This window comes from Maribacter sp. BPC-D8 (assembly GCF_035207705.1).
Classification (GTDB): Bacteria; Bacteroidota; Bacteroidia; order Flavobacteriales; family Flavobacteriaceae; genus Maribacter.
The window spans coordinates 1,384,115-1,441,785 of the sequence record NZ_CP128187.1 but is presented as its reverse complement, the minus strand read 5'-3'; the positions used below and the strand labels follow the sequence as shown (position 1 = coordinate 1,441,785).

The 57,671-nt window shown below is 34.1% G+C and carries 58 protein-coding genes (1 of these 58 cut by a window edge); 29 read left to right on the top strand and 29 right to left on the bottom strand.

Features of this window, described 5'->3' with window-relative positions:
- Window positions 1-16: 16 nt before the first annotated feature.
- Together QSV08_RS06560 and QSV08_RS06555 are read right to left on the bottom strand one after the other, a co-directional pair.
- The gene (locus QSV08_RS06560; protein ID WP_324027607.1) at window positions 17-706 is read right to left on the bottom strand and encodes an SGNH/GDSL hydrolase family protein; all 690 of its coding nucleotides are present in this window, start codon (window positions 704-706) and stop codon (window positions 17-19) included.
- Between the two features lie 12 nt (window positions 707-718).
- The gene (locus QSV08_RS06555) at window positions 719-1,177 is read right to left on the bottom strand and encodes a hypothetical protein (protein ID WP_324027606.1); all 459 of its coding nucleotides are present in this window, start codon (window positions 1,175-1,177) and stop codon (window positions 719-721) included.
- 112 nt (window positions 1,178-1,289) lie between these two features.
- Here QSV08_RS06555 and QSV08_RS06550 point away from each other — a divergent pair, with 112 nt between their 5' ends.
- A complete protein-coding gene (locus QSV08_RS06550; protein ID WP_324027605.1) occupies window positions 1,290-1,745 on the top strand; it encodes a hypothetical protein in 456 nt (151 codons plus the stop codon).
- Between the two features lie 13 nt (window positions 1,746-1,758).
- Here the strand turns inward: QSV08_RS06550 and QSV08_RS06545 are convergent, their stop codons facing one another.
- Window positions 1,759-3,243 carry a S10 family peptidase gene (locus tag QSV08_RS06545; protein ID WP_324027604.1) on the bottom strand — a complete coding sequence of 495 codons (1,485 nt, stop codon included), beginning with the start codon at window positions 3,241-3,243 and terminating at the stop codon, window positions 1,759-1,761.
- Window positions 3,244-3,464: 221 nt separating this feature from the next.
- On the opposite strand from QSV08_RS06545, the gene QSV08_RS06540 reads away from it, so the two are divergent.
- The 3 genes from QSV08_RS06540 (at window position 3,465) to QSV08_RS06530 (ending at window position 8,323) form a co-directional block, all read left to right on the top strand.
- The gene (locus tag QSV08_RS06540; protein ID WP_324027603.1) at window positions 3,465-4,601 is read left to right on the top strand and encodes a Gfo/Idh/MocA family protein; all 1,137 of its coding nucleotides are present in this window, start codon (window positions 3,465-3,467) and stop codon (window positions 4,599-4,601) included.
- A gap of 190 nt (window positions 4,602-4,791) precedes the next feature.
- A complete protein-coding gene (locus QSV08_RS06535; protein WP_324027602.1) occupies window positions 4,792-6,414 on the top strand; it encodes a phosphatase in 1,623 nt (540 codons plus the stop codon).
- Window positions 6,415-6,577: 163 nt separating this feature from the next.
- Window positions 6,578-8,323, top strand: a complete 1,746-nt coding sequence (locus QSV08_RS06530; RefSeq protein ID WP_324027601.1) for a cytochrome-c peroxidase — start codon at window positions 6,578-6,580, stop codon at window positions 8,321-8,323.
- Here QSV08_RS06530 and QSV08_RS06525 read toward each other — a convergent pair.
- Genes QSV08_RS06525 through QSV08_RS06515 form a run of 3 tightly spaced genes read right to left on the bottom strand, consistent with a single transcriptional unit; the run spans window position 8,320 to window position 10,329 of the window.
- Entirely contained in the window at window positions 8,320-9,084 is a 765-nt protein-coding gene (locus QSV08_RS06525; protein ID WP_324027600.1) for a TIGR02757 family protein, read from the bottom strand. The two genes, QSV08_RS06530 and QSV08_RS06525, sit on opposite strands and share 4 nt — an antisense overlap.
- Window positions 9,081-9,638 carry a CPBP family intramembrane glutamic endopeptidase gene (locus tag QSV08_RS06520; RefSeq protein WP_324027599.1) on the bottom strand — a complete coding sequence of 186 codons (558 nt, stop codon included), beginning with the start codon at window positions 9,636-9,638 and terminating at the stop codon, window positions 9,081-9,083. The genes QSV08_RS06525 and QSV08_RS06520 overlap by 4 nt, the downstream gene beginning before the upstream one ends.
- Window positions 9,639-9,648: 10 nt before the next feature.
- Window positions 9,649-10,329: an ABC transporter ATP-binding protein gene (locus QSV08_RS06515; protein WP_324027598.1), complete on the bottom strand. Its 681-nt coding sequence runs from the start codon at window positions 10,327-10,329 to the stop codon at window positions 9,649-9,651.
- Window positions 10,330-10,531: 202 nt separating this feature from the next.
- On the opposite strand from QSV08_RS06515, the gene folE reads away from it, so the two are divergent.
- The 4 genes from folE to QSV08_RS06495 all read left to right on the top strand — a co-directional run bounded on the left by folE (window position 10,532) and on the right by QSV08_RS06495 (window position 13,274).
- Window positions 10,532-11,131, top strand: a complete 600-nt coding sequence (folE, locus tag QSV08_RS06510; protein ID WP_324027597.1) for a GTP cyclohydrolase I FolE — start codon at window positions 10,532-10,534, stop codon at window positions 11,129-11,131.
- A gap of 82 nt (window positions 11,132-11,213) precedes the next feature.
- Entirely contained in the window at window positions 11,214-11,513 is a 300-nt protein-coding gene (locus QSV08_RS06505) for a hypothetical protein (RefSeq protein ID WP_324027596.1), read from the top strand.
- 54 nt (window positions 11,514-11,567) lie between these two features.
- The gene (locus tag QSV08_RS06500) at window positions 11,568-12,788 is read left to right on the top strand and encodes a sulfite oxidase (protein ID WP_324027595.1); all 1,221 of its coding nucleotides are present in this window, start codon (window positions 11,568-11,570) and stop codon (window positions 12,786-12,788) included.
- The gene (locus tag QSV08_RS06495) at window positions 12,789-13,274 is read left to right on the top strand and encodes a monoheme cytochrome C (protein WP_324027594.1); all 486 of its coding nucleotides are present in this window, start codon (window positions 12,789-12,791) and stop codon (window positions 13,272-13,274) included.
- 61 nt (window positions 13,275-13,335) lie between these two features.
- Here QSV08_RS06495 and QSV08_RS06490 read toward each other — a convergent pair whose 3' ends face one another.
- The 8 genes from QSV08_RS06490 to QSV08_RS06455 all read right to left on the bottom strand — a co-directional run bounded on the left by QSV08_RS06490 (window position 13,336) and on the right by QSV08_RS06455 (window position 20,951).
- Window positions 13,336-15,609, bottom strand: coding sequence for a TonB-dependent receptor (locus tag QSV08_RS06490; RefSeq protein WP_324027593.1), 2,274 nt, complete (start codon window positions 15,607-15,609; stop codon window positions 13,336-13,338).
- 49 nt (window positions 15,610-15,658) lie between these two features.
- Entirely contained in the window at window positions 15,659-15,985 is a 327-nt protein-coding gene (locus tag QSV08_RS06485) for a hypothetical protein (RefSeq protein WP_324027592.1), read from the bottom strand.
- A gap of 51 nt (window positions 15,986-16,036) precedes the next feature.
- Window positions 16,037-16,354, bottom strand: a complete 318-nt coding sequence (locus QSV08_RS06480) for a DUF6787 family protein (RefSeq protein ID WP_324027591.1) — start codon at window positions 16,352-16,354, stop codon at window positions 16,037-16,039.
- 30 nt (window positions 16,355-16,384) lie between these two features.
- Entirely contained in the window at window positions 16,385-16,849 is a 465-nt protein-coding gene (locus QSV08_RS06475; RefSeq protein WP_324027590.1) for a DUF6146 family protein, read from the bottom strand.
- Between the two features lie 67 nt (window positions 16,850-16,916).
- On the bottom strand, window positions 16,917-17,549 hold the full coding sequence (locus QSV08_RS06470) for a DUF937 domain-containing protein (protein ID WP_324027589.1): 633 nt from the start codon (window positions 17,547-17,549) through the stop codon (window positions 16,917-16,919).
- Between the two features lie 69 nt (window positions 17,550-17,618).
- Window positions 17,619-18,569, bottom strand: coding sequence for a D-2-hydroxyacid dehydrogenase (locus QSV08_RS06465; protein WP_324027588.1), 951 nt, complete (start codon window positions 18,567-18,569; stop codon window positions 17,619-17,621).
- Window positions 18,570-18,751: 182 nt separating this feature from the next.
- A complete protein-coding gene (gene serC, locus QSV08_RS06460; RefSeq protein ID WP_324027587.1) occupies window positions 18,752-19,816 on the bottom strand; it encodes a 3-phosphoserine/phosphohydroxythreonine transaminase in 1,065 nt (354 codons plus the stop codon).
- A gap of 64 nt (window positions 19,817-19,880) precedes the next feature.
- Window positions 19,881-20,951, bottom strand: a complete 1,071-nt coding sequence (locus QSV08_RS06455) for an acyl-CoA reductase (protein WP_324027586.1) — start codon at window positions 20,949-20,951, stop codon at window positions 19,881-19,883.
- An 89-nt stretch (window positions 20,952-21,040) separates the two neighbouring features.
- Here QSV08_RS06455 and QSV08_RS06450 point away from each other — a divergent pair, with 89 nt between their 5' ends.
- A complete protein-coding gene (locus QSV08_RS06450; RefSeq protein ID WP_324027585.1) occupies window positions 21,041-21,391 on the top strand; it encodes a 4Fe-4S dicluster domain-containing protein in 351 nt (116 codons plus the stop codon).
- A gap of 164 nt (window positions 21,392-21,555) precedes the next feature.
- On the opposite strand, the gene QSV08_RS06445 is transcribed toward QSV08_RS06450, so the two are convergent.
- From QSV08_RS06445 to QSV08_RS06435, 3 genes are all read right to left on the bottom strand, one after another.
- A complete protein-coding gene (locus QSV08_RS06445; protein WP_416382055.1) occupies window positions 21,556-24,258 on the bottom strand; it encodes a TonB-dependent receptor in 2,703 nt (900 codons plus the stop codon).
- Between the two features lie 429 nt (window positions 24,259-24,687).
- Window positions 24,688-25,701 carry a FecR family protein gene (locus QSV08_RS06440; RefSeq protein WP_324027583.1) on the bottom strand — a complete coding sequence of 338 codons (1,014 nt, stop codon included), beginning with the start codon at window positions 25,699-25,701 and terminating at the stop codon, window positions 24,688-24,690.
- Window positions 25,702-25,758: 57 nt separating this feature from the next.
- On the bottom strand, window positions 25,759-26,337 hold the full coding sequence (locus QSV08_RS06435; protein WP_324027582.1) for an RNA polymerase sigma factor: 579 nt from the start codon (window positions 26,335-26,337) through the stop codon (window positions 25,759-25,761).
- Between the two features lie 202 nt (window positions 26,338-26,539).
- Here QSV08_RS06435 and ychF point away from each other — a divergent pair, with 202 nt between their 5' ends.
- Window positions 26,540-27,634 carry a redox-regulated ATPase YchF gene (gene ychF / locus QSV08_RS06430; RefSeq protein WP_324027581.1) on the top strand — a complete coding sequence of 365 codons (1,095 nt, stop codon included), beginning with the start codon at window positions 26,540-26,542 and terminating at the stop codon, window positions 27,632-27,634.
- Here the strand turns inward: ychF and QSV08_RS06425 are convergent.
- A complete protein-coding gene (locus QSV08_RS06425) occupies window positions 27,631-27,924 on the bottom strand; it encodes a chaperone modulator CbpM (RefSeq protein WP_324027580.1) in 294 nt (97 codons plus the stop codon). The two genes, ychF and QSV08_RS06425, sit on opposite strands and share 4 nt — an antisense overlap.
- 1 nt (window position 27,925) lies before the next feature.
- Window positions 27,926-28,831, bottom strand: a complete 906-nt coding sequence (locus QSV08_RS06420; RefSeq protein WP_324027579.1) for a DnaJ C-terminal domain-containing protein — start codon at window positions 28,829-28,831, stop codon at window positions 27,926-27,928.
- 237 nt (window positions 28,832-29,068) lie between these two features.
- Between QSV08_RS06420 and QSV08_RS06415 the strand changes: the two genes are divergently transcribed.
- The 4 genes from QSV08_RS06415 to QSV08_RS06400 all read left to right on the top strand — a co-directional run bounded on the left by QSV08_RS06415 (window position 29,069) and on the right by QSV08_RS06400 (window position 35,122).
- Complete coding sequence (locus QSV08_RS06415; RefSeq protein ID WP_324027578.1) at window positions 29,069-30,934, top strand: DNA topoisomerase IV subunit B; 1,866 nt, start codon at window positions 29,069-29,071, stop codon at window positions 30,932-30,934.
- A 25-nt stretch (window positions 30,935-30,959) separates the two neighbouring features.
- Entirely contained in the window at window positions 30,960-33,620 is a 2,661-nt protein-coding gene (locus QSV08_RS06410; protein WP_324027577.1) for a DNA gyrase/topoisomerase IV subunit A, read from the top strand.
- Between the two features lie 8 nt (window positions 33,621-33,628).
- Window positions 33,629-34,057 (top strand): large-conductance mechanosensitive channel protein MscL, encoded by a 429-nt coding sequence (gene mscL / locus QSV08_RS06405; protein WP_324027576.1) that lies wholly within the window; start codon window positions 33,629-33,631, stop codon window positions 34,055-34,057.
- 108 nt (window positions 34,058-34,165) lie between these two features.
- Window positions 34,166-35,122: a sterol desaturase family protein gene (locus QSV08_RS06400; RefSeq protein ID WP_324027575.1), complete on the top strand. Its 957-nt coding sequence runs from the start codon at window positions 34,166-34,168 to the stop codon at window positions 35,120-35,122.
- A gap of 421 nt (window positions 35,123-35,543) precedes the next feature.
- Here the strand turns inward: QSV08_RS06400 and QSV08_RS06395 are convergent, their stop codons facing one another.
- Together QSV08_RS06395 and QSV08_RS06390 are read right to left on the bottom strand one after the other, a co-directional pair.
- Window positions 35,544-35,921 (bottom strand): hypothetical protein, encoded by a 378-nt coding sequence (locus QSV08_RS06395; protein ID WP_324027574.1) that lies wholly within the window; start codon window positions 35,919-35,921, stop codon window positions 35,544-35,546.
- A gap of 72 nt (window positions 35,922-35,993) precedes the next feature.
- Window positions 35,994-36,368: a helix-turn-helix domain-containing protein gene (locus QSV08_RS06390; protein WP_324027573.1), complete on the bottom strand. Its 375-nt coding sequence runs from the start codon at window positions 36,366-36,368 to the stop codon at window positions 35,994-35,996.
- 259 nt (window positions 36,369-36,627) lie between these two features.
- On the opposite strand from QSV08_RS06390, the gene QSV08_RS06385 reads away from it, so the two are divergent.
- From QSV08_RS06385 to QSV08_RS06375, 3 genes are all read left to right on the top strand, one after another.
- The gene (locus tag QSV08_RS06385; RefSeq protein WP_324027572.1) at window positions 36,628-37,731 is read left to right on the top strand and encodes a M14 family metallopeptidase; all 1,104 of its coding nucleotides are present in this window, start codon (window positions 36,628-36,630) and stop codon (window positions 37,729-37,731) included.
- A 116-nt stretch (window positions 37,732-37,847) separates the two neighbouring features.
- Window positions 37,848-38,327 (top strand): Lrp/AsnC family transcriptional regulator, encoded by a 480-nt coding sequence (locus QSV08_RS06380; protein WP_027066901.1) that lies wholly within the window; start codon window positions 37,848-37,850, stop codon window positions 38,325-38,327.
- Window positions 38,328-38,413: 86 nt separating this feature from the next.
- Entirely contained in the window at window positions 38,414-38,935 is a 522-nt protein-coding gene (locus QSV08_RS06375; RefSeq protein WP_324027571.1) for a DinB family protein, read from the top strand.
- Here QSV08_RS06375 and QSV08_RS06370 read toward each other — a convergent pair.
- Both QSV08_RS06370 and aroB read right to left on the bottom strand, forming a co-directional pair.
- A complete protein-coding gene (locus QSV08_RS06370; protein WP_324027570.1) occupies window positions 38,932-39,261 on the bottom strand; it encodes a hypothetical protein in 330 nt (109 codons plus the stop codon). The two genes, QSV08_RS06375 and QSV08_RS06370, sit on opposite strands and share 4 nt — an antisense overlap.
- A 108-nt stretch (window positions 39,262-39,369) precedes the next feature.
- Window positions 39,370-40,431 (bottom strand): 3-dehydroquinate synthase, encoded by a 1,062-nt coding sequence (aroB, locus tag QSV08_RS06365; protein WP_324027569.1) that lies wholly within the window; start codon window positions 40,429-40,431, stop codon window positions 39,370-39,372.
- A gap of 111 nt (window positions 40,432-40,542) precedes the next feature.
- Here aroB and QSV08_RS06360 point away from each other — a divergent pair, with 111 nt between their 5' ends.
- Window positions 40,543-41,709, top strand: coding sequence for a proline dehydrogenase family protein (locus QSV08_RS06360; RefSeq protein WP_324027568.1), 1,167 nt, complete (start codon window positions 40,543-40,545; stop codon window positions 41,707-41,709).
- 6 nt (window positions 41,710-41,715) lie between these two features.
- Here QSV08_RS06360 and QSV08_RS06355 read toward each other — a convergent pair whose 3' ends face one another.
- The 6 genes from QSV08_RS06355 to QSV08_RS06330 all read right to left on the bottom strand — a co-directional run bounded on the left by QSV08_RS06355 (window position 41,716) and on the right by QSV08_RS06330 (window position 46,556).
- Window positions 41,716-42,105, bottom strand: coding sequence for a DUF4258 domain-containing protein (locus tag QSV08_RS06355; RefSeq protein WP_324027567.1), 390 nt, complete (start codon window positions 42,103-42,105; stop codon window positions 41,716-41,718).
- Window positions 42,106-42,175: 70 nt separating this feature from the next.
- Window positions 42,176-43,375 carry an alanine dehydrogenase gene (locus tag QSV08_RS06350; protein ID WP_324027566.1) on the bottom strand — a complete coding sequence of 400 codons (1,200 nt, stop codon included), beginning with the start codon at window positions 43,373-43,375 and terminating at the stop codon, window positions 42,176-42,178.
- 97 nt (window positions 43,376-43,472) lie between these two features.
- A complete protein-coding gene (locus QSV08_RS06345; RefSeq protein ID WP_324027565.1) occupies window positions 43,473-44,132 on the bottom strand; it encodes a hypothetical protein in 660 nt (219 codons plus the stop codon).
- 107 nt (window positions 44,133-44,239) lie between these two features.
- Window positions 44,240-44,371, bottom strand: coding sequence for a hypothetical protein (locus QSV08_RS06340; protein WP_324027564.1), 132 nt, complete (start codon window positions 44,369-44,371; stop codon window positions 44,240-44,242).
- A 219-nt stretch (window positions 44,372-44,590) separates the two neighbouring features.
- Window positions 44,591-45,001, bottom strand: a complete 411-nt coding sequence (gene tsaE, locus QSV08_RS06335) for a tRNA (adenosine(37)-N6)-threonylcarbamoyltransferase complex ATPase subunit type 1 TsaE (protein WP_324027563.1) — start codon at window positions 44,999-45,001, stop codon at window positions 44,591-44,593.
- A gap of 10 nt (window positions 45,002-45,011) precedes the next feature.
- Window positions 45,012-46,556, bottom strand: coding sequence for a PglZ domain-containing protein (locus QSV08_RS06330; RefSeq protein WP_324027562.1), 1,545 nt, complete (start codon window positions 46,554-46,556; stop codon window positions 45,012-45,014).
- A gap of 87 nt (window positions 46,557-46,643) precedes the next feature.
- Here QSV08_RS06330 and QSV08_RS06325 point away from each other — a divergent pair, with 87 nt between their 5' ends.
- The 11 genes from QSV08_RS06325 to hisG all read left to right on the top strand — a co-directional run.
- Window positions 46,644-47,873 carry an HD domain-containing protein gene (locus tag QSV08_RS06325; protein ID WP_324027561.1) on the top strand — a complete coding sequence of 410 codons (1,230 nt, stop codon included), beginning with the start codon at window positions 46,644-46,646 and terminating at the stop codon, window positions 47,871-47,873.
- Between the two features lie 23 nt (window positions 47,874-47,896).
- Complete coding sequence (lpxD, locus tag QSV08_RS06320; protein ID WP_324027560.1) at window positions 47,897-48,913, top strand: UDP-3-O-(3-hydroxymyristoyl)glucosamine N-acyltransferase; 1,017 nt, start codon at window positions 47,897-47,899, stop codon at window positions 48,911-48,913.
- A 2-nt stretch (window positions 48,914-48,915) separates the two neighbouring features.
- On the top strand, window positions 48,916-50,316 hold the full coding sequence (locus QSV08_RS06315; protein ID WP_324027559.1) for a bifunctional UDP-3-O-[3-hydroxymyristoyl] N-acetylglucosamine deacetylase/3-hydroxyacyl-ACP dehydratase: 1,401 nt from the start codon (window positions 48,916-48,918) through the stop codon (window positions 50,314-50,316).
- Between the two features lies 1 nt (window position 50,317).
- Window positions 50,318-51,103 (top strand): acyl-ACP--UDP-N-acetylglucosamine O-acyltransferase, encoded by a 786-nt coding sequence (gene lpxA, locus QSV08_RS06310; RefSeq protein ID WP_133687493.1) that lies wholly within the window; start codon window positions 50,318-50,320, stop codon window positions 51,101-51,103.
- 45 nt (window positions 51,104-51,148) lie between these two features.
- Entirely contained in the window at window positions 51,149-51,715 is a 567-nt protein-coding gene (efp, locus tag QSV08_RS06305; protein WP_324027558.1) for an elongation factor P, read from the top strand.
- Window positions 51,716-51,743: 28 nt separating this feature from the next.
- Window positions 51,744-52,679, top strand: a complete 936-nt coding sequence (locus tag QSV08_RS06300) for a UDP-3-O-(3-hydroxymyristoyl)glucosamine N-acyltransferase (protein WP_324027557.1) — start codon at window positions 51,744-51,746, stop codon at window positions 52,677-52,679.
- A gap of 71 nt (window positions 52,680-52,750) precedes the next feature.
- The gene (sucD, locus tag QSV08_RS06295; RefSeq protein ID WP_324027556.1) at window positions 52,751-53,623 is read left to right on the top strand and encodes a succinate--CoA ligase subunit alpha; all 873 of its coding nucleotides are present in this window, start codon (window positions 52,751-52,753) and stop codon (window positions 53,621-53,623) included.
- A gap of 106 nt (window positions 53,624-53,729) precedes the next feature.
- A complete protein-coding gene (gene fabG, locus QSV08_RS06290; protein WP_324027555.1) occupies window positions 53,730-54,479 on the top strand; it encodes a 3-oxoacyl-[acyl-carrier-protein] reductase in 750 nt (249 codons plus the stop codon).
- Between the two features lie 66 nt (window positions 54,480-54,545).
- Entirely contained in the window at window positions 54,546-56,573 is a 2,028-nt protein-coding gene (locus tag QSV08_RS06285) for a VWA domain-containing protein (protein ID WP_324027554.1), read from the top strand.
- Window positions 56,574-56,583: 10 nt separating this feature from the next.
- Window positions 56,584-57,396, top strand: coding sequence for a prohibitin family protein (locus tag QSV08_RS06280; protein ID WP_324027553.1), 813 nt, complete (start codon window positions 56,584-56,586; stop codon window positions 57,394-57,396).
- A 234-nt stretch (window positions 57,397-57,630) separates the two neighbouring features.
- Window positions 57,631-57,671: the 5' end (the start) of an ATP phosphoribosyltransferase gene (gene hisG / locus QSV08_RS06275; RefSeq protein ID WP_073244079.1), read on the top strand. Its footprint extends 817 nt past the window's final position; only the first 41 of its 858 coding nucleotides appear in the window; the start codon lies at window positions 57,631-57,633; its stop codon lies off the right edge, out of view.

The window sequence follows — 57,671 nt, the reverse complement described above, 5'->3', positions numbered from 1 at the left end:
ATATTTTGGTTGATTTTTATTTATTTAATGCTTCTTTAATAGCGGCTTCAACCAAAGGTTCCATTACTTTATAGCCTTCAACTGTAGGGTGTACTTCATCTTCTGCGTATTTTTTTGGTAAGCCATTTCGTTCATCGACCATAGCAGAGAAATAATCTAAATAAATATGCCCATTAGCATCAGCATACTCTTTTATCATTTTGTTCAGTTCAATTATTTTACCTGATGGTTCTAAACCTGGTTTCCACGGGTAATCATAAGCGGGTAGGGTAGAAGACAAAATAACTTTAATATCGTTGGCATGGGCAAGTTCTGCCATACCTTTTATATTATCCATAATCATTTCTAAGGTTGACGGACCTGTATTACCAGCTATATCATTGGTGCCTGCAAGTATTGTTACCACTTTCGGAGTCAGATTAATAACATCTTGTCTAAAACGAATAAGCATCTGTGGTGTAGTTTGTCCGCTGATACCTCGGTTGATATATGGCTTGCCTTCAAAAAACTCAGGACGATTATTTAGCCAACCTATAGTAATGGAGTTGCCCATGAATACTATACGGTCTTCACCGTCTTGTAAAGCTGGTACGACCGCATTGGCTTCTTGGAAATGTTTTAAATCTGCCCAGTCTTGCGCATTAATTGTTGTTAAACCTAAGAACGATAACATACAGGTTAAAATTAAGGTATTTGCTTTTTTCATTTTATGTGTTGATTATGCTTGTTGAATTTGATTCTGCTCTTCTACAGTCAATGGTACATTTTTAATGATATGATTTTTATTTGGTCTTTGCACCGCTAAATAGGCTAACAAACAAATCGAGATTACCAGTGGTAATGCGTTACCTGTATTATAATAGGCGAAGAGGCCAATAAAAGCAGGCATCTCAATAAGTGCATATTTAATATGTAAGGCAGATTGATATTTTTTTAATTTGTCTTCTAGTCGTGTGCTCAACTGAATTTTAGAAGTCATTTTTTTAAAAATCCATTGACTACCAAAATAACCAATCATAGCAAATATGGGTACGGCATATAAAAACATGCTTTCTCCATTGCTGTCTGTATTGAAAGTGTTGATTTGAAAAATCACCCAAATGGTAAAAATACTTAGTCCTACAAGTAAGAACAAATGCATGATAGAAAGGCTCTTGATAAAATTCTTTAGTTCCATATAGTTTTAAATAAGGGAAGATAATATAAAATAAAGCTACAGAGAATTTAGCTAAGTAATAGTAATGATTTTTATACCAAATGCTTGATCTAGAATTTTATCTTTGCGCGGTATGAAAAATATACTCATAATGATTATTGCTACTTTAACATTACAAAGTGCATACGGTCAAATAGAACAAGATAAAGTACTTCATTTTTTAGGAGGAAATCTGTATGGTTTGGTAGGTGCCGGAGTAGCTAATGAAATTTCTGATGGTGATAGAACCTGGACGTTTATTGGAGCTGTTGGTGGTAGCTTATTAATTGGTTTGGCAAAAGAAAGTATTGACCAGAAGCAATATGGAGGCTGGAGCAATGAAGATTTATTGGCTACAGTTTTGGGTGGCGCTACAGTGGGAGTTACAATTGATATTTTTAAAAAGAAAAAACAACGTAAAAGAGAACAACTATATCGAGATGCTATTAAATCTGCCGATGTAAGATTTCAAAAGAAATTCCCAATAGAAACAAAAGAAATAAATTCTTTGCTTGTATTGGGAATGTCTAATACTGTTTTAGAAAAATAAATTTCTATTGTTTTTAATATTTCGCACTTCTATCGGTTGCGACAGTACGTTTAATAAAATCGCGAATATCATCATTTGCGGTTTTCAGATCTTCTCTTCTTAAATACATCATGTGCCCTGATCGATAGCCTTTAAAGCTGAATCTATCTTTCATACGCCCGCTAGGATCCACTTGCCACATGGTATATTTTGCATTAAAATAGGTAGTAGCACCATCGTAGTATCCAGATTGGATCATTACATTTAAATATGGGTTCTGTGCCATTGCCAGTCTTAAGTTATCTCTTGTATTATCATTTTCATTATTCCAAGGGTGTACAGGGCCGAATAGGTTATATTTTACATCGGTTTTAAAATTCAATTCTTCTTGTAAATAGTAATTAATTGCCGGAGTAAAACTATGTAACCATGATGTTAATTCTGAATTGTAATCTGGCTTCATGCCTGCCAATTGTTTGTCAATACCTAGGTATCTAGAATCTAAACGACCTACGGTATACCCACTTTTATCTTTTAAAAGATTTTTCCAAAAGAAAGAGGTAGGCACGACCAAGTTTTGATCAAGAATATCTTTTTTGTTTAATCCTGAATAATAAGCCATTTTTTCTGCAATAGCTTCTTTTTCTGCGGAGTCTAAGAATCCACCTTTTGCTAGTGCAGGCATTAATTTATCTATGGTATATGCTTCCGATTCTGGTAAAATTTCTAGTAAATCTTTACTCTGTAATGCTGGTGGTAACATTTTATGGTGCCAAGCTGCAGCTGTAAAATAGGGTAGGTTTATTGCTTCTGCTACTGGTCCGGAATTACGGATTACTTTATAATCTGCAGGAGATACCATTATTACACCATTTAGGTACATCCATTGTTGTTCTTGTAATGCTAGTGAAAGTCCCATCACACGGGTTCCACCATAACTTTCACCAATGATATATTTTGGTGAGCGCCATTTATTGTTTCTAGTAACAAAGGTGTTCAACCATTCTGCTAAGTACTTGATATCGGCGTTTATTCCGAAGAACTTATCCCTATCAACTTCTTTTCCGCTTGCAGGTATGGTTCTGCTGTATCCGGTATTAACAGGGTTAACATATACAATATCGGCTACGTCTAAAACCGAATGCGGATTTGCACTTACACCATATGGTTGTACCGGGTAACCTTCATCATCAATCTTTAATATTTTTGGTCCTGTATACGCCAAATGCATCCAAACAGATCCAGAACCTGGTCCGCCATTAAACGATATTAATAATGGTCTTGCAGCGCGATCTTTAATATTATTTCTAGTGTAATATGTGTAATGTAAAGAGGCAATAGGTTTTGCATTTTCGTCCCATACCGGTTGTGTACCTGTTTGCGCAGTGTACGAAAAAGTTGCTCCGTTTATGGTAGCACTATGTTGTGTGGTAATTACCGTGTCTATGGGTAATTCTCTAGACTGGGCAACGCTAATGGCGGCTGCCAAACAAATTGATAGTTGCAGTAGTTTTTTCATGGTTTGATAAGGTTCTGTTGTTGAACGAAAATAAGCATAAAAGCTCAATATTTACTTCAACTATAATTGAATAAATTGTTAATGTCAATTCTTTATTTTTGAAGATTATTATCCAGAATACGGCACTTAATAGTACTGTATATTCTTAATATAAAATTCATTAAAGGTTTGATGAAGTTCAATGATTTTTATTTAATTTTCTAAAGCATTAAAATAGACACATGAAGAAATTATCAAGACGCTCATTTAGTGGTATAGCTGCCAAAGGAATATTAGGAACAACATTGTTATCAAATATGCCATTGGCAAAAGCTTTTACTACAGGGGCTATAAATAAAAAGTTAGGTATTGCTTTAGTAGGTTTAGGAAGTTATAGTGAACATCAACTTGCACCATCGTTATTAGAAACTGAACATTGTTATTTGGCTGGTATTGTTACCGGAACCAAAGAGAAAGAAGGCATTTGGAAAGAGAAATACAACCTGTCTAAAAAGAATATTTATAATTACGACAATTTTGATGCTATAGTAAAGAACGATGATATCGATATCGTTTATGTGGCATTACCGAATAGTATGCATGTAGATTTTTGTATTCGGGCTGCAAAAGCGGGTAAACATGTTATTTGCGAAAAGCCAATGGCTGTTAGTGTTAAAGAATGTGATGCTATTATAAATGCTTGTAAAGAGAATAAAGTGAAATTAGGTGTTGGGTACAGAATGCAGAGCGACCCTTATACCAATGAGGTAAAGAAATACGTAAAAGAGAAAATTTTTGGAGAGGTGCTTTTTGTTTCTTCAGATGCAGGATATGTTTCTAATGGTAACCCTGATCAATGGCGTTTAAATAAAACTCTTTCTGGTGGTGGTGCTTTAATGAATATGGGCGTATATGCGATACAAACTAGTATTTATGGTACGGGGCAGAATCCTATTTCTGTTTCTGCTCAAGAGTTTAGTACACGACCCGACTACTTTAAGGATACCGATGAAACCATTACTGCGCAGTTTAAATTTGCTAATGGTGCAGTTGCACAAATATGGACTTCACACAATGCAAATGGTAATCGTTTAAAATGTCATTGTAGTAATGGTTGGTTTGAGTTAAATCCTGCTCATAGTTACGGACCAATTAGCGGAAGAACATCAAACGGTAATACTATAGAATTTCCATTTAAAAGACAGCAGGCTTTACAGATGGACGATTTTGCCAAGCATGTTATATTGGGTACCAAAAACATCGCTCCGGGTGAAATGGGAAAAAGAGATATGATTATCGTTGAAGCTATTTATAAATCAATTGCAGAAGGTGGTAAAGAACAAGCCTTGTCTTTAGGTAATTTAGGGATAGTGTCGTAACATACTTTAAATCATCGGTTTTACATTTAAGTTAACTTGAATTTCAAGTTTAGATCACTTCAAATTCAAGTTAATTTTACATCTTAACATAAGCATAAACTTCTCTTCATCAATTGCTAATTTTCAGTGAACCTTCTTAAAAGGTTGTCTATATAGTTTTGGCATTCATAACCTAAAAACTATATTGATAATGAAAAAATCAAAAAATTTACTATTAAAAGCTGTGTTCTTTTCTTGCCTCGGATTAGCAGTAATGAGCTGTGAGGGCGAAGATGGTGCCGATGGTACAAATGGAACAAACGGCATTGATGGTGTCGATGGCGCTGATGGTACTAACGGAGAAGATGGTGCTGACGGTCAAGATTTAACTTTGGCAGAATCAATACCTTTAACTAGTTCTGTAACTCCGAATGAATTGTTTGAACTTAAAGGTGCATTTGCAGGATCAGCTGACCTTAATATGATTATGTCTTCTGCCGATATATTAGAGTCCGATTCTACATTTGTTTACGGTTCTTATATGGATGGTGCAGCACTTTTTCCTACTGAAGATGGTAACTACGCGTTGATCAATAATTTAGAAGCAGATTATTCTATTGCGAGAATTATGTTAAACGCTGAGCTTCAACCATTACAAGGCGATTATATCGTTAACTCAACAGCTACTGCATTTACGGCTATGTGTTCTGGTTCTGCCATAACAGTTGAAGAGCATGGTTTTGGACCTTTATACCTTGCTGGTGGCGAATGGGGCGGTAACGCAAAAGGTGTTTATAAAGTAAATCCTTTTCGATCAAAAGAAGATAGAGTAGAGGTAGAAAGATTACCTGCTTTAGGGGAATGGTCCACAGAAAATGCAGTAGCAATCGGTAAAGATGCATACGCTTCGCAAACTGTTATTTTCATGGGAGATGACCATAGCGATAATGTATATCCACAAGCTCATTTTGGAATGTATGTTGCTGCTAGAGGGGATCTTTACGGTGGAAAGTTATATGTTTTAAGAGGAAAAAATCCTGTAGAGTCTTTACCTGGTGACGGCGGACAACTATTTGAAATGGGAATGTCTGAAGATGTTGCTTATGACGTAGAATGGGTTGAAGTTACTGAAAGAACTATAGACGAATTAAACCAAGAAGCTATCGATGCTTCTGCAATTGGTTTTCAAAGAATTGAAGATATAGACTGGAGAAGAGGTTCTGCCGATGCACAAAGAGAAGTTTATTTTAATGCTACAGGAAGAATTCGTGGCGATAACCCTGATCTTAACTTAAGAGGTACCGGTTTTGGTCGTGTGTATAAGTTAGAATTAAATGATACTGACCCAACTGCAGATGCAGTTCTTACCGTAGTTGTAGATGGCGATATCGAAGGTGGCAAAGGCGATGGTCTGCATTCTCCTGATAATATAATGGTTACTGAAAACTATGCTTACATTCAAGAAGATCCAAATGGTTACGCAGATTTAAATGCAGACATTACAGGGTTCGCTAAATTATGGCAGTTAGATTTAAACACAGGTAGCTTTGTTGAAGTGATGGAGTGTAACCAAACTTTTGCATCTAGTGTTGGGATAGGAAATACTGATAGTATGTGGGAAATTACAGGGTTATTCGATGTTACCGATATCATTGGTGCATCTGAACCAACCTTTATTGGTGGTGCTCAAGTACATGGCTGGAATTATAGTACTACGCCTGAAACTGCAGTAAGAGCTGACGGACAAAAGTTTGTTGACCCAACAGCTATTAGTGAAGGTAGTGCTTCTTTAGAAGGTTCTGTTCTTTTTAAACTGACAGGTTTACCTAGATAATTCTCTTTATAAATTCTTTTAAAAAGGTTCCCTTCACTGGGAACCTTTTCTATTAATTACAATTTCAATAAATAACATGAGAGCAGTTCATAATAAATGGATTTTGACACTATTGCTGGGTATTTTTCTATCCTGTAAGCATGAGGAATCAAAACCTAAATTAATGATTACAAATAGCGAGCAATCGATGTTCAATGATGCTATACGTGATTATTATTTTATTACCCTTGACAGTACTTCGCATTACATGCAACAGATGGATACTTTGAATTCTGTATCAAAAAATAAAGCGTTATTTCTTAAAAGTAGAGCATGGTATAAAAGAGTAGAGCCAATGCTTATAGCGTACGATTATGAGAATTATGTATCTATGAATGCACCTAACTTATTAAAAGTAGAAATAGATGACCATCAAGATATTAAAATTCAAGACCCAAAGAGTTTTCAAGTTTTAGAAGAGCTTTTATATGCTGAAGATGGTTTTTCTAATAAAGAATTGAACTCAGTATTGACATACTTAAAGGTTAGAATACCATTTGTAAAAAAGAATCATATTCTCATTGCACAGCGAGATAGACACCATTTAAAAATGATTCGAGATGCTATTGTAAATATCGCAACAAAAGGAATTACAGGTTTTGATTCGCCGATGCTTTCGAACTCTTTAAATGAAGCGGTTTATAATTATGAATCTATACAAAAGGTGTTAGATATTTATAAGGATGCCTTTTATAATATAGAATTGTACGAAGAATGGAGTAAGGAAATAGCTTCTGCCATTGCAGTATTGAAAAAAAGTGATTTTGATGAATTTGACCGTTATTCGTTTATAAAAGAACATACCAATCGTCAGCTAGACCTAGCTTTGAAAACTGCTCAAGATTGGGATGTTGAATTAAGCGATTCTCGCTCATTAAATCCAAATGCTACAAGTTTATTTGAAAAGAACTTTTTTAATATGAAAATGTTCTCGATGCAAAGAGCACCCGAAATTACAGAAGAAAGAATAGCATTAGGGCGTCAATTGTTTAACGACAAAGCTTTGTCTAGTACTGGTGCAATTAGTTGTGCTACCTGCCATATAAAAGAAAAAGCTTTTACCGATGGTCATACAAAAGCAGTGGGTAGTAACGGAAAAGAACTACAACGTAATTCACCTACGTTAACTTATGCGGTATATCAACGTTCATTGTTTTATGATGGTAGGGCAGATGGACTAGAAGATCAAATTGTAGGTGTTACCAATAATGAAAACGAATTTCATATCGATTTAGAACAACTGGAAGAAAAAATACAAGAACAACCAGTTTACAGAGTTCAATTTGATTCGCTTTACGATGGTAGAATAACCAATATGAATGCAAGAAATGCGATTGCAACTTATATTAGAAGTCTTTCTAGTTTCGATTCTAAATTTGACCGAAATATAAACGGATTAGAAGAATCGATGACCAACGAAGAAGTTAAAGGCTTTAATCTTTTTATGGGAAAAGCCGCATGTGCAACTTGCCATTTTCCACCTGCTTTCAATGGTACGGTACCTCCAAAATATATGGAGAGTGAATTTGAGAATCTTGGAGTGCCTAAGAACGCAAGTTTTGAGAATCCTGTTTTAGATGATGATTGGGGTCAATATTACCCATATGAAGTGGAGGAAAAGAAACATTTCTTTAAAACTTCAACAGTGAGAAATGTAGATTTAACAGGACCTTACATGCATAACGGTGTATATAAAACTTTAGAGGAAGTGGTAGAGTTTTATAATGTTGGTGGTGGATTAGGTATGGGCTTAGATGTACCGTATCAAACCTTGCCGTCAGATTCTTTAAACTTAACTGAAGTAGAATCGAAAGCCATAATCGCCTTTATGAAAACATTGACCGATCAACAATTTGAAAACCTGAATTAGAATTTTTCAAAGACTCCTAATCCGAATAGAGCAAAATCATATTTAACTGGATCCAATGGGTCCAGTTTTCTTAAGTTTTTATCTAATTCTGCAAGTGCTTTTGCATCATTTTGCTTCCGTTTTAAAAGTCCTAGTTTTCTGGCTACATTACCAGAATGAACATCTAAAGGGCAAGATAATTTGGAAGGATTAATATCTTTCCAGATGCCGAAATCTACATTGGTAGAAGCGTCTCTTACCATCCACCGTAAAAACATGTTTATTCTTTTTGCCGCAGAACCTTTTAATGGGTCAGATACATGCTTTGTTGTACGTTGCTCATATGGTAATTCAAAAAATATTTTCTTAAATTCTGAAATTGTGGGCTGTAAGCTTTCCTTGCCTTGATGTTTTGTAAAAACACCTTCTAAACCCTTATGGTTGTTGTAAATGTTTTTAAGACTCTGAATAAAATAGGTAAGATCAATGGAATTGAAAGTTCTATGAACGAAGCCAGCTAAATTTTCAAGATTTTCATCGGTATGGTTTAGAACAAAGTCATACGGACTTTGCCCCATTCTTTCCATAAGTTTATGTGAATTATTGATAATGCTTTTTCTGTTTCCCCAAGCTATGGTAGCGGTTAAAAAAGCACTTATTTCAATGTCTTCTTTTGTCGTAAAAAGATGTGGAATCTGTATAGGATCTGTTTCTAAGAATTCAGGATTATTATACTGAATAACCTTCTCATCTAAGAATACTTTTAACTCACTTTTTGTCATTCAATGGGTATATCTAAAATTTGCATTATCAATACAGGTACTATGAGTACCATGTTGTAGCAAGCATGCAGCGCCATTGACCAAACTAGTCCGAATTTAACACGTATAAATCCTAAAAGAAAACCAACCCCAATTTGTGGAGCTACCAATAATGGTGAAAACAGTAATACTTGCGTGCTCATTTCGAAATTGCTAATGTGCATAAATCCGAAAGCGATGGTAAATGAATAAAAGATTATTCTGAAATAGTTGGAATTTTTAAAAAATACTAGTGGTCCCCTAAATAACAGTTCTTCAAAAAATGGCGCAATCACTACAGCTAAAAAGAAAATTATAGCTATTGAATAGTTATCGAACAAATCGTCCATAGCATGTTTACCCATCTCTAGTTGAAGTACATTTTCTGCTAAACTTGCGACTATTAATAACACAATACTTGTGCATAAAGCTATAATCAGTAACTTAAAAAATGTTCTTAATTTGTTAGAGAATGAAGTTGTAATATCCTGTTCATAAACCGGATTCTTTGCAAATAATAAAAGTTCTTCTAGCATCTGTTTTCTCTTATGCTAAAATGATTTCTTTATCTACAATTTTACCATCTACCATAGTCAACTTTCTATCTGCCATTTCTGCCAGTTCGCTGTTGTGGGTTACGATAACAAATGTTTGTCCGAATTTTTCTCGTAATTCAAAAAATAACTTGTGAAGATTATCGGCACTTTCAGAATCTAAATTTCCACTAGGTTCATCGGCAAATATTATTGATGGGTTGTTTATTAAAGCTCGTGCTACTGCAACGCGTTGCTGTTCTCCGCCAGATAGCTCAGACGGCTTATGGTTATAGCGATGCGACAAACCTAAGAACTCTAATAACTCTTTTGCTCTAGCTTCTGCTTCTGCTTTAGGCGTTTTTTTTATGAATGCAGGTAAGCATACATTTTCAATAGCCGTAAATTCAGGAAGCAATTGATGAAATTGAAAGATGAAGCCAATATGTTCATTTCTGAATTTCGCTAAATCTTTATCATTCAGATTGGTAGTTTCAATGTTATTGATAAGTAGTGTACTACCCTTACGGTTCGATTGAACATCTAAAGTTCCAAGAATTTGTAATAATGTGGTCTTTCCTGCACCAGAGGCACCAACAATAGAAACGATTTCCCCCTTTTTTATATGAAGATCAACACCTTTAAGAACTTCTAATTCTCCGTAATATTTATGAATGTTAGAAGCTTTTATCATAAGAAAGATTGTGTTTAGGGTGATATTATGTTGAAATTCAAAATTAATGAAAAAGGAGCACGGTAAAAATAGTATTTCTCTTTTAGTTGCGTTTACTATTAATATGCAGCATTATATTTATGAAATATTTATGTTGGATGATAAAAGAAAATACTAAATTTGTTCAACTTAAATTTAATTAGGTTAAACACAAATATAATTTATGTCCCCATATAGAAATTTAGAAGAGTACAATCTTGAAATTACCGATGAAGTTAAAAGCAGGTATTCATCGATTATTGAAGAAATTGGCGAAGATGTAGAAAGGGAAGGTTTGGTTAAAACCCCAGAACGTGCAGCTAAAGCTATGTTATTTTTAACTCAAGGGTATCAACAAGATCCTGTAGAGATTTTAGAAGGGGCAATGTTCAAAGAAGATTATGATGATATGGTTATTATAAAGGATATTGAATTGTATTCTTTATGCGAACACCATATGTTACCATTTTTTGGTAAAGCACATATTGCATATATACCTAATGGTCAAATTGTTGGCTTAAGTAAAATACCTCGTGTAGTAGATGTTTTTGCTAGAAGACTACAGGTGCAAGAAAGGCTAACGCACGATATTCTAGAGTGCATCAATAATACTTTGAAACCTAAAGGTGTTGCGGTTGTAATTGAAGCATCGCACATGTGTATGATGATGCGTGGTGTACAGAAACAAAACTCGGTAACTACTACATCAGGGTTTAGAGGTCAGTTCGAAAAAATTGAGACAAGAAACGAGTTTTTGAAACTAATCAGCGCAAAACTTTCTTAAAAGGTCTTAAATCGACTTTTATAAATTTTTAATATTTGGCATCTTTGTTGCATTCTTAAGTTAGAATAACTAATTTTTCAATATGTCAATTTTTAAAGATAAAAAATATAAGCAGCTTTTTATGGGGTTGCTTTTTGATGGTATAGGTATGCTGTCTTTCGTAATACCTTTTGTAGGTGAATTTTCAGATATAGTTTGGGCGCCCCTTGCTGGTTGGCTCATGACCAGAATGTATAAAGGTAAGGTAGGGCAAGCTGCAGGTGCATTTACTTTCTTAGAAGAAATTATACCAGGGTTTGATATTATACCATCATTTACATTGATGTGGTTATATACTTATGTTTTCAAAGGAGCCAAAAAAGGACAAACAATAGAAGTTTAAATCTTACTTTTAATTTTATTAAATACCTTAACTTTAACTCAAATAACTTGAGTTTTGAAGAGAAGAAATTTTGTTGCAAAATCTAGTTTAGGTGGTCTAGCTGCCTTATTAGGTGTAGATATCGTTTATAAAAATTTAATGCCAGCTGGTTACACCCCTGTAGCCCTACAAGATTCAGATCCATTTAAATTATTTAATAAAGACAAGGGTATGGTCGTTTTAAACGATAAACCTTGGAATATTGAGGCTCAAGCCCATCTATTAGATGATAAGGTTACACCCAATAAATCTATTTTTATTCGTAATAACGGACTCATACCTGAAGAGATCGATGTTGAAAAATGGACGCTTACCATAGATGGCGAATCTGTTCAACAAGAAAAAACATATTCCCTTGCAGAGCTAAAATCCAAATTTAAACATCATACCTATCAATTAACACTTGAATGTGGTGGTAACGGTAGAAGCGAATTTGATCCACCTGCAAAGGGGAACCAATGGACTATTGGTGCGGTATACTGTGCCAGCTGGACAGGTGTTAGATTGCGCGATGTTTTAGAAGATGTAGGTATAAAAGACGATGCCGTATATTTTGGATATCATGCAGCCGATATTCATCTGAGTAGAGACCCAACAAAAGAACCGATATCTAGAGGTGCGCCTATGTCTAAGGCTATGCAAGATGAAACTATTTTAGCTTTTAAAATGAACGGAGAAGATATTCCGTTAGCTCATGGTTATCCGTTACGGGTTATTGCTGGTGGTTGGCCCGCTTCAGTTTCGGGAAAATGGTTACAACGCATCAGTATTAGAAATATAGTTCATGATGGTACAAAAATGACTGGTACAGCATATAGAGTCCCGTGCAAACCGGTTGCCCCTGGTGAGAAAGTTGCAGATGAAGATATGTGCATTATTGAATCTATGCCCGTTAAATCTTTAATTACATACCCAAAATCTGGTGCAACATTATCTAAAGGTAAAAAGTTGAACATTAGAGGGCACGCTTGGGCAGGTGAATTAGAAGTTGCCAAAATGGAATACTCTATAGATTTTGGTGCTACATGGAATACCTGTGTCATTGAAAAACCTGCGAACCGTTTAGCTTGGCAACATTTCTCTGCATCTATTTTATTTCCGCAAGAAGGATATTACGAGGTTTGGGCAAAAGCTACTGATGCTAATGGTGTTAGTCAGCCAATGCTATTACCTGGTTGGAACCCGAAAGGATATTTAAATAATGCTTGTCATAGAATAGCTGTAAAAATCGCATAGATGAAAGAGCAAAATCATGGCAAATTAAAACGCGATTTTAAAGGTCTGTATCGAAAGATACTATTAGCAAGTGTTGTTGTAGCTATTGGTGGTATTGCTTTGATATATTTTATGGTAGACCCAAGTCTATCTGTTTTTAAGGCTGACGAACCAGATACCGAAATAGTTGATATACCTGTTGAAGATGATTTTGATAAAATTGAAAACGGTATCCACTCAAGAACTGGTTTTATTGATGCGCCTGGCATGACTGAGACCATTCAGAATTGTACCAATTGTCACTCATCAAAACTTGTTATTCAGAATAGAATGAATGCAGAACGATGGAAAACGACTATAAAATGGATGCAAGAAACCCAGAATTTATGGGATTTAGGAGAGAATGAAGCTGTTATCATTAATTATCTAGTTACCAATTATCCTCCTAGAAAGAAGGGTAGAAGAGCGGTGTTAACTGATATAGAATGGTATCAATTGGAAGAGTAATATAATAAAAGAGCTTGATAAACTGCATGCAGTATCAAGCTCTTTATTTTTAGAAATATGATTATAGAGGTAGGCTAATACCTAAATTTATATTTCTTCCAATATTGGATATTCCATCAGTTTTAAGTCTCGATAAGTGTGATATATATTCTTTATCTAAGATGTTATTTGCACTAAGCTTAAACTCAATCGGCTGATTTGAAATAGTTACGGTGGCTCCAAATCCTAAATTTAAAAGGGAATAACCATCAGTTACAGTTTCAAAATCACTTACTTTATTCTGTGCGAAATAGGATTTTAGGGTTAGAAATCCGTATCCATTATTAAAGCTTTCACTAATTTTATTAAATTCGAATCGCAAAGTATTTGCCCAATTATTAGCAGGTATTAAAGGAAGATTTCCATTGCCCTTTAATTCTCCTGTCACCGTCGAGAAATTACTCTCCATATGTAACCAATCTAATGGGTGTGGATGGTAGTGTATACCTGCCTCACCACCATAGAGATTCGCATCTTGCTGTTGATACAGAAAAACGGCATCACCATCTAAGGTCATTCCATTCGGTTCTAAATAAATATAGTCTGAAATGGAATTGTAAAATGTGTTAACATAGAATTCAAAATGCTCATTTGAAAATTCAAAAGACAAATCGGTCTGAACATTTCTTTCGTTATTTAAATTGGCATTTCCTACTTCAAATCTATTAGTCCCTTCATGTGAACCGTTAGAAGTTAATTCAGCTAGGTTAGGGGCTCTAAAGCCAGAAGCAATATTTAAACGGGCAATAAGATTTTTTGAAACATCTAATTTATATCCAGCAGCAATATTAAAACTATTGAAACTTCTATCTACAGTTTCTACAAAGCCTTCTTCACCAACTATACCTGATGCTTCTGCTTCAATACTTCTTCTGTCAAAACGAGCACCAAGTTGAAAATCGTTTTTGTTTAAATGAATATGAGAAGTGGCTAATAGTCCGATATCATTTGTAGTAGCATCTGGTATTAATATTTCTTCACCGTAGTTACTGTTTTTTTGGTTCATACCCTGTAAGCCTATTATCGTCTCTACTACGCCTATTTTTGGCATATTATATTGTAGATTATAACTTAGGGTTTCAAGTTTCATATCTAGTGCAGCGCCTTCTTCTTCATGTTCTTCATCTGTGTGTTCCTCTTCACTCTCTTCAGGTTCTTCTTCGTGATGATGATCTTCGAATTCTTTTCTATCATTTCGTGTATATCCAATAATGGCTTGAAGACTAGAATTGTTAAAATACAAATTAGATTTAGAACTTATAATATGACTGGTGATGTCTTGAAATGGTTCAACTGCTTTGCGGCTAGTAGTTTGTTCGCCAATTTCTTCGGGTATACCTAATTCAGAATTGTTGTAATTGTAGCGTAATTCTGTCTTAAAATGCGATAATTGATACGCTAAACCTGTTTTTAAATCCTTTTCATTGAATCTGGAATTCGTAACTCTTTCATGATTACCAGTTTTGTAATCAACATGAGAACTACCACCTGCACGAAGTAAGAATTTTAGTTTTTCTGAAGATGCCTTAAATCCGGCATTGCCATTATAACCTCGAGTATTGGTAAAGTAATTTAAATTCACGTCACCTTCTATATCATTAGAATTCGCAAATTTTTCAGGATTTAAATATAATACCCCGCCAAGTGCATCTGAACCATATAATAAAGACGCAGGACCTTTTATAACCTCTACACTTTCTATACCTGCATCACTTATTCCTAAGCCATGTTCATCACCAAATTGTTGATTCTCTAAACGAATACCTTGGGTATACGTTAGTACTCTATTCGAGCTTAGACCACGTATAACAGGTTTTCCAATTCCAACGCCTGTTGATACACTTTCAACACCCGGAATATTAGTAATACCATCAGAGAGGTTGATTGCGCCGGTAGATTTTAAATCTTTAATGCTGGTTCTTTCAACCTTCATTACATTTTCACGTTGTAGTTTGTGAAACGGTGTAGATACAATAACCTCTTCCATCTCTATAGCACTTGGCGCTAGATCGAGAGATAGTTGGGTGTTGGTACTATTAACTTCAACAGTTTGTGAATAGGTTTGAAACCCTATGTATGATATTACTATTTTAAATTTACCTAAAGGCAAGTTATTAATTTCATAATAACCAGCAGCATTTGTAACCGTTCCTTTTTCTAACTGAGGAAAATAAATTGATACTTGTTCTAAGGGTGTTTGGTCATCTTGACTGTTAATAGTACCCTGTAATGTATTCTGTGCGAATGTAAATTGTGCAAACAATGCGAACAGCATCGTTATATAAATATTTTTCATATAAAATTGTATTAAGACTTTTAGACTTTACCTTGTTTGAAATGAAATCTTAACAGGTAGGTGGGCCTCTTAATACAAAATGAAGTTGCTGATATTTACTTAGAAAGTAGTAATTGTTTATAATAGCTTCTGTGATAGGAGCCAATGAAATAAGTTCTGGATAAACAAAATCTGGGTAAAATAATGAAGCTAACTGATAATGTTCGAAATCGCAATCGAACTCGACTGCATGAATATGTAATTCTTTAGAAACGCAATGAAACTCTTCATGCTCATTTAATGCATGCGAAATCTTAACAAAATATGGTCCCAATATGCCTACCAGTAAAAATACGGCAACCATTGGGTAAATTATGTTGTCTTTCACAAAACTCATAGCTGCAAATCTAATTAATACAGGTAGGTAAGGTGTTAAAGAATTATTAAATTAATTAAATAAGAATCCGAGTCCTAATCTTTTCAGCATCTTTTTTTCAAATGCCCAAAAGAATTTGAATTGCCCAAATAACCAGCCATATATTACCAATAGTATCTGATAAAAGGGAAAAATTATTAGAATTCGTAAAAGCCAATACATTGTTGTTCCCCACCATGCATCTGGAAAATTAGCTTGTTGTAAGCCAATTAAATTTAAAAAAGGTTTTGCCACAAAGACAGAAGATGATCCGGTAATGGAAAAAACAATAAAAATAATAGTTAATTGAAAATTGCTGGTAACGCCCCAACGCTCTTTTAATTTTTGCATGACATGTGTTGAATGCCGCAAATATACTTTTTAAATACGGGGTACAAAAGGACCTAAACGTTGATTATATTTTCTTTGAAAATAGATGAAGTAATTATAAAGTTTGTAGTTAACCTCATACCCATAATCTATTTGATTTGAGTAATCTATGCGCAATTCATATAAATTCGGGTCAAATCGAGATGGTTGCATAACCCTGTTATTCCATTCTAAAACCATAATGTAATTTCTATTTTTCAGAAAATTTTGAGAATAATAACCCTCGGGTTTGGCAATTGAACTTAGCCATGTATTGAAACCAGGCTCAATAATTATTATTTCATATGCTGTTTTGTCACTAGAAATAGTAATGGTATCGCCTTGTACTTGATTAAAAGCCTGTTCTTCATTATTCGAAATAGTTAACGTTTCTTTTGATGCTCCACAATTAAGTAGAAGTAAAGAAATGGTGCTTAAAATTAGTGCATCAAAAAAAGAGGTGTATTTTGTTTTCATGAAATATAAGATACAAAAAAACCCGCTTGCAGTTGCAAGCGGGTTATATAAATAGAATTTTAAAATCTTATTTACCGAAAAGACCTCCTAAAAGACCTCCAAGACCACCACTACTTTTACTACCACCCATTACCATGCCGGCAACGTCGTCTAGTATGCTACCATCACCATCTGCATCTAACAAAGAAGTAATTAAGCTTTGGTTTTCTTGTGGTTGTCCACCTAGCATGCTACCTAAAAGAGCATTCATACCGGTACCATCACTTACGTTACTTTGTGCAGTTTGCTTTCCAATCATTCCCATAACTATAGGAGCAGCCATTTTTAAAATAGAAGCTACTGAACTTGCATCGATACCAGATTTAGCGCTAAGGGCACTTTCCACTTGAGGTTGTTTGTCTCCAAATACATGACCCAAAATACCAGCACCGTCTGCCATTACACTATCATCAACACCGCCGCCAAAAAGACCGCCTAAGTTATCTAAGATACCACCATTATGATTACTAGATAATGCGCTCATTAAACCTTGAGCACCTTCTGGAGTAGATACATTTTTTTTCATTGCACCAAGAATAAGTGGCATAGCCATACTTAGTACATTTGCGGTTTTATCTGCTGGTTGGTTAGTTTGACCTGCAACTCCACTAATTAATTGTTGCCCCATTGGGCTATTTAATAAATCTAATAATCCTGCCATTGTAATAGTTAATTTAATGTTTACATTGTAAAGTACGAAAAAGAGGCCAGAATATTGCCTTTTAAGCACCTATTTTAACAGAGAAATGATTTGGTCAGCCAGTTCTAGTCCTATTCTTTCTTGAGCTTCTAGTGTAGCTGCACCAATATGAGGCGTTAACGATATGCTAGAATGCATCAATATTTTAACTTCTGGTGTTGGTTCAGATTCATAAACATCTAAACCAGCAAAGGCAACAGACCCGTTTTCTAACGCATTTATTAATGCAACTTCATCTAAAACACCACCTCTTGCAGCATTTACGATACCTACACCTTTTTTCATTTGTGCAAATTCTGACTCTCCCAAAACATAGTTATTCTGCCCTGGTATATGTAAAGAAATATAATCTGCCTGCTTTAGTAAGTCTTCTTTTGTTGTATTCTTTAAATTGAATGTTACTTTCTGACCGTCGAAAAACGAAAGTTCAATATCGGTTTGTTCTACTTCTGGGTCGCAATACACAACTTTCATACCTGCGCCAATCGCAAGTTTTGCCGTTGCTTGACCAATGTTACCGAAGCCGAATAGACCTAAAGTCTTACCTCTAAGCTCTGTACCTTTTGAATACGATTTTTTGAGACCTTTAAAGTTGCTGTCGCCCTCTAATGGCATATTTCTGTTTGCGTCATATAAAAAACGTGCTCCACCAAAAAGATGGGCAAATACTAATTCTGCCACAGATTCTGACGATGCAGCAGGCGTGTTTATAATATGAATGTCTTTAGATTTTGCATAATCAACATCAATATTATCCATGCCAACACCACCTCTGCCTATTAATTTTAGGGTAGGGCAGGCGTCTATTAAATCTTTTCTAACCTTAGTGGCACTGCGTACTAATAAGGCATCAATTTTATGTTCGTTTATATAATTCGCTAACTGTTCTTGTGCAACAGTTGTCGTTAAAACTTCAAATCCTGATTTCTCTAATGCGTCAATGCCGTTTTGAGAAATACCATCATTTGCTAATATCTTCATATGTTTTACTCGATTATCGAGATTTTAGTTCTCCGAGGTTTTCTTGTCCACTCCGTTCGGTTAGACCTCAAAAATTCACGTAGGCTCACTTAGAAATGCTTCGTGAGTTTATCTCGAATTATTTTATTGAAATTTAAATACTGATTGAAATATAAACTAATAAAGTAAATCGTTTGAATTGATTATCCTTTACGTTCCATTTCACTCATTACATCTACCAATACACCAACACTATCTAGAGAAAGTGCGTTGTACATGCTAGCTCTGTAGCCTCCAACAGAACGGTGACCGTTTAAACCATTAATACCAGCTTCTTTTAGCATGTTATCAAATGTTGTTTTTAAAACTTCATCTGTAATATTAAAGGTTGCATTCATTAACGATCTATCTTCAATATTTGCATAACCTTCGAAAACAGGATTTAAATCTATTTCAGAATATAACAATCTTGCTTTTTTCTCATTTACTTCTTCAATAGCAGCAATACCTCCAAGGTTTTTTAGCCATTCTAAGGTTAGCATAGAAGTGTATACCGCAAATACCGGTGGAGTATTGAACATACTATCTTTTGCAATATGAGTTTGATAGTTAAGCATAGAAGGGACTTTTCTAGAAACTTTTCCTAATATATCATCTTTGACAATTACTAAAGTGGTACCTGCAGGACCCATGTTTTTTTGTGCTCCGGCGTATATTAAATCGAACTGAGAAAAATCCATAGTTCTAGAAAAAATATCAGAACTCATATCACAAACTAAAGGACAATCAGTTTTCGGAAATTTCTTAAACTGCGTTCCGAATATGGTATTGTTAGAAGTAATATGTAGGTAATCTAAGCCAGAAGGTACTGTATAACCTTTTGGAATGTATTTAAAGTTTTCATCTTTAGATGATCCAACTTCAACAACTTCTCCAAATAATTTAGCTTCTTTAATTGCTTTATCGCTCCAAGTACCGGTATTTAAATAACCAGCTTTTGTTTCCAACAAATTATATGCAACCATTAAAAACTCTAAGCTCGCGCCACCTTGAAGAAAAAGGGCAGTATATCCTTTATCTTTTAAGTCAAGTAGTTCTAATGCCAATGATCTTGCGTTTTCCATTACGGCAACAAAATCTTTACTTCTGTGAGAAATCTCAATAAGAGAAAGCCCCGAACCGTTGAAGTCCATAACCGCTTCAGAAGCTTTTAACAATACTTCTTTTGGTAGTATACAAGGACCAGCGCTAAAATTATGTTTTTTCATTTTGTTTGTAATTTAAGGATGCAAATGTCAGGATTTTTTAAGAATTTTCAGTAAGGATGCCCATTTAATTCAAGGATGTTCTCAACAAGAAATCAACCGTATCTATACCATCTGCATAATCGTTCAATGAAGGCTTTTGTGTTTGCCCGAATAATATCTCGCCTTCTATGACGCCAGATGAGACTATGCATTGAATTTTATCTTCCTCGTTATGTAGATAGTTTTTTAATGCAGGAATATCTTCATAATACTCATAAAACAATGACGCAATTGGGGATCCAAAGCTTTTTTCTTCTTTTAAGATTAAGAATCCGTTATCTAATATTTTGAATTCGCTCATCAAATAAACTGCCTTATTATAATCATAATTGTTAGCATATTTATTATGATTTATAATATCGCTGTATGGAAACATAGCTTTGAAAAATGTATCAATATTATATTCTTTCGGAATATAGATTTTAGAGACACTTCTACACCCTAATCCAAAATACCTAAAAATATCTTCACTAAGTGCGGTTAATTCTTCAGTAGTCTCTTTGCCTGTTAAGACGGCTACCGAATTTCTGTTTTTACGAATTATATTAGGTTTTTTACCGAAATAAAATTCAAAGTATCTTGCAGTATTGTTGCTGCCAGTTGCTATTACGGCATCGTAGTTTTCAAGCTTTTCTTTAGTAAACGTAACCCTATCTTTGAAAAAAGGTTCGATTTCGATAAGATAATCAATAAGTAGAGGGATTAGTTTTTGGTCGTTACTCGATAATTTTACCAATGCTTTATTACCTGTAACCAACACGCATAGTAGGTCATGAAACCCTACTAGGGGAATATTACCCGCCATTATTAGTGCTACTGTTTTTTCTTCATTAGAATTAAGGTCATATGCATTTAACCAATTTTCTAAATTACTTTGGGTTAGTACATTTGACCATTCTTGAAAAGCATGAACAACATTTTCTTCTGAAAACCAACCATTATAATGTTGCGCCCTTACGGCTTCAGTTTTAAAACGCTCGATCCATTTGTCATTTAAGTGATCAGAAATGGTGTTTGAGGTGATTAATTCACAAAATGTACTTAGAAAATTTCCAAGTTTAACAAAAGCTTCTATACTAAGGGTGCTATGGGTCATTATATTTGTATACTAATTCGGTAGGAATTACCTTTGTGCAAAAATAAGCATGCCCGTTCTTTTTTGGGCATTTTAATGTAGAAGAAATTATGGCAATAATAATAACAGACGAATGTATAAATTGTGGGGCTTGTGAACCTGAATGTCCGAACACTGCAATATATGAAGGTGCAGATGAATGGCGTTATAGTGATGGTACCTCTTTAAAGGGTGGTGTTGTATTGCCTGATGGTAAGCAAGTTGATGCCGATGAAGTTCAAGAACCTATAAGCGATGAAGTTTATTACATCTCACCAGATAAATGTACAGAATGTATGGGCTTTCATGAAGAACCACAGTGTGCAGCAGTTTGCCCTGTTGATTGTTGTGTACCTGATGATGACCATGTAGAAACTGAAGAAGTGCTTTTAGCGAAGCAACGTTTCATGCACCCTGAGTAAATATTTTACGCTTTCTCTAAAAGTGTTAATAAGTGTAATGAATCTTAAGATTACTTGTTATCTATATTCTTTATGAGAAACTGATAAATCACTTAACATACTTATATTAAATAAAAAAAGCTACCTAAATTAATAGGTAGCTTTTTTATTAAAACTAAATCAAACTAAAATTTATAATTCAACGATAGGTTGAACATAGTACCTAATTGGCTAAAGTGATACCCATCATACGTCATTTGAGAATAACGTTGGTTGAAAGTAATCAAGTTAGACTGGTTCATCGTCTGTGCTGGATCTGCTAATATAGCATCACCTGCAGCATTTTGAGAAACAAAGTTCCATTCAGGTAATACATTCAACAAGTTGTTGATGTTAAGTGCAATTGTCAATTTATCTGTAGCGCTAAAATTAACTCCTAAATCAGTAACTACTTTAGGGTCAAATTCAGTACCAAGGTTGAAATTACCATTTGCATCAGTACTTAAACCTTGTTGAAAAAAGCTAGTTTTTCCAAATAATGTATTATTTAAAGAAAAACCGAATTTATTTATTTCGTAATTAGCTCCTAAAATCCATTTAGTCTTAGGTCTTGAAGTAAAGAATAAAGCTTCTTGTGTTTGGTTTACCACAGATTGACCTGAATTGGCAACTAAGTCAATATCATTTACAGGACCATCAAGTTCATTCTGAATTGTATAATTACCAGATAAATTCAAGTCTAAGTTTCCGTCACCAATAGTTATTCCTTTATAAGCAAGAACCACATCAATACCAGAAGTCTTCGTGTCTATTGCATTAGAGAAGAAACTTACATCACTTAAGTTGTTGTTTGTTAAAAGAATATCTAAAGGATTTGTAGGATCTCCACTACCTCCGATTTCATTTCCTAGAACAATTCTATCTTTTACTGAAATGCTATAGTAGTCTAAGGTATAGCTGAATTTTTCAACTTTACCACCAAACCCAACAGTGTAGTTTGTAGAAGTCTCAGCATCTAATTGAGGTATACCCAATAATTTTGCCTGAGTAGATACATTGTTAATCAAACCACCAACTTGAATACCTTGACCAGGTACAAAACTATACTGTGCTTTTTGCGTATAGATTTGGTGTAGGGTAGGAGCCCTGAATCCTGAAGAAATAGAACCTCTTAATGTGAAAGCATCACTGAATTTATAACGTGAGCTAAACTTGTATACGAATGCGTTTCCGAAATCAGAATAGTTCTCCGTTCTAACAGTACCGCTTAATAAAAAAGCATCGGTAACATCATAATCTAAACTTAAGTACCCACCAACATTGTATCGGTTGAACTTACCTGAATTTTGAGGAGCGGCTCCAGCAAATGAATCTGCACCACCACCATCATAAGAAGCTAATTCACCTCCAATAACTTCAAAAGTCTCTGTTCTAAATTCAGCACCAACACCAATACTCACTTTGTCAGATAGTAATCTTGAAATATCAATATTACCAACGTTGTGAGAAAATCTAGTTCCTCCTGGATCAAATGATTGCTGACTGTTTTCTCTATAAAGCTCAGAACCCTCAGTAATTTCACCATCATCTACAGAACCATTTCCATTTGCATCTATAAATACTGACGGAGAATAAACAACATTTCTGTTGTGAGTATTGTTCACCTTGTATGTTTGAGTGTTTCCACCAGTTGTAAAACTTGCATCAATATTCCAATCGTTTATAACTGATTTAAAACCAATTGTTGCATTATAATCGCTAAGCTCTCCTTCAAATGTTGGAACATAACCATCATAACCACCTGCAGTGTTTGGATTGTTTCCTGGGAAAAAATCAGCCAAATATGGAAAATCTTCAACAGTTCTCCAATAAGGAGTTCTGTAATTTGCAAAACTATTTACAGCCTTATAAACATATGCTGCATTTCCATACATTGATGTGTTCTCACTTAATTCATAACCCATGTTCAATGAGAATTTAGCAGCAGCAGTTTCTGGGGATCCATTAATATTCCCTGCGTCTGGTGTTCTTGAGAGAAACTCTTGAACATCTGCAATGTCAGCGCCGAAATCACCAGCTTCACCAGCAGCATCAACGGTACCTGGTCTGTTTGCTTGGTTTACTTTAGATAAATCAATAGTATAATTTACAAAGCCTTTGTCTTCACCGATCGATGAACCATTGTTTAAAGCAACACCGAACATTTCACCATCGCCTTCAGAAGTGATTCCTGTTCTAATAGTAGCAGAACCTTCGTTAGGAGAATCTTTTAATATAATATTCATTACACCAGCAATTGCATCAGAACCGTATTGTGCAGAAGCACCATCACGTAAGATTTCAACTCTTTTAATCGCATCTGTAGGTATAGCTGAAATATCAGCACCTGTTTCACCACGACCTGGAGATGTCTGTGTATATAATAAGGCACTTAAGTTTTTACGCTTACCATTAATTAATATTAATGTTCTAGATGGACCCATGTTTCTAATTTCATAAGGGTCTAATAAAGATGTCGCATCGTTTACAGGAGTTTGTACCGTATTAAAAGATGGTATTTTATACTGTAATGCTTTGTCAAAAGTAGCTTGACCTGTAGAACTTAAATCTTTAGCTCCAATAACATCTACTGGTAAAGGCGTGTCTGCATTACTTCTAGGTGCAGTACGAGAACCTACAACAATAAACTCGTCCAGTTGCATACCTTCAGATAGTTGTACGTTGATCGTATTCTTTCCGGCTGTAGAAACTTCTTTTGTTGCAAAACCAATATAACTGAATACTAATTTTGTATCATCGGTTACATTAATAGTATAGTTACCATCAAAATCAGAAGTAGTACCGTTAGTAGTACCTTTCTCGATAATATTTACACCTGCTAAAGCCATTCCAGAGTCATCTGTTACTTTACCGGTAATACTGTTTTGAATTTTTTCATTCAAAGTCAAAGCAGTAATGCCATTGTTTACAGAATTAATCTTAAGAATTTTAGCCCTTTCTGGCTTTTTGTGGTAAACCACATAATACTTGTTGCCAAGATATTCAAAATCAAAACTTGTTTTGCGTTCTAATTTATTAATAATCTTGTCTAATACTGGGAATTTGTACTCCTCAGGATTTAAACTGGTGCTTGATACCAGTGTAGGGTTGTAAGTGAAAAACACTTCGTGTTTTTCACTGATCTCGTTAAGAAAATCGCTTAGGGTCACGTTTTCTTTGAGTTCATTGGCTGCCGTTGCACTGGTGATGCTTGAAAAAAGCATTACTGCAAGCAGCAATTTCATTAGTTTGTTCGTTCTCATAAATAAATAGTTTAGTTAATAAATAGGGTTTTCTTGCACGCGTAATATCTTTCCTTTTTTAATGATTCTTGTTCCTGTAGCCTTTTCTATTGCGGCTATACATATTTGTAAATTCTGATTTGGAATACCACCAGAAAGAGGTAAACTCTTTAGTTTTTCAGTTTCAAATTCGACTTCGAGACCATAAGTAGCTTCTAGATTGAACATGACTTCTTTTAGAGAAATTTCGTTAAAAGCATAAGTGCCTCCACGCCATAAGGCGTATGGGGTTTTGATATCTACTTTTTTATGGGTCAGTTCTTTACTTTCATTTGAGAAAGAAACTATTTCGCCCGGTATCATTTTGGTGATTTCTCCGTTCTTTAATTCTAAATGAATAGAACCTTCGTCAAGCACCACATTTGTTTTCTGCTTTCTAGTATTTACATGAAACTGTGTGCCCAGTACTTCTACCTTAAGATCTTCTGTAATTACCCAAAATTTTGCATTGGTACTTGGTATAGATTTAACTTTAAAGTATGCTTCTCCTTTTAGGTTAATAAGACGCGGATTGTCTTTTTCATACCAAATTTCAGAATTTCCATTAAGCACAACAGAAGTGCCGTCTGGTAATTTTAAGTCAATTATTTCACCAAAATTGGTTTTGTGTATGGTTGTAGTTTCATTATTTAGAAACGAATAACTTGTCCAGCTTATAAGAATTAGTAATACTGCGGCTGCAGCAGTTAGAAGCGAACTATTTACAGTATGTGTTTTTTTAAGAATTTTCTTTGGTGTAGGTTCTAACTTTATTTTTGTTAAAACATTTGCTAAAGCTTCGTTTACCTTTTCATTACTAGGGTGTTGTTGATTGAAGTTGATGCCAATAATAATAGACTTGGCATTCTCTACAGCTTCAATATGTGAAGGGTTGTTTTGTATCCAATTATTCCAATAGGCGATATCATTTTTATTTAAGCCTTTTGCCCAGTTTTTAAATGATGCATCCGAAAGGAAATAATCTAAGTCGAATTTATTATTGTTGTTCATAAAGTAAAGTGTTCCATTAGTAAGAGGTTTAGTTCTTAAAAATATACCCTACTTTTTTTAGTTTTTTTTCAAAATAGATTTAATCTGCTGATTTTCAGATGCTATGCGAAGTTTTATTAATGCTTTTTGTAATGTATTTAAAACACTTTGGTAGTTCATGTCCATTACTTCGGCGATATCTGAACTGTTCATGCCACTGTAATATTTTAAATAGATAACCTCTTTTTGTCTAGGTGATAATTGATTAATAAGGCTTGCTAGGGTAGAGGTGCAAAGAAATTGAATTTCTTGTTTGATCGATATTTCTTCAGACGAAAAAGTAAAATTGGTTTTAAATAGCTGAGCCTCTGAAATAGGAATATTATTTTGATTCTTTTGTAACTGTTTTATGAGTCTTCTTTTAAAAGAAACAAACAGGTAGGCTTTTAGACTATTTATGTGTCCTAATTTTTCTCTGTTTTCAAATAGTTGAATAAAGAAGTTTTGCAGACAATCTTCTGTAATCTCTTGACTATTGCTCAACTTTAAGCCATACACATGTAATTGCGGATAATACTTTTTAAAAAGTAAGCTGAACCCATGGGATTCGCCCTTTTTAAAAAAATACCATATAGTTTCATCTGAATGAAGTTCCATAAATTCTTACATGTTCTACTGCCAATGTAAGAATTATTTCTTAAAATATGTTAAAAAACAATATTTTAACTGTCGTCAAGCTAAAAAATTTGATTTTAATTTAAATAAATTGTATAAAAATTACATTATAGTTATTGATGAAAATTTGAATGAAAAATCTGTAACTAAAAACTATCTTTGCATCCTTGAAATATTCTTAATTATGAAAGCAGGTATCGTAGGATTGCCAAACGTAGGTAAATCAACACTTTTTAATTGTTTGTCTAACGCTAAGGCGCAAAGTGCAAATTTTCCTTTTTGTACAATTGAACCTAATATAGGTGTTGTAAACGTGCCAGATGCACGATTAGAAAAACTAGAAGAGTTGGTGGTTCCAGAAAGGGTATTACCTGCTACTGTAGAAATCGTTGATATTGCTGGTTTAGTAAAAGGCGCTAGTAAAGGTGAAGGATTAGGGAATCAGTTTTTAGGAAATATTCGTGAAACTGATGCTATATTACATGTATTGCGTTGTTTTGATAATGATAACATCGTACATGTCGATGGTAGTGTAGATCCTATTAGAGATAAGGAAACAATAGATATGGAGCTTCAATTGAAAGATTTGGAGACTGTAGATAAGAAATTAGAAAAAGTAAAAAGAGCAGCTAGAACTGGTAATAAAGATGCACAAAAGGAAGAAGCTGTTTTACTTGCCGTAAAAACTGGATTAGAATCGGGTACCTCTGTTAGAGCTATTAAAATCGATAATGAATCGAGACTTGAGTTTGTTAAGCCGCTTCAGTTTATTACAGATAAACCAGTAATGTACGTTTGTAATGTTGATGAAGATGCTGCTGTATCTGGTAATGCCTATGTTGATAAAGTAAAAGAAATGGTAGCTGCTGAAAATGCAGAAGTAATTTTCTTGGCTGTAGGTACCGAAGCTGATATTACGGAGCTAGAGACTTACGAGGAGCGCCAAATGTTTTTAGAAGACTTGGGTTTAGAAGAACCTGGTTCTGCTAAACTTATTCGTGGAGCTTACAAATTATTAGAATTAGAGACCTACTTTACTGCAGGTGTTAAAGAAGTTCGTGCATGGACAATTCCTGTTGGCGCAACTGCACCACAAGCTGCAGGTGTTATACATACCGATTTTGAAAAGGGTTTCATTAGGGCAGAAGTTATTGCTTATGATGACTATGTGGCTTTTGGTAGTGAATCAAAAGTGAAAGAAGCCGGTAAAATGAAGGTAGAAGGTAAAGAATACATCGTTAAAGATGGTGATGTAATGCATTTCCGTTTTAACGTTTAATGTTCATATATAGTCAACCGATCTCGAAGTAGTTTTAATTCTTGCTCTAATCGGTTGACTTTTTTTATCATATGGTTTAAGGTGTCTATACCTTCCATATTTATACCAAGGTCTTCTCGCAACCTATATATACGTTCTATCTCAACAAGGTATTGCGGTTCAACATATGTTTTGTTTTCAATTTCCTGTACCTCGATCATTTCGAACTCTAAAAGATCATCTATAAATTCTATCGGAGTTTGTGTTCGTTCGCAATACACCTCTATTTGTATGTAATTTTCTGAATTCATATTATCGTAATTCTGAAAGTTGTTTGAATAATTCTTTTTCTTTTTCTGAAAGTTTGGTAGGCATAGTTACTTTATAGGTAATATATAAATCTCCATGAACACCTTTTTTCTTGTAAACTGGCATACCTTTTCCCTTTAGCTTCACCTTAGTGTCATTTTGGGTTTCGGGTTTTACCTTTAACTTCACTTTTCCCGTTAAAGTCTCTACTTCAATTGAGCTACCTAAAATGGCATCATATAAGGTGATAGATTCATTTTTATATAAATCGTTCTTTACTCTTTGAAAGTTTGTGTTGTTATTAATTTCGAATGTTAAGTAGAGGTCTCCTTTTGGTCCGCCATTAGCGCCTTCACCGCCATAGCCAGAAATTTTTATAGTTTGCCCATCTTCAACGCCTGCAGGTATGGTTATTCTAATTTTTTTAGCACCAAGATCAAGTGTTTGTTTTTGGTCTTCAAGAACGTCAAGTAAATTTAACTTTAATGTCGCATTTAAATCTTGACCTTTATATTGTGTGGACCTTTGTCGCCCGCCACCACTAAAACCTCCGCCAGCTCCACCGAACATAGATTCAAAGAAATCAGAGAAATCTTCATTTGATCCGCCAGCGCTAGAATAACTTCTTCTATTACCGCCTGACGAACTACGTTGATTTTTCTTTGCTTCTTCATAAGCATCGGCATGTTGCCAATCTTTACCATATTGGTCGTATTTCTTTCTTTTTTCAGGATCGCTTAAAACTTCATTGGCCTCATTTACACGTTGAAATTTTTCTTGTGCGGTTTTATCATTCGGATTTAGATCCGGATGAAGTTTTCGCGCCAATTTTCGATATGCCTTTTTAATTTGAGCCTGCGTAGCTTTCTTGTCAATTTCAAGAATTTTGTAATAATCGATAAAATCCATAAGTATTCAAAATCTACATTAAAGGTATAAAAAGGAATAAATTATTCCTATGACGTATATCATTCTTTAAATAAATTTTTTCATAATTTTTACTATGTCTTTTTCTAGAAAAAATATGTTACTCACTATAGCTATCAACAAAGAAGGTCTGTTTATTGTTAATTACTTTAACAGATAGGTGTTTTATCTTTTGCCGAGTGGTGCTATCTTTAACGCAACTTTCTTAAACTTTTTTAAATGTCCCAAGACACTACTCAATATACTGAAGATAATATACGCTCGCTCGATTGGAAAGAACATATCCGATTACGACCTGGTATGTATATCGGTAAATTGGGAGATGGTTCGTCTGCAGATGATGGTATCTATATTCTACTGAAAGAGGTTATCGATAACTGTATCGATGAATTTGTAATGGGTGCTGGTAAAACCATTGATATATCTATTAAAGATAAAGTGGTTAAAGTTCGAGATTACGGTCGTGGTATTCCATTAGGTAAAGTTGTCGATGTAGTTTCTAAGATGAACACTGGTGGTAAGTATGATAGTCGTGCTTTTAAAAAATCTGTAGGATTGAACGGTGTGGGTACCAAAGCTGTAAATGCCTTGTCCAGTTTTTTTGAAGTTCAATCTTCTAGAGACAATCAATTAAAAACGGCTCAGTTTAGTTCTGGTAATTTAGAGAACGAAGTTGGCCCTGAAGAAACGGGTAAAAGAAAAGGTACCAAGGTTACTTTTATACCTGATGAATTAATTTTTAAAAATTATAAATATAGAAATGAGTATGTGGAACGCATGCTTAAAAATTATGTATACCTAAATCCGGGATTAACGATTGTTTTTAACGGAGAAAAATTTTATTCTGAAAACGGACTAAAAGATTTACTTGAGGATAATAATAATATGGATGATATGCTTTATCCTGTTATTCATTTAAAAGGAGAAGATATTGAAGTAGCTATTACACATAGTAAAACTCAATATAGTGAAGAGTATCATTCTTTTGTAAACGGTCAGCATACAACACATGGCGGTACGCATCAAGCTGCATTTAGAGAAGCAATCGTAAAAACCATTCGTGATTTTTATGGTAAAAATTATGAAGCTTCAGATATTCGAAAATCAATTATTTCGGCGATTGCTATAAAAGTTATGGAGCCGATTTTTGAAAGTCAAACAAAAACAAAACTTGGTTCTACCGAAATGGGTGGTGAGCTGCCAACTGTTCGAAGCTATATTAATGATTTTATAGGTAAATATTTAGATAATTATCTCCATAAGAATACCGATACGGCAGATAAGCTTCAGCGAAAAATTATAATGGCTGAGAAAGAGCGTAAAGAACTTTCTGGTATTCGTAAGTTAGCTCGAGACAGAGCGAAGAAGGCAAGTCTTCATAATAAAAAGCTTAGAGATTGTAGAGTTCACTTAGGTGACATAAAGCATGACCGAAGGTTGGAAAGTTCGCTATTTATTACCGAGGGTGATTCAGCATCTGGTTCTATTACTAAATCAAGAGATGTAAACACGCAAGCGGTATTCAGTCTTAAAGGAAAGCCATTAAATTCTTATGGCATGTCTAAGAAGATTGTTTACGAGAATGAGGAATTCAATCTATTGCAAGCTGCACTGAATATAGAGGAGTCTATTGAAGATTTACGATACAATAACATAATAATAGCAACAGATGCCGATGTAGATGGTATGCATATTCGATTATTGTTAATTACGTTTTTCTTGCAATTTTTTCCAGAACTGATAAAAGAAAATCACCTTTATATTTTACAGACGCCTTTGTTTAGAGTTCGTAATAAAAAGGAAACGATTTATTGTTATAGTGATGAAGAGCGTCAGCATGCGCTAAATAAATTAACTGGGAAACCAGAAATAACTCGATTTAAGGGTCTAGGAGAGATTTCACCAGATGAGTTTAGACACTTCATTGGCGAAGATATAAGGCTAGAACCTATTATGCTTGATAAGGCAATGTCTATTGAAGACCTGTTGAGTTTTTACATGGGAAAAAATACACCAGATAGACAAAAATTTATAATTGAAAACCTTAAAGTAGAGGTTGATTTAATAAAAGATAAAGTAGTATAAACTAGATTAATACGATTGCTTCTGAATGGAGGAAAATGACGATTTGAACGAGGAAATAAACGAAAACCTTTCCGAAGAAAACGGTAATAATATTGACTCATCTGAGGCACTGACCAGGGTTTCTGGCATGTATAAAGATTGGTTTCTAGATTACGCATCTTACGTAATTTTAGAACGAGCGGTACCTGCTATTGAAGACGGATTCAAGCCTGTGCAACGACGTATCATGCATTCTTTAAAAGAGCTTGATGATGGTCGTTATAACAAAGTGGCTAATGTAGTTGGTCATACCATGCAGTATCACCCACATGGTGATGCTAGTATTGCAGATGCCATGGTTCAAATTGGTCAGAAAGACCTCTTAATAGATACTCAAGGTAACTGGGGTAACATTCTTACCGGCGATAGAGCTGCTGCATCTAGGTATATTGAGGCTAGACTTTCTAAATTTGCTTTAGAAGTTATATTTAGTCCCAAAATTACCGAGTGGCAAATGTCATATGATGGTAGAAAAAAAGAGCCTGTAAACTTACCGGTAAAGTTTCCGTTATTATTGGCTCAAGGGGCAGAGGGTATTGCTGTAGGTTTATCTACCAAAGTGTTGGCTCATAACTTTATTGAGCTTATTGATGCTTCTATTAAACATTTAAAGGGACAGCGATTTAAGATTTATCCCGATTTTCCGACGGCAGGTATTATTGATGTTACGAATTATAATGACGGACTCAGAGGTGGTAAAATTAGGGTTCGGGCAAAGATATCTCAGTTAGATAAGAATACACTAGTAATCAATGAAATACCTTACGGTACTAATACTGGTAGTTTAATAGAATCTATCTTAAAGGCTAATGAGAAAGGCAAGATTAAAATCAAGAAAATTGAGGATAATACCGCTGCAGATGTTGAGATTTTAGTTCATCTTCCTTCTGGTATTTCTCCAGATAGAACCATCGATGCTTTGTATGCTTTTACAGCGTGCGAATCTTCTATTTCTCCGCTAGGTTGTATTATTGAAGATAACAAGCCTTTGTTTATTGGGGTTACAGAAATGCTTAGAAGGTCTACCGATTCTACGGTAGAATTATTGAAGCAAGAGCTCGAAATTCAACTTAAAGAACTTGAAGAGCAATGGCACTTCGCTTCACTTGAAAGAATTTTTATTGAGAATCGTATCTATCGAGATATTGAAGAAGAAGAAACTTGGGAGGGTGTAATAGCCGCAATCGATAAAGGTTTAGCGCCATTTACAAAGCACCTAAAGCGAGCGGTTACTGAAGAAGATATAACTAGACTTACCGAAATACGAATTAAAAGAATTTCGAAATTTGATTTAGATAAAGCTCAGCAGCACCTAGAGAGCTTGCAAGAGCGTATTGCAGAGGTCAAGCATCATTTGGCTAATCTTATTGAATTCGCGATTAACTACTTCAAAAATCTTAAAGAAACTTACGGTAAAGACAGAGGTCGTTTAACCGAAATTCGAGTTTTTGATGATATTGAAGCTACTAAGGTTGCGATTAGAAATACCAAACTCTATGTAAATAGAGAAGAGGGATTTGTGGGAACATCTTTAAAGAAAGATGAATATGTTACTGATTGTAGCGATATAGATGATATTATTATGATTACCAACGAAGGTAAGATGATGGTGTCAAAAGTGGATTCTAAAATATTTGTAGGCAAAGGAATCATTCATGTTGCAGTATTCAAGAAAAAAGATAAGCGTACCACCTATAACCTTGTTTATAAGGACGGTAAAGGTGGTGCTACATATATTAAGCGTTTTAATGTTACCAGTATCACTAGAGATAGAGAGTACGATTTAACTACCGGTAAAGCTGGTTCCCAGGTGTTGTATTTCTCTGCTAACCCTAATGGTGAGGCTGAAGTTATAACCGTTTTGCTTCGTCAAGTGGGCAGTGTTAAGAAACTGAAATGGGACATTGACTTTTCTGATGTTTTGATTAAAGGAAGAGCTTCGAAAGGTAATATTGTAACCAAGTACTCTGTTAAGCGAATTGAATTAAAAGAAAAAGGAGTGTCTACACTGAAGCCAAGAAAGATTTGGTTTGATGATGTAGTACGTAGATTAAATGTTGATGGTAGGGGAGAATTGCTAGGGGAATTTAAAGGTGATGATTTACTAATGGTTATTAATCAGAAAGGAATAGTAAAAACCTTTTTACCTGTACTAACTTCTCATTTCGATGATGATATGATCGTGTTAGAGAAATGGATACCAGAGAAACCAATTTCTGCTATTTATTGGGAAGGTGAAAAAGAACGCTTTTATATTAAAAGGTTTTTGATTGAAAGTGAAAACAAAGAGGAGTTGTTTATTTCAGAGCATCCGAAATCATACTTAGAGCTTGTTTCTACAGATTGGAAACCAATGGTTGAAATTGAATTCCCTAAGCCTAGAGGTAAAGAAGCTAAAGATAATGAATCTGTTGAAGTCGAGAGTTTTATATCGATTAAGGGTATTAAAGCTTTAGGTAATCAATTTATTACAGAAAAGGTTAAAAACATCAATCTTCTTGATCCTTTGCCTTATGAACCAGAGGTTCCTGAAGAAGTTGAAAATATTGAAGTTGTAGATGAAGAATCTCTAGCATCTGGTGATGATGCTGAGAATTCTAAAGATGAAGACGGTGCATCTGCAGATGAGCCAACATTATTTGATTAGTCGGAATTATGAAAAAATTTTTCGAAGAGTTTAAGAATTTTGCCATTAAAGGCAATATGATAGATTTGGCTGTCGGTATCATTATTGGTACAGCATTTAATAAAGTTGTTAGCACAATTGTTTCGGCTGTTATTATGCCGCCACTTTCTTTGTTGACAGACGATGTTAACTTATCAAATAAAAAGTGGATTCTTAGAGAAGCGGCAGATTCAGCAGAAGAAGTGGCTATTGGTTATGGTGAACTTATTGAATCATTAATAGATTTCGGAATAATAGCTTTTACCATTTTTGTAATGGTAAAATTTATAAATAGGTTTAAAGAGAAGTCTGAAGATCCATCAAACAAAGAAGTGGAAACTCCTAAAAATATTGCCTTATTATCTAGTATGGAGCAGCTGTTGAAAGAGCAAAATGCTATACTTAAAAACAAAAAGTAATTAAACTGTTTAATTATTGAGATGTCTTATCGTGAGATAGAATGTTAAGATTAGACAAATTCAAAGAATAATTGCTTTTATAACTACCTTTACAAAAAATTTCAATTAATGGATTTCACTAACCCCCTGGTGTATGGCGCACCAGCCTTTATTGCCTTTATTTTATTAGAATTGACTTACAGCAAAACTCATGGAGATGATGATCTTTATGATTGGAAAGATTTTGCTGCCAGTAGTGTTATGGGAATTGGATCTGCCATTATCGGTCCTTTATTAAAAGTAATTTTATTAGTTGTTCTTTTTGAATATGCTTATGAGTTTTTTAACCCAATGGTTGATGGTGTAAGAACTAATATTATGGGGTATAAGTCGTTCGGCTATGCTTGGTATGTTTGGTTGCTTTGTCAATTAGCAGATGATTTTACGTACTATTGGTTTCACAGAGCAAATCATGAAATTCGTATTCTATGGGCGGCACATATAGTGCATCATTCTTCAGATAACTTTAATCTTGGTACTGCTATTCGTAATGGTTGGTTCACTTTGTTGTACAAGCCTTTTTTCTATGTTTGGATGCCGATTATCGGTTTTCCTGTAGAGATGGTGGTTGTATGTTTAGCGATTGAGTCTTTCTGGCAGTTTCAATTACACTCGCAATATGTTCCAAAAATGGGATTCATTGAGAAAATATTTAATACGCATACAATGCACCAGGTACACCACGCTCAGAATGTGGAGTATTTAGATAAGAATCACGGTGGATTTTTAAATTTCTTTGATAAGATTTTTGGAACTTGGAAAGAGTATGATGAAAATATTGATGTAAAATTTGGTGTTATTCATGCTCCAAACTCTAACAACCCTATAGTAATTCTTACGCATGAGTTTAAAGATATTTGGGCAGATACTAAAAAATCAAAAAAGCTAAGTCACAAGTTAATGTACATATTCGGTCCTCCGGGGTGGAGTCATGACGGTAGTACTATGACTGTAAAGCAACAACAGCGATTGTCTGAGGAGCAGAAACAGGCAAACCCTGGTGTTACCTTTGATAGACCTAATTAAAGTCTTAAAAGAGCTTAATTAGATTTGTATATCATTTTAAGCTGATAGTATTAATGAAAAAGCTCCAATTAAGCATTTGCTTAATTGGAGCTTTTTTTTTTGAAGTTGTAAGAAGTTTTTAATCTTCTATTTCGGTTACACGTTTTTATTCTTTTTTACTGTATGTATTTCTTTAATGCTTTTTTTATCAGTGATGCAGCCGCTATCGAATGCTAAAAATTGTTTCTTCAGTGAAGTTCATAGCCACGTGCTGAACAAGGGTCTTAAGATTATAGATACTAAGCTTAGATTGATGTAACAGACTGCCTACTAGATGCAATAGACATGATGATAACAGGATCAATAGTTAAGACTACTTTTGAGAATTATAGAGTTGATAGTGAAGTCCAGGTATCTTTAGTAAAGAAAAATTAAACATTGATTAGTTAATTTTTATTGCTGTTCCTGTTTTTACAATTAGTTTTTTATTCGGATCCTTAACGGCACTTTTGTATTGAAAGGTGTATGAGGAGTCGGTTGTGCTAATAATTTTATATTGAATCGCTGTTTTGCTATGAATGTCTTGTAAAACGAATTCACAATCATTGTACCAGCGAACCGTGGCGCTATCTATTTTATTCTCATAATAGTCTACGCTATAATCTTCGGTTCTTGTAAATTTTCCTTCTTTTATGGTGTCACCAACTTCATAGGTGAACTTAAAAGACCCGGTAATGTACTTTTCGCAATTACGTTCAGGTTGGTAGCATGAGCAAAGAATTAAGCCTAGGGCGGCTGTCAAAATCAAATTTTTCTTCATACTGCAAAATAAAGAAAATAGGAGCGAAGTAGTTAGAAAAAGGTAATAATAGTTCGTGATTAAAAGTAGATTTTAAAACTCAGAGTACGTTTTAAAAGTACCATCAGTATAGAACATAATTATTCGTTCTAAGTTTTTTTCGTTCATCTTGTTTGTGACATTTACTTGAGCTTCTTTGGTGTCTTTGGTGTCTTTGGGTTTGGGTGTAGGGTTGGTTTCTGTTTGAGGAAAAGTTCCTGTTCCGTACAACAACCATTGTAAGTCTACTTCTGCAAAGGCTTGATCTACTTTAATAATAAATTCTAAACTAGGTTTATTTCTTCCGTTTAGTAAGTGAGAAATACTAGACCGTTGCACTTGTATTAAATCTGCAAACGCAGCATATGATAGTTCATTGTGCGCTAAAATCGTCTTTAGTCTTGAAAGAAAAGAAGTGGTGTCTAGCATGTTTACAAAGTTAATGTATTCTTTAATTTAGATCGCTAAGTAGTTAGTATTATAATGGTAAAAATGGAAAATACAGTAAAGCTTTCTTTTATATTATATATTATAACTTACTGATTAGTAATATAATATAATTATAATTTAAGAAAAAGTTAAAATTGTAAATTATACTTAAAATATTATGCGAGTATAGAAGAACAATATGTTTACAATTGTAAACATAGGCTGTAGTATTTTTGCGTAGCATTAAATCATTAGTAGAATGAAAGATTTGGATTATAATAATATAATGGTGCCTGCTATTTCTGGAAGGTATATTAACTATGACCATGTAAATGAGTTTTTAAAAACGCTGCCGGCTTCTTTTAAAATTGAAGTTGTCGGAAAATCGGTAAGAAAAGAATCTATTATAAGTATTACGTTTGGTAGCGGTCCAAATAAAATTTTAATGTGGTCTCAAATGCATGGCAACGAATCGACAACTACAAAAGCAGTTGTTGATTTATTGAGCTATTTGAAACAAGATATTGCTGAAGTTTTAGAAATTTCGAAATCTTGTACTTTAAAAATTATTCCAATATTAAGTCCTGATGGTGCTCGAGATTATACCAGAATAAATGCTAACAAAATTGACCTTAATAGAGATGCACAAGATTTGTCTCAACCAGAGAGTCGAGTTCTAAAATCAGTTTATGAAGAATTTAAACCAAACTACTGTTTAAATCTTCACGACCAACGAACTATATTTAATGTAGGTGATACGAATAAACCAGCTACGGTTTCTTTTTTGGCACCTGCTTATGATAAAGACAGAAATATTTCACCATCTCGGAAATTAAGTATGCAGCTTATTGCCGCTATGAATGATAAATTACAAAAAGAAATTCCTGGGCAGGTGGGTAGGTATGATGATGGTTTTAATGCGAATTGTGTTGGTGATGCTTTTCAAATGAGAGAAACGCCCACAGTATTGTTCGAAGCAGGTCATTACGCAGATGATTACGATAGAGATAAAACTAGGGTATTTATTTTTAAGGCTTTATTAAAAGGTATACAGGTAATATCAAAGAATCTTGTCTCAGATTATAGCATAGAGCAATATTCGTCTATACCTGAAAATGGGAAACAGTTTGTAGATATCTTAATTGTAAATGACAATTATATTAAAAATCAGCTAACCAAGAGCAAACTTGTGCCAATACAGTATAAAGAGGTATTAAATAACGGCAAAGTTACGTTTAAGCCAGAATTATATCATTTTGAAAAGCAACCTTCAGAGATTTTCGCACATAAGACATTGAACTGCAATGATGAAAATGATATTTTATGGCTCAAAGAAAATGATTTGTTGAAGCTGCTTTCGTGATATTTATTGTCTTATTTCTTTGAAAATGTAATATTATTTACGTTTTCATTAAAAAAAATGAAGTTTCAATGAATTTAATGTGATTATTTTTTATTTTTGGCAAAAATTTTACAACTATGGGCAAAGTCAAATTAGACGAAATAGACCACCAAATTCTAGATATGTTGATTGACAACACTAGAACTCCTTTTACTGATATTGCAAAAAAACTTCTTATATCTGCCGGTACGGTACACGTAAGGGTTAAGAAAATGGAAGAAGCGGGAATCATAAAAGGTTCATCACTTACTTTAGATTATGTAAAACTTGGTTATGCCTTTATAGCATACGTAGGTATTTTTCTTGAAAAAACTCACCAAACTAAATTTGTGCTTGAGCGTTTAAATCAAATACCAAACGTTACCATTGCACATATAACAACAGGTAAATTCAATATTTTCTGTAAAATTAGAGCAAAAGATACTACGCACGCCAAAAATATTATTTTTAAAATAGATGATATCGATGGTATTAGTAGAACAGAAACGATGATTTCATTAGAAGAAAGTTTTAATGATAAAAAACGTTTGATGCATACTATTTTTAATGAGTTATAAATATTAGGTTATTCAACTAACTTAAAAAAAGCCCGGTTATCTTATATGATTGGGCTTTTTTGATTTTCAATTTTTAAATTTTCAGAATGACGGTTAAAGATTTACAAGAAGACGAATTACAATTTTTCTACGGTACTTATTTGAAAACTCTTGATGAACAAGAAGATTTAAAATCTGCTTTAGTAAATGGAAGAAAAAGTTTTGAAGATTTAGTTCAAGGTTTGACCGATGAACAATTTTTGCACAGTTATGGGGAAGGTAAATGGACCGTAGCTGAAGTTTTGGTTCACTTAATTGATACGGAACGTGTATTTCAATATCGTGCTTTTAGAATATCTAGAAACGATAAAACCTCATTGCCAGGTTTTGACCATAATACATTCGTTACTGAAAGTAATGCCAACCAACGTACAAAAGAAGATATACTAAAAGAATATCTTCATGTTCGTGATTCTTCAATTAGTTTGTTCGATACTATGCTAAATGCAAATCAAAAAAGAATGGGTACCGCCAGTGGTATTCCTTGGTCTGTAGGTGCATTAGGTTTGGTGATAAGTGGTCACCAAAAGCATCATGAAAATATTTTACAAGAACGCTATTTTAACTAATCTAGCTCTTCTTCAGATTCCATTTCGAAGTTTAAGTAAAGTGCTTTCGTCATTTCGTCCGATTGCATAACTTCTTCTGGTGTTTTAGGTTCTAGCTCCTTTTCTATGTTCTCTTCAAAATTTGCAATGAAGTTAGAAAGGCTTTTACTTATTTTAACTAAGTACAAGGTATCGGCAGTTTTTATTTCAACAGCTTCGACATAATCTCCTTTAATATTTTTAAAACTAATGATGTCTTCATCACCATATCCATAAGGATATGTTTCTATTAAAAGTGCTGCTAATTGGTGGTCTAATTTACGGTAATCAATAAGGCGTCTTGTCATAACTTATTTATTTATAGAAGGTTGAGTTTATCTATAACTAAACTAGCAATAATTGTAACAAGTCAATTTTTAGAGTTGTGAAAGTGCCATTTTAAGTATGTGAACTTTTCAAACTTTGTAGTAAGCGAATGCCTCGGTGAATAATTCTACAGGAATTTCAATGTCATATTCAGGTTTACCAATAGATTTCAACAACACAAAATTGACTTTACCATGAGAGTTTTTCTTGTCGTACTTCATTAGTTTAAGAATATTTTCAATATCCTCATTTGAAAATTCTACTTTATCATATCTATTTAAAAAAGTAGTTTTTATATCGGCTAAAGATTCATCTGAAAGTTCTAATAGTTTATTCGAAAGATATCCTTCTAGAATCATACCTATGGCAATCGCCTCTCCATGTAATAGCATTTCTTTCGTATCGCTCTCTAAGAAATAAGATTCTATGGCGTGACCAAGTGTGTGTCCGTAATTTAATATCTTACGTATATTCTGCTCTGTAGGGTCTTGAAGTACCACCTTGTTTTTAATATGGATAGATGTAAGAATGTGTTTTTTCATATCCTCTAAACCTTCAGCCTTTTTCAAGGCTTCCCAATAGCTTGTGTCTTGAATAAGACCGTGTTTTAGCATTTCTGCAAATCCGCTTATAACCTGTCTATTTTCTAACGTATCAAGAAAATCAGGAACTACAAGTACCATTACGGGCTGATTAATGACGCCAATTTGATTTTTTAAAGAACCTAGGTCAACGCCAGTTTTACCGCCAACCGAGGCGTCTACCATAGATAATAGGGTAGTAGGTACATTAATAAAATCAATACCTCTTTTAAATGTAGAAGCTATAAAGCCGCCCATATCAGTTAATACGCCACCACCTAAATTTATCAAGATACTTTTGCGATCAGCACCTAATTCAGATAAAGCCTCCCAAACACCAACACATGTTTCTATGTTCTTGTTTATTTCTCCTGATTCAATTTCAATAATTTCGAACTGATAATCACCATGAATCTCAGCCATGAAATTTGGCAAGCAAAGCTCATGTGTATTTTCATCTACTAAAATGAAAATAGTAGAATATCTTTTTTCTGCTAGGTGATTGTTCAATGCTTGAAAAGCATTTTCGTTGAAATGTACTGCGTAAGAATCTGAAATTATAGAATCCATCGAAAATATGACTTAGTATTAATGACTATTGTACCGCAAAATAAAGGTTATTTTTAGTCTTAGGATTATAAATTCTGTGATTATATTTGATCGTTATAGAAATTATAAAAAATGGAGCAAATATTTGAAAATACTGCAACGGCATTTGCCTTAAAATCAGATTCAGAATTAGAAAGAGCTTATTTTCTTTTTAAAATGATATCAAATGAACCTTTAGTAAAAATGGGTTCAGTCATTACCAATTTTGCGTTTAAGGCTCATTTACCGGTTGAGGGATTAATTAGAGCGACAGTTTTTGATCACTTCTGTGGTGGCGTAAATGAGCATGATTGTTTGCCTGTAGTAGATCGAATGTGGGAAAAGGGAGTTTGTTCGGTTTTAGATTATTCTGTAGAAGGTAAAGAAGAGGAGGATCCTTTTGATTCTGCTACTGAAGTTATCTTAACCATTTTAGATTTTGTTAAAGAGAAAGAGGCTATACCATTTGCCGTTTTTAAGCCAACAGGTTTTGGGCGTTTTGCTTTGTATCAAAAGATCAGCGAGAAAAAAGAGCTTACCAAAGATGAAGAAGCAGAATGGCAACGTGTTGTCAATAGGTTTGATAAAGTTTGTAAAAAAGCACATGACCTTGAAGTTTCATTACTTATAGATGGTGAAGAAAGTTGGATGCAAGATGCAGCAGATAATCTTGCTGAAGACATGATGCGCAAGTACAACAAAAAGAAAAGGATTGTATTTAATACGTTACAGACTTACAGGTGGGATCGCCTGCCTTATTTAAAATCACTACAGGAACGAGCAAAGAAAGATGGATTTTTGGTTGGTATGAAAGTGGTGCGTGGTGCTTACATGGAAAAGGAAAATGATCGCGCCAAAGAAAAAGGCTATACTTCACCAATTTGCAAGACTAAAGCTGAGACCGATGATAACTTCAATGCAACTATTGAATATATGCTAGATAATCTAGATTCGTTATCTATATTCTCTGGTACACATAACGAAGATAGTTGTTATCGTTTAATGGAGTTAATGGAGGAAAGAGGTGTCGAAAAAAATAATACCCATATTTGGTTCGGACAGTTATATGGAATGAGTGATCATATATCTTATAATTTGGCAGCAAATGGATATAACGTTGCTAAATACTTGCCATTCGGACCTGTGCGCGATGTTATGCCTTACTTAATAAGAAGAGCAGATGAAAATACATCGGTAGCCGGACAAACAAGTAGAGAGCTTTCATTGTTGAAAGCAGAAAGAAAACGTAGAAAAATTTAATTGAGATTATTTTCGTTCTACCTTTTGGATAGAAGCTTTTTCTCTACAGTTTTTTACAGTAAATATATAATCTCGTTCCTTGTATTCAGACTCTACAATGTAGGTTTTGCAGGGAACGGATTTTGTGTCACTTTTGCTAAAATCAACATCTCCTTCGGTTAAAATGTAAGTAACACCTATAGAATCTAATTCAAATTCTTTTAGTTTTTGTGTTGCTTCATCGCTGTAGTACATAGATTTTGATCTAATGTCCTTTAATGTTCTACAGTCTGGTAGATAGCAAAAATATACTCCCGTTTCTTGAGATTTCTTTTTTAGGAAAAAAGTAAGAAACACAATGCCAATAGATAAGCCAACTAAGAAAAAACCTAACCTTTTAATAAAATCCATATTCATGCTTCCGTACTTTTAGGATCGCAAAATTATGCCTTTTAAAATGGATAGGAAAAGGAAAGCCTTTAGTATTCTAAAAAATAAGGAAATTTATATCACTGTATTGTAAATCGAACCATTCTCCGACAGACTTATTAGTCAATATTCCGTGGTACATGTAAAGACCGTTTCGTAAACCTTTGTCAAAACGAAGAGAGTTTTCTAAACCACCATCTTCTCCAATTTTTAATAAATAAGGAGTAAATATGTTACTTATACTTACTGATGCTGTTTTTGGATATCTAGACGGAATATTTGGTACGCCATAGTGAATAACGTCAAATTTCTTTCTAGTGGGTTTATTGTGGCTCGTTATTTCGCTAGTTTCGAAACATCCGCCAGTATCAATACTTACATCAATAATAACAGCTCCTTTTTTCATGTGCTCGACCATTGTGCTGGTCACCACAACGGGAGATCTGTCTTTACCTCTTGTTGCTCCGATAGCTACATCGCAACGTTTTAATGCTTTTAATAGGTTTTTAGGTTGAATAGTAGATGTATAGACTGTTTGTTTTAAGTTGGTCTGTATGTTTCTAAGTTTGGTGATAGAATTATCAAAAACTTTGACATTTGCACCAATACCTATAGCTGATCTTGCTGCAAACTCACCAACAGTTCCTGCGCCTATAATAACGACTTCTACAGGTGGCACACCACTAATGTTACCGAACATTAGTCCGTTACCATTATTGTTGGCAGCCATTAGTTCTGCTGCGATTAGTACTGAAGAAATACCGGCAATTTCACTAAGTGAACGGACTGCAGGATATTTACCTTCTTCATCACGAATGTATTCAAATGCAATAGCGGTAATTCGCTTTCTTGCTAGTTCTTCAAAATATTCTTTATACTGTGTCTTAATCTGAAGTGCAGATATGATTGTTGTCTGAGGATTTATATATTCTATTTCTGTTAGGGTAGGAGGCTCTACTTTTAAAATTAACGGACAAGCGAAAACTTTCTTGGTATCTCGAGTGATTTCTCCACCAGCAGTAACATAATCATTATCAGAGTAATGAGCACCTTCACCAGCACCAGATTCTATTAAAACACGATGGCCATTTGCAGTAATTGCATTTACGGCATCGGGAGTAAGGCAAATTCTTTTTTCTTGGTATTGGTTTTCTTTCGGAATACCTATAAATAGCTCTCCTTTTTGACGCAAAACCTCTAGGGTTTCCTCTTGCGGAATTAATTGGTGCTTACTAAAAGGGGAAGTGGGTTGGTTCATAACTTAATAATGAGTTGTTCAAATCAATGACTTGAAACTCAAATGTACAATTTTTAAAGAAATGAATGATTTGTACTTTTTTAAAGATATTGAATAGTTAAGATTTTAACTGTAACCAGCCTTGAATACGATTTTGAACATTCTTAAAAATATTCTCTAAATTTCCGGTAGATAATTTAACATTTATATCTTCAGATAAGGTTGGTATTTCAACACCATCTTCATCTGTTGCTTCTATGCTACTAACATCATCTTTAGTACTAAGTCCTTTTGCTTTTAGTTCTTCAAGTTCAGCTTCCATTGCTTCTAAGTCTATACCATGAACGTGTTTATCATACAGTTTAATACGAATAAAATACACAAATGGGATAGTTATCATGCAAACAGGAATCAACCACCATATATTATCTGTGTCAATCATATTATCTGAATCATAAAACACTTCGAAAAATTGAAATGCATACATTGCGATAGGTATGAGGATGATATGGTACCACCAGTTTCTGGAGGTTAAAAACCAAAAAATCATTAAATAAAGCGGTACAATTTTAGATGTTAAATACCATAAGAAAGTTAAGGTATCTGGAAAACCGTTATTTCCTAAAGTAAAACCTAAAACTATAGCATCACCATTTTCGTCATATGGCAGGTAGTCATATACTTTGTATAAAAAAGGAGAAATTGCTATAAAGAAAACTAGAAGAGTTTCTAAAAAAATCTTCTTTTTAGCTTTTGTTTTTTTTACTTTACTAATCATTATGCATAATAGTGTTACTATATGCTAACGATGTAAAGTATTTATTATTATATACAAAAAGGGAGCAATATAATTGCTCCCTTTTTCAAACTACAAATTAGTTATAGTTAAATCCTTTTTGTCAATTTTCTTTTATCAACATTTAGATCTTGATTATCAATATCAATAATCGGTGCAGCCATAGCTAAAAGGAATACGCCTAAAGCGATTGAAGCTAATAATGTTTTTTTGTTTTTCATTTTCAAGGGATTTTGGTTATACTAAATATTTAGTACTCCTACAAACGTAAGAAAAAATATACAAATAGAATTCCCTTTATCGTTAAAGTTGAACACTTTAACCGATTAATTATGCATTTTGTCGAATTGTTTGTTTTTCATCGAAAAAATACAATAAAAATTCATGCTCGACGATACCAATGTTATGACTTAAAATCCACAATGCCTCAGTTCCCTAAATTACGAGAGTGTTAGCTTTCTTTTTTCTTCATCTAGAATTTCAATTTTTATATTCTGAACATCACTAGGTAATAGACTTGGTATTTTTTCAGGCCATTCCATAAATATCCAATTGCCAGATTCTAAATAATCATCTAGACCCATATCCATAGCTTCTTCCTCATCGTCTAGGCGATAAAAATCAAAATGATAGCCTAGTAACTCACCAGAATCTAACGCATATTCGTTTACGAGTCCGAATGTTGGGCTGCTTACATTATCATTACTACCTAACTCTTTTATAAGCGCTTTGATTAATGTTGTTTTACCTGCGCCCATAGGGGCATAAAACGCCAAAGTTTTGCTGTTCGTTGATTTTATTATTTGCTGTGCTATATCTTTTAACTCACGTTCTGTATAAATGAATTCCATTGGTGTAAATCTATTTAGGTTCCAAAACTACAAAAGGTATTATCATTTCTTCGAGCGAAACACCGCCATGTTGGTAGGTGTTTCTATAGTAGCTAACATAATGGTTGTAATTATTTGGGTAGGCAAAGAAAAAGTCATTTTTCGCAAAAATATAAGAACTGCTCATATTTATGCTGGGCAAGAAAATAGATTTAGGATCTTTGGCAGCTAGTACATCGTTCTTTTCATAGGTAAGACTTCTACCTGTTTTGTAACGTAGGTTAGCACTTGTATCTCGGTCGCCAACAACTTTAGAGGGTGATTTAACATTTATAGTACCATGATCAGTGGTTATAATTAATTTCATACCTAATGTTTGTGCTTGCTGAATAATCTCTAGCATAGGTGAGTTTTTAAACCAGCTTGTGGTTAAAGACCTATAAGACTTATCATTTGAAGCCAATTCTTTAATTACTTCCATTTCTGTTTTAGAATGTGAAAGCATATCAACGAAATTGTAGACGATTACCGTTAAGTCATTATCTTTTTGAGTTTTGAAATTCTGACTTAAATGTTTTCCTTGTTTTAGGCTACTAATTTTATGGTATTCCCATTTTAAATCTAATCCTAGTCTTTTTAGTTGAGCACCTAAGAACTTGTCTTCAAATAAGTTTTTACCGCCCTCATCAGTATCGTTTTTCCACCATTCTGGATGTTTTTTCTCCATCTCAAGCGGAGTCAGACCAGAGAATATAGCATTACGTGCATATTGTGTGGCTGTAGGTAGTATGCTGTAAAAGGAATCTTCCTTTTTCTTTTTATAGAATGAGTTTACAGTATCTTCAAAGGCGTACCACTGATCATAACGTAAGTTGTCGACAACGATCAATAATGTTTTTGAATCTTTGATTTCGGGCGCTATCCATTCTTTAAATAGGGTATGAGACATTATAGGCGCATCGGCATCAGTAAACCAATCTTCGTAATTGCGCTCTACGAATTTGCCGAATTGTTGATTTGCTTCCGTTTTTTGAGATTCTAGAATTTCGAACATTCCACTGTCCTCAATTTCTTCTAACTGCAATTCCCAATAAATCAATTTTTTATATAAATCTGCCCATTCTTGATATGAATTCACCATTGATAAATCCATCGCAATCTTTCTAAATTCTTGCTGATAGTTACTAGTAGTCTTCTCAGAAACTAATCTTGAGTGGTCTAAATTCTTTTTTAAGGACAGCAAAATCTGATTCGGATTTACTGGTTTTATAAGATAATCTGCAATTTTAGAACCGATAGCATCTTCCATTATAGACTCTTCTTCACTCTTTGTAATCATTACAACGGGTAAAGAATTATCAATTATTTTAATTTCCGAAAGTGTCTCTAAGCCAGATATACCAGGCATATTCTCATCTAAAAAAACGATATCTACTCTGGTCTCTGCTAATTCTTCTAATGCTTCTTGTCCGCTCTGGCAGGTGATAACACTGTAGTTTTTTGATTCTAAAAAGATGATATGGGGCTTGAGTAAATCAATTTCATCATCTACCCACAGTATTTTTATCTTGTTCATTGTATTATTATTTTACTGATAATCAATTTCTATCCTATTGCTTTTGTATAACTTTGAAATGTTAATTTTAGAAAAGACAATACAATATTGAAGACATCAAACAAACTGAAAATCTTTAATGACCCAATTTACGGTTTTATAAGAATACCTAGTACGCTCGTTTTTGACCTGATTGCAGATCCTTACTTTCAAAGGCTTCGCAGAATTTCTCAAATGGGGTTATCGTATTTAGTGTATCCTGGGGCACACCATACTAGGTTTCATCATGCATTAGGTTGTATGTATTTAATGCAGAAATCTATTCAAGTACTTCGTTTTAAAGGGGTTGAGATAACACAAGGTGAAGAAGATGGACTGTTGATTGCTATTCTTTTACATGATATTGGGCATGGTCCTTTTTCTCATGCTATGGAGCATAGTATTGTTGAAGGTGTAAGCCATGAGTTTATTTCGCTTCAATTTATGGAAGAACTCAATCAGCGATTTAACGGAAGTTTAACTGAAGCAATATCCATATTTACGGGTAATCATTCAAAAAAATTCTTAAATCAGTTGGTGTCTAGTCAGTTAGATATGGATAGATTAGATTATTTAAAAAGAGATAGTTTCTATACAGGTGTTGCTGAGGGTAACACAAATGCCGAAAGACTAATTACCATGTTAAATGTAGTTGATGGTAATTTGGTTATTGAAGAGAAGGGTATCTACTCTGTTGAGAAGTTTTTAATGGCGCGTCGATTTATGTATTGGCAAGTTTATTTGCATAAAACAGCTGTAGTAGCCGAACGTGTACTAATTAGTATATTGAAAAGAGCACGTTTTCTTATAGAAAAAGGGGAGTCTTTAAATTGTAGTGATGCATTAAAGTATTTCTTATCTAATCATATAGACATCAATAATTTTAATAGTGAAATATTAGCAAAATTCGCAAAGTTAGATGATGTTGATATTCTCGCAGCCCTAAAAGAATGGCAATTTTCAGATGATTTTGTATTGTCATCACTCTGTGAAATGATTATCGATAGAAAACTGCTACATATTAAGGTTAAGAAAGAACCTGTTACAGAGAGTAAGTTTTTATCTCAGTTTAATAAGGTTAAAACACACTATAATCTTACCGATGAAGAAACGTCTTATTTCGTCTTTAGAGGAGAGCTGAAAAATAAGGCATACGACAGGCAACATCAGACTATCAACATTTTAAGAAAAAATGGAAAGATAACCGACGTTGCCAAATTATCTGATCACCTTAATTTAAATGCACTTTCAAAAACGGTAACCAAATATTATATGTGTTATCCTAAAGAAGGGGTTTAACAATTTTTCTTACTTTTACGCTCATGAAATTTACAGCAGGTCAGATTGCAGGTATCTTAGAAGGAGAAGTGCATGGAAATCCAGAAATAGCCGTACATAAACTTGCTAAAATCGAGGAAGGCGAAGAAGGCTCCCTTACTTTTTTAGCTAATCCGAAATATACTTCATTCATTTACAAGACAAAGGCATCGGTAACGATAGTCAATAAGAGTTTTGTTCCAGAACAAGAATTATATACCACTTTAATAAAGGTTGAAGATGCGTATAAATCATTTTCTAAATTACTAGAATACTATAACCAAGTCAAAAACAATAAGATAGGTATTGAAGAACCGATTTTTAAGTCGGATACTGCAACCTATGGTGCCGATGTTTATATTGGTGCTTTTGCTTATTTAGGTAATAACGTAACCTTAGGGGATAATGTGAAGGTGTACCCTAATGTTTACATTGGTGATAATGTAAAAATTGGTGATAACGTAATACTTTTTGCAGGAGCAAAAGTATATTCAGAAACCATTATCGGTAATAATTGTGTCGTTAATAGCGGAGCTGTGCTAGGTGCTGACGGATTTGGTTTCGCGCCAAATGAAGATGGTGAGTTTGTGAAAGTACCACAAACCGGTAATGTTATTTTAGAAGATAATGTTGATATAGGTGCCGGTACTACAATTGACAGGGCAACTTTAGGTTCTACGATTTTAAGAAAAGGAGTGAAGCTAGACAATCAAATACAGATTGCACATAACGTTGAAATTGGCGAGCATACTGTTATTGCTGCACAAACCGGTATTGCTGGTTCTACAAAAATAGGAAAGCATTGTATGATCGGTGGGCAAGTAGGTATCGTTGGTCATATTGTTATTGGTGACAATGTAAAAATACAAGCACAATCGGGTATAGGAAGAAATGTGAAGGATAATGAAGTGCTACAAGGATCACCAGCATTAAATTATGGTGATTACAACAAATCATATGTTCATTTTAAGAATTTACCGAGAATAATAAGTAGAATCGACACCTTAGAAAAGAAAGATTGACGATGAGTACAACAAACAGCAAACAAAGAACAATTAGTAAAGAAGTAAGCCTAACGGGAGTTGGTTTACATACTGGAAGCAATGTTACCATTAAATTCTTACCTGCAGATGAAAACCACGGTTATGCATTCAAAAGGGTAGATTTAGAAGGAGAACCAATTATACCAGCTGATGCTAACCTAGTTATAAACACACAAAGAGGCACCAACTTGGAGAAGAATGGTGTTAAAATTCAAACTTCAGAGCACGTTTTGGCCGCTTTAGTGGGTCTTGAAATAGATAACGTACTAATTGAATTGAACGCTGCAGAGCCACCAATTATGGATGGTTCTTCTAAATTCTTTGTAGAAGTTTTAGAGAATGCCGGTATCGTTGAGCAAGAAGCTGAGCGAGAAGAATACATTGTTAAAGATGTTATTTCTTTTAAGGATGAAAAGACGGGTAGTGAAATAACAATTATACCATCAGACGAATATCAATTGATGACGATGGTTGATTTTGGCACTAAAGTTCTAGGAACCCAAAACGCTACATTAGAAAAACTTTCTGATTTTAAATCTGAAATTTCAAATGCCCGTACATTTAGCTTTCTTCATGAGTTGGAGATGCTTTTGGAAAACGGATTAATAAAAGGTGGTGATCTAAACAATGCTATCGTTTATGTGGATAAGGAAATTTCTCAAGCCACTATGACGAAATTATTGAAGGCTTTTGATAAAAAGAAACTTTCTGTAAAAGCAAATGGTATTTTAGACAACCTAACATTACACCAGCCTAACGAGGCAGCAAGACATAAATTATTAGATGTTATTGGTGATTTAGCATTAATTGGTACACGCATAAGAGGTAAGGTAATAGCTAATAAGCCTGGTCATTATGTGAACAACCAATTTGCGAAGAAGCTTTCACAAATCATCAAATTAGAAAAACGAAATAAAGTTCCGAAGTACGACTTAAGTTTACCTCCTTTAATGGATATCCATAAAATAATGGATATGTTACCTCACAGACCACCTTTCTTATTAATAGATCGTATAATCGAACTATCAGATAAGCATGTTGTGGGTATGAAAAATGTGACGATGAACGAACCTTTCTTCGTTGGTCACTTTCCAGGAGCTCCTGTAATGCCAGGTGTGCTTCAAGTAGAAGCTATGGCGCAAACAGGTGGTATTTTAGTTTTAAGCACTGTACCGGATCCAGAAAATTATTTGACTTTGTTTATGAAAATAGATAAGGTGAAATTTAAAAGGCAAGTATTGCCAGGCGATACATTAATATTTCACTGTAGTTTAATTACACCGATTAGAAGAGGTATTTGTCATATGCAAGCTTATGCATACGCAAATGACAAATTAGTAAGTGAAGCTGAATTAATGGCGCAAATAGTTAAAAGAACATAGAATGAATCAACCTTTAGCCTATATACATCCGGGAGCTAAAATTGCCAAAAACGTGGTAGTTGAACCGTTTACAACTATCCATAATAACGTTATCATTGGTGATGGTACTTGGATCGGATCTAATGTGACCATAATGGAAGGCGCTCGTATTGGTAAGAATTGTAATATTTTTCCTGGTGCAGTAATATCAGCTTCTCCACAAGATTTAAAATACGATGGTGAAGAAACTACCGTTGAAATCGGTGATAATACCACTATTAGAGAATGTGCTACCATACACAAGGGTACCTCTGATCGTATGAAAACTGTTATCGGTAAAAATTGTTTAATAATGGCATATTGCCATGTGGCGCATGATTGCTTAGTTGGCGATAACTGTATTTTTTCAAACAATTCTACCTTGGCAGGTCATGTTACTATTGGCGACAATGTAATATTGGCTGGTTTGGTAGCTGTGCATCAATTTGTATCTGTTGGTCAACATGCTTTTGTAACGGGAGGATCTTTGGTAAGAAAAGATGTTCCGCCTTATGTAAAAGCAGCAAGAGAGCCTTTATCTTATGTGGGAATCAATTCTGTAGGATTAAGAAGAAGAGGATTTGTATCTGATAAAATTAGAGAAATTCAAAATATATACAGAATTCTATATCAAAAGAACTATAACAACACTCAAGCTGTGCAAATAATTGAAGCAGAGATGGAAGCTACTCCTGAACGTGACGAGATTTTGCAATTTATTCGTGATTCTCAACGCGGAATCATGAAAGGATATTTCAGCAATAATTAAAGAATTACTTTAAACTTAAGTTAACAATATTAATACACATTACGAATGGCATCTACATCAGATATACGAAAAGGATTATGCATAAGATATAATAATGATATCTATAAGATTATTGAATTTTTACACGTAAAACCGGGTAAAGGTCCTGCTTTTGTTCGTACAAAATTAAGAAGTGTTACTTCTGGTAAAGTATTAGATAATACTTTTTCTGCAGGTCATAAAATTGAAGATGTACGTGTAGAAACTCGTTCGTATCAGTATTTATATCCTGAAGGAGATACGTATCACTTTATGAATACAGATGATTATAACCAAATTACCTTGCAAGAGAGTTCTTTAGACGCTCCTGGTTTATTAAAAGAAGGTGAAATAGTAAAAATCATGTTCAATACAGAAGATAGTTTACCTTTATCTGTAGAAATGCCTGCAAGTGTAGTTTTAGAGATAACGTATACAGAACCTGGTGTTAAAGGGAATACCGCTACTAATGCTACAAAGCCTGCTACAGTTGAGACAGGTGCAGAGGTAAATGTTCCTTTATTTATCAACGAAGGCGACAAAGTTAAAATTGATACTTCTAACGGTTCTTATATGGAACGTGTTAAGGAATAATATAATATTAAAGAGTTAAGACTGTCATTTGAAGTTTCCGACTACTTTTTCATTAAAACAGATTGCAGATATTATATCTAGCGAATATGTTGGGCATGATGATTTTCCCGTTCTAGGCATGAATGAAATTCATGTTGTAGTAAACGGAGACATTGTCTTTGTTGATCATCCAAAGTACTATGATAAAGCTTTAGAGTCTAAGGCAAGTGTTATCTTAATCAATAAAAAGGTAGACTGCCCTGAAGGCAAAGCATTGTTGATTTCAGATGATCCCTTTAGAGATTTTAATAAGTTAACAACATTCTTTCAACCTTTTGTTCCAAGTAGTCAGACGATTTCTGCTACAGCGAAAATCGGAAAAGATACTGTCATTCAGCCCAATACATTTATTGGTAATAATGTTGAGATAGGTGATAATTGCCTTATTCACTCAAACGTTACTATTTATGATAATTGTATTGTAGGTAATAATGTTACCATACATGCAGGTAGCGTTTTAGGTGCTGATGCATTTTATTATAAAAAACGGCCTGAAGGTTTCGATAAACTAATATCTGGCGGAAGAGTTGTTTTGAAAGACAATGTAGATATCGGAGCTCTTTGTACAATTGATAGAGGTGTAACTGGTGATACTACCATCGGATTTGGTACAAAACTAGATAATCAAGTTCATGTTGGTCATGATACTGTAATTGGTGAGAAGTGTTTAATTGCTTCACAGACCGGTATTGCAGGTTGTGTTATTATAGAAGATGAAGTTACGATTTGGGGACAGGTAGGAACCAATAGCGGAATAACAATTGGTGCAAAAGCAGTAATAATGGGTCAAACCGGAGTTACAAAATCAGTAAAAGGTGGTAAGAGTTATTTCGGTACTCCTATCGAAGAATCGCGTGAAAAGTTGAAACAATTGGCATATATCAAGAAGATTCCAGAAATAATTAAAAAAATGGATAAGAAATAAGGGTGTAAATGCTAGAAAAGTCATTAACAACTTATATTTTTGTTCTAATCAAAAAATAAAACTACAGTAGTATGAGCGTATTAGTAAATAAGGATTCAAAAATAATCGTACAAGGTTTCACTGGTAGTGAAGGTACTTTCCACGCCGGACAGATGATTGAGTACGGTACTAATATCGTAGGTGGTGTTACTCCCGGTAAAGGAGGACAAGAGCATTTAGGAAAACCTGTTTTCAACACGGTTTCTGAAGCTGTTGAGAAAGTAGGTGCAGATACTACTATCATATTTGTTCCACCAGCTTTTGCTGCAGATGCCATTATGGAAGCTGCCGAAGCAGGTATTAAAGTTATTATTACAATTACAGAAGGTATTCCTGTTGCCGATATGGTTAAGGTTGCCAACTACATTAAAAATAGAGATTGTCGTTTAATCGGCCCTAACTGTCCTGGTGTTATTACTCCGGGTGAAGCTAAAGTTGGTATTATGCCAGGTTTCGTTTTCAAAGAAGGTAATGTTGGTATCGTATCTAAATCAGGTACATTAACCTATGAGGCTGCTGATCAAGTAGTACGTCAAGGTTTAGGTATTACAACTGCAATCGGTATTGGTGGTGATCCAATTATTGGAACAACTACTAAAGAAGCGGTTGAGCTTTTGATCAATGACCCAGCAACAGAATGTGTGGTTATGATCGGTGAAATTGGTGGTCAGTTAGAAGCAGATGCTGCTCAGTGGTACAAAGCTAGTGGAAGTAAAAAACCAGTTGTAGGTTTTATTGCTGGTGAAACTGCACCTGCAGGTAGAACAATGGGTCATGCTGGCGCAATTGTTGGTGGTAGTGATGATACTGCTCAAGCTAAAAAACGCATCATGAGAGAATGTGGAATTCACGTTGTAGATTCTCCTGCTGAAATCGGCTTGAAAGTAAAAGAGGTAATGGGTTAAGAACTCATATTTTTCATATAAAATCCCGTTTATAGCGGGATTTTTTTTAGCCTATAAATTAAACAAAAGGTATATTTGGTAAACTTCGGTTTTAAATAACGGACTTATGAAATTATTACAAGATAAAAACGTCATCATTACAGGAGCAAGTAGAGGAATTGGTATGGGTATTGCCAAAGTTTTTGCCGATCACGGTGCAAATGTGGCATTTACTTATAGCTCTAGTGAAGCTCCGGCTTTAGAATTGGAGAAAGAATTGAAAGCAAAAGGTGTTAATGCCAAGGCTTACAAAAGTAATGCAGCTAGTTTTCAAGAAGCTGAAGAATTAGTCGCTAAGGTTTTAGAAGATTTTGGTGGAAGAATTGATGTATTGATCAACAACGCTGGTATCACAAAAGATAATCTTCTTATGCGTATGTCAGAAGCTGATTTTGATGCAGTTATCGATATCAATTTGAAATCTGTTTTTAATATGACGAAAGCAGTACAAAGAACATTATTGAAACAACGTAGTGGATCTATCATTAACATGAGTAGTGTTGTTGGGGTAAAAGGTAATGCAGGTCAAACTAATTACGCTGCTTCTAAAGCAGGTATGATTGGCTTCACAAAATCTGTAGCTCTTGAATTAGGTTCTAGAAACATTAGATGTAACGCTATTGCACCTGGTTTCATTGAAACTGAGATGACCGATAAGTTAGATGAGAAAACTGTTCAAGGTTGGAGAGATGGTATTCCTCTAAAACGTGGTGGTTCTACTGAAGATATAGCAAATGCTTGTCTTTTCTTTGCGTCAGATTTGTCTGGTTACGTTACTGGTCAAGTATTGAATGTTGATGGTGGTATGTTAACCTAAGTCAAAAACAAACTCGGGAGGAACGCTATTTTTTTATTCCTTTTTAAGAACAACTTTAGTTTATACATGGAAAGCATAACGGTATTGTATATTATTCTTGCTGCAATTGTAGCATTGGGTATCGTTGTTTTTCAATACATATATAAGCAGAAGGCTAAAAGCAAAATTAATTGGCTTTTAGCCTTTTTGCGTTTTACAGGTATTTTTGGGTTATTGCTTTTACTGATCAATCCGCAGTTTTCACAAAAATCATACACCTTAGAGAAGCCTAATTTGGTAATATTGGCTGATAATTCTACATCTATTGCCGAGAGTGCAACGCAACTAAATGAAATGCTATCTGAAATAAAGTCATCAGAAGATATTACGGATAGATTTAAAGTTACCGATTATAGTTTTGGGGCTGACCTACAAATTTTTGATAGTCTTTCTTTTAAAGAGAAAAACACCAATATCTATAAATCGCTTTCTGCATTGAAGGATGTATATGCTCGAGAACAGACGGTTACTGTTCTTTTGTCTGATGGAAATCAGACTATTGGGCAAGATTATAGTTATTTTAAATCTGACGAGAATAATAGTATCTACACGGTAGTTTTAGGCGACACTACTAAGTATAAAGACATTTCAGTTGGGTCAATTCAAACCAATAAATACGCTTTTTTAAAGAACAAATTCCCGTTAGAAACCTTTGTATCATATCAAGGTAATAGTGCTATATCAGCTACTGTATCTATTAAAATGAATTCGAAAGTTGTTCATAAAGAGAATGTGAAATTAAATTCTCAGAACAATTATAAACCTATATCTATTGAAGTAGAGGCAAAGTCAGTGGGAATTAAAAATTTAGTAGTTGAAGTTTCTCAACTGGCAGAAGAACGAAATATTAAGAATAATCGAAGAACTACAAGCATCGAAGTAATCGATGAGAAAACTAAGATTGCTATAATTTCAGATATTCTGCATCCGGACTTGGGGGCTCTTAAAAAGGCTATTGAAAGTAATGAGCAGCGAGAAGTTTCAATTTTGAAATCTAATGTCGCAAATAGTAGTTTAGAGGATATAGACTTGTTTATTTTTTATCAGCCTATAGCTAGATTCAAGAATTCTTTTGAATACGCCAAAAGTAAAAACGCGAATACTTTTATTATAACTGGTACTCAAACAGATTACTCATTTTTGAATAACGCCGAAGTCCCTTTTGAAATAGAGAATGGTTATCCGCAACAAGAAGTGTTCGGTTTATTGAATAATGCTTTTACTAAATATGACATCTCAAAGTTTGATGTGACAGATTTTCCGCCATTAGTTAGTGATGCAGGTCCTATTCTTATTACTTCACCCTATGAAGTTTTATTGGGTACTCAAATAAAAGGATTAAATATTCAGCAGCCTCTGTTGTTGGTCATGGAGAAAAACACTCAGAAAAGTGCACTATTAATGGGGGAGAACCTTTGGAAATGGAGAGTGCAGACTTATAGGAATACAAATGAATTTGTCAATTTCGATGAATTTATTGGTAATCTAATTAGATATCTAACTAGCTCAAAGAACAAATCAAGACTGAACGTTGATTATGAAAAGGTGTACGAGGGTAGTAGTAATACGGTGATAACGGCTACGTATTTTGATGAAGCATTTTTATTTGATCCAAATGCCAAAGTGAAAATTAAAGTAACTAATACAGAAACTAAAAAGGTTCAAACGAACCCAATGGTTTTAAAAAATGGATATTTCGAAGCAGACTTATCAAATTTAATCGCTGGATCTTATGACTTTGTGGTTTCTGTAGCGAATGATTCAAAAACTGAAACTGGTAAATTTGTAATCTCTGAGTTTGACATGGAGAATCAGTTTGTATCAAGTGATAATATAAAGTTGGAGAAATTGGCTGTTAACTCTGGAGGAAAACAGTTTTATCCTACTCAAATAGAAGAACTACTCGCAGATTTGAAGGAAAACGATGCCTACGTGCCTACCGAGAAAAGCACTGAAAATATCGTATCTTTGATTGATTTCAGATTGCTTTTGGCAATTATAGTTTTTGCCTTTGCGGCAGAATGGTTTATCAGAAAATATAACGGATTAATTTAAATAAACATTAATGGATAAGTTACCTAAGATTGCGTTACCCGCAATATTTATTTTTATTGTAGTAATTATTGCAATTTCAAAATCAACAGTTACAATAGACTCTGGTCAAGCAGGTGTTTTGTACAAAACTTTTGGTGGGGGTGTAGTGACTGATGAGCCGCCTATGGGAGAAGGTTTTCATTTAGTAGCACCTTGGAATAGAGTTACTATCTACGAAGTACGTCAACAAGAGGTTTTAGAAAAAATGAATGTACTTTCTAGCAATGGTCTTGATATTAAATTAGAAGCATCTGCTTGGTTCGAGCCAATTAGAAATGATTTAGGAAAACTACATCAAGAAAAAGGTGAAGACTATATACAAAGAGTTCTTTTGCCAACCATACGTTCTGCTGCACGTTCAGTAGTTGGTCGTTATACACCAGAACAATTATATTCTAGTAAAAGAGATGCCATTCAGCAAGAAATATTTGATGAGACTCAAAAAATAGTATCAGGTCAATATATTCAATTGAATGAGATTTTGGTAAGAGATGTTACCTTGCCACCGACTATTAAAGATGCAATTGAAAGAAAGTTAAAGCAAGAGCAAGAGTCATTAGAATATGAGTTCCGTTTGGTAACCGCTAAGAAAGAAGCTGAAAAAGTAACTATCGAAGCGCAGGGTAAAGCAGATGCTAACCGTATTTTGAGTGCTTCATTGAATGACCAAATTTTGAAAGATAAGGGTATCGATGCTACATTAAAATTAGCAGAATCACCAAATTCTAAAGTGGTTATCGTTGGTGGTAGCGACGGACTTCCATTAATTTTGGGTAATAACTAATACACTTTGTTAATTATTTTTGTTTCATTTTAAACTTTTGTTTTGTGAAATGGAAAATACCTTTTACTTTTACAGTATCATGAAAAATAGAACTACACATCATCATTTCCATATTCACGCTCAGGCGAGGTAGGAATGTATTGTAGTAGAACAACATATTTTAAAACCCGTTTGAGCAATCAAACGGGTTTTGTATTTAAATCTCTTTTGGTTGCCAAGCATTAAATTAAGAAAATGACTAAAATTAGAATTGCTATTCAGAAATCGGGAAGACT

Bases quoted from the DNA above. Each gene is read 5' to 3' on its own strand.
- fabG (WP_324027555.1), top strand. From the start codon at position 53,730: ATGAAATTATTACAAGATAAAAACGTCATCATTACAGGAGCAAGTAGA.
- QSV08_RS06410 (WP_324027577.1), top strand. From the start codon at position 30,960: ATGGAGGAAAATGACGATTTGAACGAGGAAATAAACGAAAACCTTTCC.
- ychF (WP_324027581.1), top strand. From the start codon at position 26,540: ATGAAAGCAGGTATCGTAGGATTGCCAAACGTAGGTAAATCAACACTT.
- efp (WP_324027558.1), top strand. From the start codon at position 51,149: ATGGCATCTACATCAGATATACGAAAAGGATTATGCATAAGATATAAT.
- QSV08_RS06395 (WP_324027574.1), bottom strand. From the start codon at position 35,921: ATGAAGAAAAATTTGATTTTGACAGCCGCCCTAGGCTTAATTCTTTGC.
- QSV08_RS06520 (WP_324027599.1), bottom strand. From the start codon at position 9,638: ATGCTAGAAGAACTTTTATTATTTGCAAAGAATCCGGTTTATGAACAG.
- QSV08_RS06350 (WP_324027566.1), bottom strand. From the start codon at position 43,375: ATGAACCAACCCACTTCCCCTTTTAGTAAGCACCAATTAATTCCGCAA.
- folE (WP_324027597.1), top strand. From the start codon at position 10,532: ATGTCCCCATATAGAAATTTAGAAGAGTACAATCTTGAAATTACCGAT.
- QSV08_RS06515 (WP_324027598.1), bottom strand. From the start codon at position 10,329: ATGATAAAAGCTTCTAACATTCATAAATATTACGGAGAATTAGAAGTT.
- QSV08_RS06480 (WP_324027591.1), bottom strand. From the start codon at position 16,354: ATGCAAAAATTAAAAGAGCGTTGGGGCGTTACCAGCAATTTTCAATTA.
- QSV08_RS06525 (WP_324027600.1), bottom strand. From the start codon at position 9,084: ATGACAAAAAGTGAGTTAAAAGTATTCTTAGATGAGAAGGTTATTCAG.
- QSV08_RS06360 (WP_324027568.1), top strand. From the start codon at position 40,543: ATGGAGCAAATATTTGAAAATACTGCAACGGCATTTGCCTTAAAATCA.
- QSV08_RS06505 (WP_324027596.1), top strand. From the start codon at position 11,214: ATGTCAATTTTTAAAGATAAAAAATATAAGCAGCTTTTTATGGGGTTG.
- QSV08_RS06280 (WP_324027553.1), top strand. From the start codon at position 56,584: ATGGATAAGTTACCTAAGATTGCGTTACCCGCAATATTTATTTTTATT.
- QSV08_RS06445 (WP_416382055.1), bottom strand. From the start codon at position 24,258: ATGGCTTTAGCAGGTGTAAATATTATCGAGAAAGGTACTACTAACGGT.
- sucD (WP_324027556.1), top strand. From the start codon at position 52,751: ATGAGCGTATTAGTAAATAAGGATTCAAAAATAATCGTACAAGGTTTC.
- QSV08_RS06370 (WP_324027570.1), bottom strand. From the start codon at position 39,261: ATGACAAGACGCCTTATTGATTACCGTAAATTAGACCACCAATTAGCA.
- aroB (WP_324027569.1), bottom strand. From the start codon at position 40,431: ATGGATTCTATAATTTCAGATTCTTACGCAGTACATTTCAACGAAAAT.
- QSV08_RS06415 (WP_324027578.1), top strand. From the start codon at position 29,069: ATGTCCCAAGACACTACTCAATATACTGAAGATAATATACGCTCGCTC.
- QSV08_RS06380 (WP_027066901.1), top strand. From the start codon at position 37,848: ATGGGCAAAGTCAAATTAGACGAAATAGACCACCAAATTCTAGATATG.
- QSV08_RS06440 (WP_324027583.1), bottom strand. From the start codon at position 25,701: ATGAACAACAATAATAAATTCGACTTAGATTATTTCCTTTCGGATGCA.
- QSV08_RS06345 (WP_324027565.1), bottom strand. From the start codon at position 44,132: ATGATTAGTAAAGTAAAAAAAACAAAAGCTAAAAAGAAGATTTTTTTA.
- QSV08_RS06495 (WP_324027594.1), top strand. From the start codon at position 12,789: ATGAAAGAGCAAAATCATGGCAAATTAAAACGCGATTTTAAAGGTCTG.
- QSV08_RS06555 (WP_324027606.1), bottom strand. From the start codon at position 1,177: ATGGAACTAAAGAATTTTATCAAGAGCCTTTCTATCATGCATTTGTTC.
- QSV08_RS06390 (WP_324027573.1), bottom strand. From the start codon at position 36,368: ATGCTAGACACCACTTCTTTTCTTTCAAGACTAAAGACGATTTTAGCG.
- QSV08_RS06490 (WP_324027593.1), bottom strand. From the start codon at position 15,609: ATGAAAAATATTTATATAACGATGCTGTTCGCATTGTTTGCACAATTT.
- QSV08_RS06285 (WP_324027554.1), top strand. From the start codon at position 54,546: ATGGAAAGCATAACGGTATTGTATATTATTCTTGCTGCAATTGTAGCA.
- QSV08_RS06470 (WP_324027589.1), bottom strand. From the start codon at position 17,549: ATGGCAGGATTATTAGATTTATTAAATAGCCCAATGGGGCAACAATTA.
- QSV08_RS06530 (WP_324027601.1), top strand. From the start codon at position 6,578: ATGATTACAAATAGCGAGCAATCGATGTTCAATGATGCTATACGTGAT.
- lpxD (WP_324027560.1), top strand. From the start codon at position 47,897: ATGAAATTTACAGCAGGTCAGATTGCAGGTATCTTAGAAGGAGAAGTG.
- lpxA (WP_133687493.1), top strand. From the start codon at position 50,318: ATGAATCAACCTTTAGCCTATATACATCCGGGAGCTAAAATTGCCAAA.
- mscL (WP_324027576.1), top strand. From the start codon at position 33,629: ATGAAAAAATTTTTCGAAGAGTTTAAGAATTTTGCCATTAAAGGCAAT.
- QSV08_RS06340 (WP_324027564.1), bottom strand. From the start codon at position 44,371: ATGAAAAACAAAAAAACATTATTAGCTTCAATCGCTTTAGGCGTATTC.
- QSV08_RS06315 (WP_324027559.1), top strand. From the start codon at position 48,916: ATGAGTACAACAAACAGCAAACAAAGAACAATTAGTAAAGAAGTAAGC.
- serC (WP_324027587.1), bottom strand. From the start codon at position 19,816: ATGAAAAAACATAATTTTAGCGCTGGTCCTTGTATACTACCAAAAGAA.
- QSV08_RS06375 (WP_324027571.1), top strand. From the start codon at position 38,414: ATGACGGTTAAAGATTTACAAGAAGACGAATTACAATTTTTCTACGGT.
- QSV08_RS06330 (WP_324027562.1), bottom strand. From the start codon at position 46,556: ATGAACAAGATAAAAATACTGTGGGTAGATGATGAAATTGATTTACTC.
- QSV08_RS06540 (WP_324027603.1), top strand. From the start codon at position 3,465: ATGAAGAAATTATCAAGACGCTCATTTAGTGGTATAGCTGCCAAAGGA.
- QSV08_RS06425 (WP_324027580.1), bottom strand. From the start codon at position 27,924: ATGAATTCAGAAAATTACATACAAATAGAGGTGTATTGCGAACGAACA.
- QSV08_RS06355 (WP_324027567.1), bottom strand. From the start codon at position 42,105: ATGAATATGGATTTTATTAAAAGGTTAGGTTTTTTCTTAGTTGGCTTA.
- QSV08_RS06435 (WP_324027582.1), bottom strand. From the start codon at position 26,337: ATGGAACTTCATTCAGATGAAACTATATGGTATTTTTTTAAAAAGGGC.
- QSV08_RS06465 (WP_324027588.1), bottom strand. From the start codon at position 18,569: ATGAAGATATTAGCAAATGATGGTATTTCTCAAAACGGCATTGACGCA.
- QSV08_RS06420 (WP_324027579.1), bottom strand. From the start codon at position 28,831: ATGGATTTTATCGATTATTACAAAATTCTTGAAATTGACAAGAAAGCT.
- QSV08_RS06385 (WP_324027572.1), top strand. From the start codon at position 36,628: ATGAAAGATTTGGATTATAATAATATAATGGTGCCTGCTATTTCTGGA.
- QSV08_RS06475 (WP_324027590.1), bottom strand. From the start codon at position 16,849: ATGAAAACAAAATACACCTCTTTTTTTGATGCACTAATTTTAAGCACC.
- QSV08_RS06450 (WP_324027585.1), top strand. From the start codon at position 21,041: ATGGCAATAATAATAACAGACGAATGTATAAATTGTGGGGCTTGTGAA.
- QSV08_RS06560 (WP_324027607.1), bottom strand. From the start codon at position 706: ATGAAAAAAGCAAATACCTTAATTTTAACCTGTATGTTATCGTTCTTA.
- QSV08_RS06535 (WP_324027602.1), top strand. From the start codon at position 4,792: ATGAAAAAATCAAAAAATTTACTATTAAAAGCTGTGTTCTTTTCTTGC.
- tsaE (WP_324027563.1), bottom strand. From the start codon at position 45,001: ATGGAATTCATTTATACAGAACGTGAGTTAAAAGATATAGCACAGCAA.
- QSV08_RS06550 (WP_324027605.1), top strand. From the start codon at position 1,290: ATGAAAAATATACTCATAATGATTATTGCTACTTTAACATTACAAAGT.
- QSV08_RS06485 (WP_324027592.1), bottom strand. From the start codon at position 15,985: ATGAGTTTTGTGAAAGACAACATAATTTACCCAATGGTTGCCGTATTT.
- QSV08_RS06545 (WP_324027604.1), bottom strand. From the start codon at position 3,243: ATGAAAAAACTACTGCAACTATCAATTTGTTTGGCAGCCGCCATTAGC.
- QSV08_RS06400 (WP_324027575.1), top strand. From the start codon at position 34,166: ATGGATTTCACTAACCCCCTGGTGTATGGCGCACCAGCCTTTATTGCC.
- QSV08_RS06455 (WP_324027586.1), bottom strand. From the start codon at position 20,951: ATGACCCATAGCACCCTTAGTATAGAAGCTTTTGTTAAACTTGGAAAT.